42 protein-coding genes (1 of these 42 running past the window's edge) are annotated in these 43,046 nt (G+C 70.2%); 22 read left to right on the forward strand and 20 right to left on the reverse strand.

Annotated elements, in window-relative coordinates:
• On the reverse strand, positions 1 to 15 hold the start of the coding sequence (locus ABZ780_RS27195) for a glycosyltransferase 87 family protein (RefSeq protein WP_357003127.1). 1,506 nt of this gene lie to the left of the window's left edge; 15 of the gene's 1,521 nt are visible here — the first part of the coding sequence; its start codon is at positions 13 to 15; the stop codon falls past the left edge of the window.
• A 125-nt stretch (positions 16 to 140) separates the two neighbouring features.
• The gene (locus tag ABZ780_RS27200; RefSeq protein ID WP_357487897.1) at positions 141 to 2,411 is read right to left on the reverse strand and encodes a transglycosylase domain-containing protein; all 2,271 of its coding nucleotides are present in this window, start codon (positions 2,409 to 2,411) and stop codon (positions 141 to 143) included.
• 205 nt (positions 2,412 to 2,616) lie between these two features.
• Between ABZ780_RS27200 and ABZ780_RS27205 the strand changes: the two genes are divergently transcribed.
• On the forward strand, positions 2,617 to 2,901 hold the full coding sequence (locus tag ABZ780_RS27205; RefSeq protein WP_357487898.1) for a hypothetical protein: 285 nt from the start codon (positions 2,617 to 2,619) through the stop codon (positions 2,899 to 2,901).
• 310 nt (positions 2,902 to 3,211) lie between these two features.
• Here ABZ780_RS27205 and ABZ780_RS27210 read toward each other — a convergent pair whose 3' ends face one another.
• The gene (locus ABZ780_RS27210; RefSeq protein WP_357003133.1) at positions 3,212 to 3,661 is read right to left on the reverse strand and encodes a DUF5318 domain-containing protein; all 450 of its coding nucleotides are present in this window, start codon (positions 3,659 to 3,661) and stop codon (positions 3,212 to 3,214) included.
• Positions 3,662 to 3,834: 173 nt separating this feature from the next.
• Between ABZ780_RS27210 and ABZ780_RS27215 the strand changes: the two genes are divergently transcribed.
• Positions 3,835 to 4,473, forward strand: a complete 639-nt coding sequence (locus ABZ780_RS27215) for a PadR family transcriptional regulator (protein WP_357003135.1) — start codon at positions 3,835 to 3,837, stop codon at positions 4,471 to 4,473.
• A 23-nt stretch (positions 4,474 to 4,496) separates the two neighbouring features.
• Positions 4,497 to 5,576 carry an inositol-3-phosphate synthase gene (locus tag ABZ780_RS27220; protein WP_357003137.1) on the forward strand — a complete coding sequence of 360 codons (1,080 nt, stop codon included), beginning with the start codon at positions 4,497 to 4,499 and terminating at the stop codon, positions 5,574 to 5,576.
• A gap of 60 nt (positions 5,577 to 5,636) precedes the next feature.
• Here the strand turns inward: ABZ780_RS27220 and ABZ780_RS27225 are convergent, their stop codons facing one another.
• Genes ABZ780_RS27225 through ABZ780_RS27240 form a run of 4 tightly spaced genes read right to left on the reverse strand, consistent with a single transcriptional unit; the run spans position 5,637 to position 7,116 of the window.
• Entirely contained in the window at positions 5,637 to 6,023 is a 387-nt protein-coding gene (locus ABZ780_RS27225; RefSeq protein ID WP_357487899.1) for a hypothetical protein, read from the reverse strand.
• Positions 6,020 to 6,226, reverse strand: a complete 207-nt coding sequence (locus ABZ780_RS27230) for a ribbon-helix-helix protein, CopG family (RefSeq protein WP_357003139.1) — start codon at positions 6,224 to 6,226, stop codon at positions 6,020 to 6,022. Before ABZ780_RS27230 ends, ABZ780_RS27225 begins: the two co-directional genes overlap by 4 nt.
• A 31-nt stretch (positions 6,227 to 6,257) precedes the next feature.
• Positions 6,258 to 6,743 (reverse strand): methylated-DNA--[protein]-cysteine S-methyltransferase, encoded by a 486-nt coding sequence (locus ABZ780_RS27235; protein ID WP_357487900.1) that lies wholly within the window; start codon positions 6,741 to 6,743, stop codon positions 6,258 to 6,260.
• A gap of 40 nt (positions 6,744 to 6,783) precedes the next feature.
• Positions 6,784 to 7,116, reverse strand: coding sequence for a hypothetical protein (locus ABZ780_RS27240; RefSeq protein ID WP_357487901.1), 333 nt, complete (start codon positions 7,114 to 7,116; stop codon positions 6,784 to 6,786).
• Between the two features lie 180 nt (positions 7,117 to 7,296).
• On the opposite strand from ABZ780_RS27240, the gene ABZ780_RS27245 reads away from it, so the two are divergent.
• Together ABZ780_RS27245 and ABZ780_RS27250 are read left to right on the forward strand one after the other, a co-directional pair.
• Complete coding sequence (locus ABZ780_RS27245; RefSeq protein ID WP_357004786.1) at positions 7,297 to 7,818, forward strand: hypothetical protein; 522 nt, start codon at positions 7,297 to 7,299, stop codon at positions 7,816 to 7,818.
• Between the two features lie 25 nt (positions 7,819 to 7,843).
• Complete coding sequence (locus ABZ780_RS27250; RefSeq protein WP_357003145.1) at positions 7,844 to 9,379, forward strand: SPFH domain-containing protein; 1,536 nt, start codon at positions 7,844 to 7,846, stop codon at positions 9,377 to 9,379.
• An 82-nt stretch (positions 9,380 to 9,461) separates the two neighbouring features.
• On the opposite strand, the gene ABZ780_RS27255 is transcribed toward ABZ780_RS27250, so the two are convergent.
• Positions 9,462 to 10,922 (reverse strand): CCA tRNA nucleotidyltransferase, encoded by a 1,461-nt coding sequence (locus ABZ780_RS27255; protein ID WP_357003147.1) that lies wholly within the window; start codon positions 10,920 to 10,922, stop codon positions 9,462 to 9,464.
• Between the two features lie 127 nt (positions 10,923 to 11,049).
• Between ABZ780_RS27255 and murJ the strand changes: the two genes are divergently transcribed.
• The 7 genes from murJ to ABZ780_RS27290 all read left to right on the forward strand — a co-directional run bounded on the left by murJ (position 11,050) and on the right by ABZ780_RS27290 (position 19,393).
• Positions 11,050 to 12,807, forward strand: coding sequence for a murein biosynthesis integral membrane protein MurJ (gene murJ, locus ABZ780_RS27260; protein ID WP_357487918.1), 1,758 nt, complete (start codon positions 11,050 to 11,052; stop codon positions 12,805 to 12,807).
• A 423-nt stretch (positions 12,808 to 13,230) separates the two neighbouring features.
• Positions 13,231 to 14,838, forward strand: a complete 1,608-nt coding sequence (locus ABZ780_RS27265) for a protein kinase family protein (protein ID WP_357003149.1) — start codon at positions 13,231 to 13,233, stop codon at positions 14,836 to 14,838.
• A 43-nt stretch (positions 14,839 to 14,881) separates the two neighbouring features.
• The gene (gene sigM / locus ABZ780_RS27270) at positions 14,882 to 15,604 is read left to right on the forward strand and encodes an RNA polymerase sigma factor SigM (protein ID WP_357487902.1); all 723 of its coding nucleotides are present in this window, start codon (positions 14,882 to 14,884) and stop codon (positions 15,602 to 15,604) included.
• Complete coding sequence (locus ABZ780_RS27275) at positions 15,601 to 16,575, forward strand: hypothetical protein (RefSeq protein ID WP_357003153.1); 975 nt, start codon at positions 15,601 to 15,603, stop codon at positions 16,573 to 16,575. The genes sigM and ABZ780_RS27275 overlap by 4 nt, the downstream gene beginning before the upstream one ends.
• A gap of 180 nt (positions 16,576 to 16,755) precedes the next feature.
• Positions 16,756 to 17,706 (forward strand): thioredoxin-disulfide reductase, encoded by a 951-nt coding sequence (gene trxB / locus ABZ780_RS27280; RefSeq protein ID WP_357003155.1) that lies wholly within the window; start codon positions 16,756 to 16,758, stop codon positions 17,704 to 17,706.
• Between the two features lie 31 nt (positions 17,707 to 17,737).
• The gene (trxA, locus tag ABZ780_RS27285; protein ID WP_007453873.1) at positions 17,738 to 18,061 is read left to right on the forward strand and encodes a thioredoxin; all 324 of its coding nucleotides are present in this window, start codon (positions 17,738 to 17,740) and stop codon (positions 18,059 to 18,061) included.
• A 171-nt stretch (positions 18,062 to 18,232) separates the two neighbouring features.
• Positions 18,233 to 19,393, forward strand: a complete 1,161-nt coding sequence (locus tag ABZ780_RS27290; protein ID WP_357003157.1) for an N-acetylmuramoyl-L-alanine amidase — start codon at positions 18,233 to 18,235, stop codon at positions 19,391 to 19,393.
• Positions 19,394 to 19,427: 34 nt separating this feature from the next.
• Here the strand turns inward: ABZ780_RS27290 and ABZ780_RS27295 are convergent, their stop codons facing one another.
• Positions 19,428 to 20,093, reverse strand: coding sequence for a GNAT family N-acetyltransferase (locus tag ABZ780_RS27295; RefSeq protein WP_357003159.1), 666 nt, complete (start codon positions 20,091 to 20,093; stop codon positions 19,428 to 19,430).
• A 297-nt stretch (positions 20,094 to 20,390) separates the two neighbouring features.
• Between ABZ780_RS27295 and ABZ780_RS27300 the strand changes: the two genes are divergently transcribed.
• The gene (locus tag ABZ780_RS27300) at positions 20,391 to 21,704 is read left to right on the forward strand and encodes a PLP-dependent aminotransferase family protein (protein ID WP_357487903.1); all 1,314 of its coding nucleotides are present in this window, start codon (positions 20,391 to 20,393) and stop codon (positions 21,702 to 21,704) included.
• 7 nt (positions 21,705 to 21,711) lie between these two features.
• Positions 21,712 to 22,713, forward strand: a complete 1,002-nt coding sequence (locus ABZ780_RS27305) for a D-alanine--D-alanine ligase (protein ID WP_357487904.1) — start codon at positions 21,712 to 21,714, stop codon at positions 22,711 to 22,713.
• A gap of 91 nt (positions 22,714 to 22,804) precedes the next feature.
• Here the strand turns inward: ABZ780_RS27305 and ABZ780_RS27310 are convergent, their stop codons facing one another.
• From ABZ780_RS27310 to rpmH, 9 genes are all read right to left on the reverse strand, one after another.
• Positions 22,805 to 23,758: a hypothetical protein gene (locus ABZ780_RS27310; protein WP_357487905.1), complete on the reverse strand. Its 954-nt coding sequence runs from the start codon at positions 23,756 to 23,758 to the stop codon at positions 22,805 to 22,807.
• A gap of 1,956 nt (positions 23,759 to 25,714) precedes the next feature.
• On the reverse strand, positions 25,715 to 26,746 hold the full coding sequence (locus ABZ780_RS27315) for a ParB/RepB/Spo0J family partition protein (RefSeq protein WP_357003167.1): 1,032 nt from the start codon (positions 26,744 to 26,746) through the stop codon (positions 25,715 to 25,717).
• A 27-nt stretch (positions 26,747 to 26,773) separates the two neighbouring features.
• Positions 26,774 to 28,090, reverse strand: coding sequence for an AAA family ATPase (locus ABZ780_RS27320; RefSeq protein ID WP_357487906.1), 1,317 nt, complete (start codon positions 28,088 to 28,090; stop codon positions 26,774 to 26,776).
• Positions 28,091 to 28,347: 257 nt separating this feature from the next.
• Positions 28,348 to 29,055, reverse strand: a complete 708-nt coding sequence (gene rsmG, locus ABZ780_RS27325; RefSeq protein ID WP_357487919.1) for a 16S rRNA (guanine(527)-N(7))-methyltransferase RsmG — start codon at positions 29,053 to 29,055, stop codon at positions 28,348 to 28,350.
• Positions 29,056 to 29,266: 211 nt separating this feature from the next.
• A complete protein-coding gene (locus ABZ780_RS27330; RefSeq protein WP_357487907.1) occupies positions 29,267 to 29,920 on the reverse strand; it encodes a R3H domain-containing nucleic acid-binding protein in 654 nt (217 codons plus the stop codon).
• Positions 29,921 to 30,131: 211 nt separating this feature from the next.
• Positions 30,132 to 31,121: a membrane protein insertase YidC gene (gene yidC / locus ABZ780_RS27335; RefSeq protein WP_357003173.1), complete on the reverse strand. Its 990-nt coding sequence runs from the start codon at positions 31,119 to 31,121 to the stop codon at positions 30,132 to 30,134.
• Positions 31,118 to 31,363: a membrane protein insertion efficiency factor YidD gene (yidD, locus tag ABZ780_RS27340; protein ID WP_139584732.1), complete on the reverse strand. Its 246-nt coding sequence runs from the start codon at positions 31,361 to 31,363 to the stop codon at positions 31,118 to 31,120. The genes yidC and yidD overlap by 4 nt, the downstream gene beginning before the upstream one ends.
• A 47-nt stretch (positions 31,364 to 31,410) precedes the next feature.
• On the reverse strand, positions 31,411 to 31,827 hold the full coding sequence (gene rnpA / locus ABZ780_RS27345) for a ribonuclease P protein component (RefSeq protein ID WP_357487908.1): 417 nt from the start codon (positions 31,825 to 31,827) through the stop codon (positions 31,411 to 31,413).
• 34 nt (positions 31,828 to 31,861) lie between these two features.
• Positions 31,862 to 31,999: a 50S ribosomal protein L34 gene (gene rpmH / locus ABZ780_RS27350; RefSeq protein ID WP_007453904.1), complete on the reverse strand. Its 138-nt coding sequence runs from the start codon at positions 31,997 to 31,999 to the stop codon at positions 31,862 to 31,864.
• A 631-nt stretch (positions 32,000 to 32,630) separates the two neighbouring features.
• Between rpmH and dnaA the strand changes: the two genes are divergently transcribed.
• From dnaA to ABZ780_RS27380, 6 genes are all read left to right on the forward strand, one after another.
• Positions 32,631 to 34,454 (forward strand): chromosomal replication initiator protein DnaA, encoded by a 1,824-nt coding sequence (gene dnaA / locus ABZ780_RS27355; RefSeq protein WP_357487920.1) that lies wholly within the window; start codon positions 32,631 to 32,633, stop codon positions 34,452 to 34,454.
• Positions 34,455 to 34,777: 323 nt separating this feature from the next.
• Positions 34,778 to 35,050 (forward strand): hypothetical protein, encoded by a 273-nt coding sequence (locus ABZ780_RS27360; RefSeq protein WP_357003178.1) that lies wholly within the window; start codon positions 34,778 to 34,780, stop codon positions 35,048 to 35,050.
• A 212-nt stretch (positions 35,051 to 35,262) separates the two neighbouring features.
• Positions 35,263 to 36,396 carry a DNA polymerase III subunit beta gene (gene dnaN / locus ABZ780_RS27365; RefSeq protein ID WP_357003180.1) on the forward strand — a complete coding sequence of 378 codons (1,134 nt, stop codon included), beginning with the start codon at positions 35,263 to 35,265 and terminating at the stop codon, positions 36,394 to 36,396.
• Positions 36,397 to 36,436: 40 nt separating this feature from the next.
• Positions 36,437 to 37,309, forward strand: coding sequence for a phosphogluconate dehydrogenase (NAD(+)-dependent, decarboxylating) (gene gnd, locus ABZ780_RS27370; protein ID WP_357003181.1), 873 nt, complete (start codon positions 36,437 to 36,439; stop codon positions 37,307 to 37,309).
• Positions 37,310 to 37,325: 16 nt separating this feature from the next.
• A complete protein-coding gene (gene recF, locus ABZ780_RS27375; protein ID WP_357487909.1) occupies positions 37,326 to 38,459 on the forward strand; it encodes a DNA replication/repair protein RecF in 1,134 nt (377 codons plus the stop codon).
• Positions 38,449 to 39,093: a DciA family protein gene (locus ABZ780_RS27380; protein ID WP_357003185.1), complete on the forward strand. Its 645-nt coding sequence runs from the start codon at positions 38,449 to 38,451 to the stop codon at positions 39,091 to 39,093. Before recF ends, ABZ780_RS27380 begins: the two co-directional genes overlap by 11 nt.
• Here ABZ780_RS27380 and ABZ780_RS27385 read toward each other — a convergent pair.
• Positions 39,084 to 39,329 (reverse strand): hypothetical protein, encoded by a 246-nt coding sequence (locus ABZ780_RS27385; RefSeq protein WP_357003187.1) that lies wholly within the window; start codon positions 39,327 to 39,329, stop codon positions 39,084 to 39,086. The genes ABZ780_RS27380 and ABZ780_RS27385 overlap by 10 nt on opposite strands.
• A 100-nt stretch (positions 39,330 to 39,429) precedes the next feature.
• Here ABZ780_RS27385 and ABZ780_RS27390 point away from each other — a divergent pair, with 100 nt between their 5' ends.
• The gene (locus ABZ780_RS27390) at positions 39,430 to 39,921 is read left to right on the forward strand and encodes a MarR family transcriptional regulator (RefSeq protein WP_357487910.1); all 492 of its coding nucleotides are present in this window, start codon (positions 39,430 to 39,432) and stop codon (positions 39,919 to 39,921) included.
• Here ABZ780_RS27390 and ABZ780_RS27395 read toward each other — a convergent pair.
• Positions 39,906 to 40,460, reverse strand: coding sequence for a hypothetical protein (locus tag ABZ780_RS27395; RefSeq protein ID WP_357487911.1), 555 nt, complete (start codon positions 40,458 to 40,460; stop codon positions 39,906 to 39,908). The two genes, ABZ780_RS27390 and ABZ780_RS27395, sit on opposite strands and share 16 nt — an antisense overlap.
• A 523-nt stretch (positions 40,461 to 40,983) precedes the next feature.
• Between ABZ780_RS27395 and gyrB the strand changes: the two genes are divergently transcribed.
• Positions 40,984 to 42,930, forward strand: coding sequence for a DNA topoisomerase (ATP-hydrolyzing) subunit B (gyrB, locus tag ABZ780_RS27400; protein ID WP_053651709.1), 1,947 nt, complete (start codon positions 40,984 to 40,986; stop codon positions 42,928 to 42,930).
• The last annotated feature ends 116 nt before the right edge of the window (positions 42,931 to 43,046 follow it).

Raw genomic sequence — 43,046 nt, forward strand, 5'->3', positions numbered from 1 at the left:
CGACTGGGTGCTCATGAGAAGGCATCCTGCCGTACGACGGGGGTGCGCGTCCCGCCCCGACGCGGAGATCCGGGTACGGATACGCCGCCGCCGGCCGGACAGATCGTCCGGCCGGCGGCGGCGTGGTGGAGCTGTGCTGGTCAGTCCCGATTGGACGGAGGCAGGCTGGGTAACAGCCCGCCGCCGTTGCCTCCATTGCCTCCGTTGCCGGGTCGACCGGGCCCGCCCGGAGTGTTACCGCCGGCGTTGCCGTCGTTACGCGGGCAGAACGGGTTGGTCAGCGGGTCGCAGGGCTGGCCACCCGGGCCACCCGGCAGGCCCGGCAGATCGGGCGTGGGCGGCGGCGGTGGCGCCTCACCGTTTCCGGAGTCTGCGTCGCCGACGTTCGCCGCTGGCGGGAAGTCGACCTTCGGCTTGCCCTTCAGCGCCTCGTTCATGAACCGTTCCCAGATATCGCCAGGGAGGTTGGCGCCGCTGACCTTGCGCTTGTCCTTGAGGAGGAGTGGCTTCCGGTCCTTCACGTTGCCCACCCACACCGCGGTGGCCAACTGCGGGGTGTAGCCGATCATCCAGGCGTCGCCGTTGTCACTGCTGTCGCCCTTGAGCTCCCAGGTGCCGGTCTTGGAGGCTGCCTTGCGACCGTCGTCGAGTCGGTGGTTGACCGCGGCCGGGTAGTCCTTCAGCACCGACGTGACGTCGTCCACCACGCCCTTGTCGATTCTCCGCTTCGAGTCGAGCTTCTCGCTGTAGACCTTGTCCCACTTACCGGTGTTCGGGTTCTGCTTCTCCACCGAGTACAGGAAGTGGGCCTTGTTGTAGACGCCCCCGTTGGCGAAGGTGGCGACCCCGTTGGCGTGGTCCAGCACCGTGATCGGGTACTGGCCGTAGCCGACCACGTTGAAGAACGGCTCCGGCGTGATGTCCTTCGGGTCGGTCTTGGTCAGGTCGTAGGCCTTGGCCGGGTTGGTGTCGGTCCTCCACATGGTGGTGACGCCGGCCTGCTTGGCCATGTCGACAACCTTGTCCGCGCCGATTTCCTCCGTGACGTAGTAGAACGGCACGTTGAGGGACTTGAGCGTGGACACCTTGAGTGTGCAGGAGTTCCCGCAGGAGGGGTTGTCGACGCCAGCGTTGCTGACCTTGAACTTGGTGCCCTCCGGCGTGAAGGCCTTGCCCTTCCAACGAGACTCGAGCGACTTCTTTTCCTTGAGCGCAGCCGCCAGGGTGTAGATCTTGAAGCTTGAGCCGGGTGAGTGCCCGCCGCTGATCGCCCCGCTGGAGTCGGTGTTCTTGCCGGCGTAGTCGGTGCCGGTGCCGTTGTCACCGCCGTAGTACGCGAGCACCCGACCGGTGGTGGGGTCGATCGCCACCACTGCGGCCATGAGGTTGCTCGGCTGGCCAGCCAGTTCGGAGCCCTTGGACTTGCGCTGGGCCGTCTCGACCGCCGCCGCCTGGATCTTGGTGTCGACGGTGGTGCGGATGCGATAACCGCCGGCCATCAGCGCCTGCGAGCACCGCGGCTTGGTGTCGGTCACCTCCGCGTCCTTCTCGACGCAGAGGCCCCTGTCCCGCATCTCCTGCCGGACGTAGTTGATCACGTTGCCGTACGGCGTGTCGACGCCGAAGTCGACGCCGATGCCGCCCTTCTTCGGGGCCTTGATGGTCTTCGGGTACTCGGCAGGCCGCTCGGGCTTGCCGGCCACACCCAGCCAACCCTCCTTGACCATGCCGTCGATCACGTAGTTCCAGCGATCCTGGGCGGCGGTCGGGTTGACAGCCGGGTCGTACCCCTGGTGGGTGGCGCTGGGCTCCGGTTGCTTGATCAGGGCCGCGAGCACCGCGCCCTCATCCGGCTTGAGGTTCTTCACCGACTTGCCGAAGTAGGTCTGCGCCGCCGCCTCGATGCCGTAGGCGCCTCGGCCGAAGTAGATCACGTTGAGGTAGTGCTGCATGATCTGCGGCTTCGTGTACTCGTCGTTGAGCTTGGAGGCGAGGATCGCCTCCTTCACCTTCCGGGCGTAGGTGTCGTCCTTCAGGTTGTCGTAGGCGTTGCGCGCGTACTGCTGGGTGATGGTGGAGGCACCCTGCTTGTCGCCGCCGGAGAGGTTGTTCCACCCGGCACGGGCAATACCCTTGTAATCCACGCCGGAGTGTCGGTAGAAGTTCCGATCCTCGGCTGCGGCCACCGCGTCCTGCACGTACTGCGGGATCTGGTCGATGGTCACCAGGGTTCGGTTCTGATCGCCCACCTTGGCGATGATCGTCTTGTTGTCGAAGGCGTACAGGGTGGTCGCCTGCGGCGGGGTGATCTCATCCGGCAGCACCACGTTTGTCGAGTAGTAGGTGAACCCGACGACGCCGATACCGGCGAGCATGATGAAGACCGCGAACCCGGCGATCAGCAGGTTCATCCGCTTGCGCTTCTTGGCCCGTGCCGCCCCGCGCGGATCACCCGCACCACGACCGCCCCGACCCGGACCGTTCGGCCCGCCTGGGCCACCCGGGCCACCCGGGCCACCGGAGACCGGGGAGACGCTCGCTCGGGCGACCGCAGCACGGCCACCGACCGACGCCGAGCCGACGCTGGCCCTGCCACCGACGGCAGCGCTGCCGACCGTGGCCCGGCCCGCGGGAGCGCCCGGCGCCGGCGACACGGGCACCGAGGCCCGGCCCGCGCCGGCACGTCCGGCGGCCACGCCCGGTGCCGGCGACACCGGCACCGAGGCCCGGCCGGCCCGACCCGGCGTGGCCGAACCCACCGAGGCGGACCCGGCGGCGCCGCCGCGCGGCGGCACCGAGGCCGAACCACCCACCGAGGCGCGACCACCGGCAGGCCGGGGTGTCACCGAGGCCCGGCCGGGCGGCGCCGCTGGCTCCGAGGCGGACCAGCCGCCTGCGTGAGAGTCACCGCGGGATCGGTGGTACGCGTCGTCCGTGCCCGGTCCGGGGTCACCGTCCGGGCCCGGGTACTGGGCCCGCCCGCGCGCAGAACTGGGATCGCCGTACGAGTTCATTCCTCACACCCTGCCGGTCGCGGTGGAGCGCGACTGCGCCGCCACCGGGTTGCCGTGAGTTGCTTCACCCGGGACGCCGGCACGAGGGTGCCGATTCACCGGGGTCATTGCAGTATCAATCGGGCCAATCGGACCAACGAGCGGTCGGCCGTCCCGGGTCACGTCTACGGCCCCGGGGCCGGTCCAACCAGCTGAGATCACCGTTGCGCCTCTCGCCTCCGCCGACCCACGCCCTCGGTGGCCGCCACGTCCTGCTCGTCAGCGCTGTCGCCGTCGCCAGTGAGACCATCCCGGCCGAGCAGGTACTGCTCGACGAGATGGTTCCAGTCACAGCCGAGGCACACCTCCACCACGAAGACCTGAAACTCACGCAGCGTCATCGCCAGCACGGGCAACTCGACAAGTGTCCGTGCCTGCCCGGCGGACTGCTTGAGTTCGTCCCCGTAAATGTAGTGGACGAGGGTCAGATTCTCGCTGCGACAGATCGGGCAGCGCCGCTCCGTCGGCTCGCCGTGGAACCGTGCAGCGTTCTTCAGGTACGGCGATGCGTCGCAGACGTCGTACGTGCCGACCCGGCCAGCCAGAAGCTCACGCAGCACTGCTCGCTTCTGAAGCGAGTAGTCGACGACCTGGCGCTGCGTACGCATGCGGAGAAGGGTACGCGGTCCGGCTCGACCAGGCGACCACGGTCACGATCCGTGACGACGGGATCCCGGAACGAGGGTTTGCCCTGGCTTCGACGAACCGCTAACGTGCGATGTATCGGTCCGATACATCGCGGCGGTTACCGCTCCGCGCCGGGGGTAAGAGAGGATGGCCCGTGCTCGACCTCGCCATCCTCGGCCTCCTGCAGGAGTCTCCGATGCACGGCTATGAGCTGCGCAAGGAACTGGCGGCCAAACTCGGTGCGATCCGAGCGGCGATCAGCTACGGCTCGCTCTACCCCACGCTACGCAGGTTGCAGGCGGCGGGATGGATCACCGAAGCCGCTGAGACACCCGTCACCGCCGAGGAGGTTCCCGCGCTGACCAGCCGACGTGGTCGGGTGGTCTACAAAATCACCGCGGAGGGCAAGGAACGTTTCGCCCAGCTGATCGCACAGGCAGGGCCCGAGACGTACGACGACACGGGTTTCGGAGTGCACTTCGCGTTCTTCGCCCGGACCGACCAGGCGACCCGACTACGCATTCTGGAGGGTCGCCGCCGCAAGATCGAGGAACGTCGCGAAGGGCTTCGCGACGTGCTGGGCCGGGCGGCCGAGCGCCTCGACGCTTACACCCTGGAACTGCAGCGCCACGGCCTTGACGCCTGTGAGCGTGAGGTCCGCTGGCTGGAGGAGCTCATCGCCAACGAGCGCTCCGGCCGAGCCCCGACAGTCCCGCGAACCGGGACGGCCGGTGGCCGACGAGAAGACAACAGCCCGCCTCCACCTGGAGAGACCAGGAAAGAGCGGCCGTGACAGAGAAGAAGGAGGCAGACGCTATGGGCTCCGTCCGCGTCGCCATCGTCGGTGTGGGTAACTGCGCCTCGTCCCTGGTTCAGGGCGTCGAGTACTACCGGAACGCCGACCCGAACGACCGCGTCCCGGGTCTCATGCACGTCACCTTCGGCGACTACCACGTCTCTGACGTTGAGTTTGTCGCGGCGTTCGACGTCGACGCCAAGAAGGTGGGCATGGACCTCGCGGAGGCGATCGTCGCCAGCGAGAACAACACCATCAAGCTCTGCGACGTACCGCCGACCGGCGTGTCCGTGCAGCGCGGTCCGACCTTCGACGGTCTGGGCCAGTACTACCGCGAGATCGTCGAGGAGTCCGACGCCACCGCCGTCGACGTGACTCAGGCGCTGCGCGACGCTCAGGTCGACGTCCTCGTCTGCTACCTGCCCGTCGGTTCCGAGCAGGCCGCCAAGTTCTACGCCCAGGCGGCGATCGACGCTGGCTGCGCGTTCGTCAACGCCCTGCCCGTCTTCATCGCCTCGGACCCGGCGTGGGCGCAGAAGTTCACCGACGCTGGCCTGCCGATCGTCGGTGACGACATCAAGAGCCAGGTCGGCGCCACCATCGTGCACCGCGCCCTGGCGAAGCTCTTCGAGGACCGCGGCGTCGAGCTGCTGCGCACGTACCAGCTCAACTTCGGCGGCAACATGGACTTCATGAACATGCTGGAGCGCAAGCGGCTGGTCTCGAAGAAGATCTCGAAGACCCAGTCGGTCACCTCGCAGATCCCGCACGAGATGAGCAAGAGCGACGTGCACATCGGCCCGTCGGACCACGTGCCGTGGCTGGACGACCGCAAGTGGGCGTACATCCGCCTGGAGGGTCGCTCCTTCGGTGACACCCCGCTGAACGCCGAGCTCAAGCTCGAGGTGTGGGACTCGCCGAACTCGGCCGGCGTCATCATCGACGCCGTCCGGGCCGCGAAGATCGCCCTGGACCGGAAGATCGCCGGCCCGATCCTGTCGGCCTCGTCGTACTTCATGAAGTCCCCGCCGGTGCAGTACGCCGACCACGACGCCCACCAGGCTGTCGAGGAGTTCATCGCCGGCGAGGTCGAGCGCTGACCCGCTGATCAGCAAGCACGGCCGAGGGCCGGGTCCGCACGGACCCGGCCCTCGCCACGTTCAGCTCGACATCTCCAGGTACGGCGACAGCCGCAGCGCCAACTCGTCGATGGAGTCGACCTCGCCACTGACCAGCGCGTCGGTCAATGCCATCCGCTCCTTCGCCGGCATGTTGAGGACAAAGCCGGCCCGCCCCAGGAAGACCGTCATCGCTGCCCAACCAAGTCCGGCGTTCCAGACATCGAGTGGTCGCCACATCATCAGGCCATGCAGAAGCGCTGCGGACTTGTCGAGGACCGTCGGATAGACGGCCCGCCCCACCAGCCGTGCATGGGGGCGCGCCGCCGCCGCGACGAGGATCCCCGCATCGCGTACGCGGCTCTCTGGCCCGGTCCACTCCGCGAGAAGGGTCAGTAGATCCTCCGCATCTGGCCAAGCCTGGGTCACCGCTCGCCCAGCATCTCGAAGAACTTGGCGTCCTCGGCGAACACCTTCCGAGCTGCCTGGCGGGTCCATTCGTCGCGATCGTGGCGGTCCAGGTATGCCTGAATCGCCACTTCCACGGTCTTGTGCATCGAACGCTGCTCGGCCTCGGCAAGCTCCTTGAGGCGCTGTTCGACTTCGGGCTTGAGGGTCAGCGTAAATGCCATACCAAAGTTGTATAACCCTGCTCGGTGAGCGTCAACCAGCGGACCAGGCGTGTCGCAGCGCGACCCCGGCCTCCAGCTCCAGCAGCTTGACCTTGCGGGGCAGACCGCCACCGAAACCGACCAGCTTGCCGCCCGCGCCGACGATCCGGTGACACGGCACGATCACCGGGACCGGGTTGCGGTTGCAGGCCACACCAACCGCCCGTGCCGCCCCGGGGTCACCGACCAGGCGCGCCACCTCGCCGTACGTCAAGGTCTCGCCGTACGGAATACGGGTCATCTCCCGCCACACCGCCCGCTCGAACTCCGAGCCGCGCGGAACCGACACCGGGACGGTGAAGGCGGTCAGCTCACCGGCGAAGTACGCCCGCAGCTCGGCGACGGCCTGTTGGGACAACGGGTCGGCGGGCTCGCCGGCCACGGCATCCACCCGACCGAAGTGCGTGCCGCACACGCTCGTGCCGTCGGTGGCCACGGAGAACTCGCCGATCGGTGAGTCGAGCACGGTCCAGCGCATCCACCCATTGTCCCTGTCGCGGGCTTCCTCGCCGGCACAGCTACCAGCGTCGGGCCGAGCGCCACTCCTCGGCTGCCTGGATCGCCGTGGCAGCGGCATCCCGCTCGGCGCGGGCGCGATCACGATCGCGGAACCCCAGGTAGAGCTTGCGGCCGGCGAAGAACGGCAGCAGCACCGCCGCGTAGAAGAACGTGACGTACCCGCTCCCGGAGCGAAGCAGGTAATAGACGTAGTAGCCGGCGAGCACGCCACCGATGCCGCAGAGCACCCGGTCGACCCGCGAGGTGGTGGCGAAGGAGGTGACCGCGGCGCCCAGGAGCACGGCGGCGGTCAGCGCCATGCCAACGATGTAGACGATGTAGATGACGATCACCACGGTTACGGCACGTGCCCTTTCGTTACGGGCTGACCTGAGCGATCGGTCGGCGGCGCAGAAGATAACTCGCTGGTGTCCGTCGGCGCTGCCCCGCTTTTCGATCTACACCAGCGGCCCGCGTCGGCAGATCATCTTCGCGTCGCACCGGGCCTTCGAACGTTGCAGGACGTCGATACTGTGCAGGTCGTGGCCACGGGGACGCTCATCTTTCTGCTCATCGGCGCGGCGGGTGTCGGAGTGCTGGCACTCGCCCTGCTCGGCACCGAGCTGCTGCACTTCGGGCACGCCGACGTGGACGGGCCGGCCTCGACCGAGGCGGTGGCGGGCTTCGCCGGCGCATTCGGGTTCGGCGGGGCCATCGTCAACGAACTGCTCGGTGCGCGTACACCGGGAATGATCGCGGGCGCGGCAGCCGCCGGCCTGGTCGCCGCCGTGCCCACCGCGTGGTTGGCGGCCCGGCTGAGCCGGGCGGCGCGGAACATGCGCACCGACCCCACCCCCACCCGGAACGACCTGGTCGGCGCGCTCGGTCTGGTGGTGACCCCGGTGCCGGTCGACGGTTACGGCGAGGTCCGGGTACGCGTCGCCGGCCAGCCGGTCAAGCTCAACGCCCGCGCCGACCAGCCGATCCCGATCGGCGCTCAGGTCTTCGTCGTGCAGGCGCTCAGCGAGACCAGCGTGCACGTCGAAACCTACTGACTCCTCCTCGAAGACAGGACTCCTCATGCCCCTGTTAATCGCCATCGGCGGCGCGGTCCTCCTCGTGCTCGTCCTGGTGTTCTTCGTCCTCTCCCGGATCAAGGTGGCCGGGCCGAACGAAGCGTTCATCGTCACCGGCCGTAAGGGCCGCACCACGCACACCGCCGACGGTGGTCGGTCCACCGACAACTCCGGGCAGAAGGTCGTGCTGGGCGCCTCGGTGTTCGTGCTGCCGGTGGTGCAGAAGCTCCAGTCGCTCGACCTGTCCAGCCGGCGGATCGACGTCGGCATTCGGGGCGCGGTGAGCAAGCAGGGCATCCGCGCCGACCTGCACGGCGTGGCGATCGTCAAGGTCGGCGGGACCGAGGACGCGATCCGGGCGGCCGCCCAGCGGTTCCTGCACCAGCAGGACGAGATCGACAACTTCACCCGGGAGGTGCTGGCCGGCGCGCTGCGGTCGATCGTCGGCCGACTCACCGTCGAGGAGGTGATCCGGGACCGGGCGGCGTTCGCCAACGCGGTGGCCGAGGAGGCCGAGCACTCGATGACCAACCAGGGCCTGGTGCTGGACACCTTCCAGCTTCAGGACATCCTCGCCGAGGGTTCGTATCTGCAGGACCTGGGGCGGCCCGAGGCCGCCCGGGTGCTCAAGGACGCGGCGATCGCCGAGGCGCGGGCCCGGCAGCAGGCAGAGCAGGAGCGACTGCTCGCCGAGGAGGCCATCGCCGAGGCGAACCGGAACCTGGCTCTGAAGCAGGCCGGCATCCAGGCGGAGATCGACGCGGCGAAGGCCAAGTCGGCCGCGGCCGGGCCGCTCGCCCAGGCGGAACGGGACCAGGCGATCCTGTCCGAGCAGCAGAAGGTGGCCGAGCGCAACGCCGAGCTCAAGCAGCGCCAACTGGACACCGAGGTCCGCAAGCCGGCCGACGCCGCCCGGTACAAGGTGGAGCAGGAGGCCGAGGCGGCCCGCAACGCGGCGGTGCTGAGTGCGGACGCGCAGCGGCAGGCGGTCATCGCCGCCGCGCAGGCCTCCGCCGAGCAGGCCCGGCTCACCGGTGAGGGCGAGCGGGCCCGCCGGGCCGCGCTGGCCGAGGCGAACGCGATCGAGGGCGCCAAGGAGGGTGAGGCCGAGCAGCGACGGCGCTCGGCGATCGCTGAGGCGGTCGAGCGGGAGGGCACGGCCGAGGCTGCCGCCATCCTGGCCCGAGGGCAGGCCGAGGCCGACGCGATGGCGCGCAAGGCTGAGGCGTTCGCCGCGTACGGCGAGGCCGCGGTGCTGGACCTGCTGGTCAAGGTGCTGCCGCAGGTGGTCGAGGCGGCCAGCGCCCCGATCGGGGCGATCGACAAGATGACCGTCATCTCCACCGACGGCGCGTCGTCACTGACGAAGTCGGTGGCCGGCAACGTGGCGCAGGGTCTTCAGCTCGGCAGCGACCTGACCGGCATCGACCTGCCCGGCCTGCTGGCGCGGCTCGGCTCGGCGTCCAGCGCTGTCGCCAACGGCACCTCGGCCGGCAAGGGCACCGCAGCCGTGGACGGAACGGCAGTCGAAACCCGCTGACGACGTACGCCGACGGGCGCCGCTCCCGGTTCGGGGGTGGCGCCCGCCTGCGTACCGGGAGTGTTCGTTGCGGAGGCGACGGCTAGTTGATCAGGCCTTCGGCGCGGGCCCAGCGCAGCAACTCCGCCTCGGCTGCGTCGCGGTCCAGTGGGCCGTGCTCCAGGCGCTGTTCCTTGAGGTGCTTCCAGGCCCGCCCCACCACCGGCCCCGGCGGTACGCCGAGCAGTTCCATGATCGCGTTGCCGTCGAGGTCGGGGCGAACCCGGGCCAGGTCCTCCTCGGCCGCGATCCGGCCGATCCGGTCCTCCAGCGCGTCGTAGTCGGCGGCGAGCTGGGCGGCCTTACGGCGGTTGCGGGTGGTGCAGTCCGAGCGGGTCAGCTTGTGCAGCCGGGGCAGCAGGTCACCGGCGTCGGCGACGTAGCGGCGCACCGCGGAGTCGGTCCACTCGCCCCGCCCGTACCCGTAGAACCGCAGGTGCAGCGCGACCAGCGCGGTCACCTTCGCGGTGACCTCCTTCGGGTAGCGCAGCGCCTTCATCCGGGCCTTGGTCAGCCGGGCACCGACCACCTCGTGGTGGTGGAAGCTGACCCGACCGTCGGGGGCGGCGGCCTTGGTCGCCGGCTTGCCGACGTCGTGCATGAGGGCGGCCATCCGCAGAACGAAGTCGCAGCCCTCCTCCTCGAAGGAGATCGCGTTCTCGACGACCGTCAGCGTGTGCTCGTAGACGTCCTTGTGCTGGGCGTGCTCGTCGATCTCCAGCTTCAGACCGGTCAGCTCCGGCAGGAACCGCTCGGCCAGCCCGGTGTCGACCAGCAGCCGCAGCCCGGTAATCGGGTCGGCGCCGCAGAGCAGCTTGGTGAACTCGTCGCGAATCCGCTCGGCGGTGATCCGGTCCAGGTCGGCGGCCATCTCGCTCATCGCCGCGTGCACGTCCGGGTGCACGGCGAAGCGCAGTTGGGCGGCGAACCGCGCGGCCCGCAGCATCCGCAGCGGATCGTCGCCGAACGACTCACGCGGGGTGCTGGGGGTACGGATCACCTTGGCCGAGAGGTCGCCCAGCCCACCGTGCGGGTCGGTGAACCGGTGCTCCGGCAGGCTGACCGCCATCGCGTTGATGGTGAAGTCGCGCCGCTTCAGGTCCTCGTCGAGGCTGGTGCCGTAGGCCACGACCGGGTTGCGGCTGACCTGGTCGTACGACTCGGCGCGGAAGGTGGTGATCTCCAACCGGAGGCCGTCGCGCTGGGCGCCGATGGTGCCGAATTCGCGGCCGGTCTCCCAGATCGACTCGGCCCAGCCTTTGATGATCCGCAGCGTCTCGTCTGGGTGCGCGTCCGTGCAGAAGTCCAGATCGTCGCCGAGCCGGCCGAGCAGCGCGTCCCGCACCGAACCGCCCACCAGGTGCAACTCGTGACCGGCGCGGACGAACCGGCGGCCCAACTCGTCGGCGACCGGGGAGACCCGGAGTAGTTCGGCGACGGCGTTGCGCTGCGCGGCGGTGAGTTCGCGGCGGTCGGCGGCGTGAGGAGCAGAAGCTTCGGACATGGGATCGCCAGCCTATCGGGCCGGGGTGTGATCCGATCCGCCGGGCGCAGCTAATGGGTAGGGGTTGACTAAGGTCTGTGGAGTGCGGGTCGGTGCCCGGCTCGACGTACCCCCTGGGAGGCTGGAGATGAGCGGCGGGCTCTACCGCAGCGCGAACGCCGCGCGCGACGGCGGGCCCGGAGCCGGCGGGCGCCCGGGAGACGGCGCCACCTTCATCTCCGCCGAGCCGCTGAACCAGCCTGCGGTGGAGTCGACCGCCCCGCCGCAGGAGCAGGTGGCCGAGGCGAGCGCCGCGACCAACAGCGCGGTGATGGCCATCGGCAGCCTGGTCAGCCGGGGTACGGGCTTCCTGCGCACGTTGGCGCTGACCGCCGCGCTGGGTGGCGCGCTGGTCGGTGACGCGTACACGACCGCGCAGATCCTGCCCGGCATGGTGTACGAGTTCCTGCTCGGCGGCATCCTCACCAGTGTTCTGATCCCGGTCCTGGTCCGCCGTCGAAAGGTCGACAGCGACGGCGGTCAGGCGTACGCCCAGCGGCTGTTGACCCTCGCGGTGCTGACCCTCGCCGGGGCGGCGCTGCTCGCGGTGCTCTCCGCGGGCCTGCTGACCAAGCTCTACGCTGGTGACAACACCGGGGAGGACTTCCGGAGCCTGGTCAAGGCTTTGTCGTACCTGATGCTGCCGATGATCTTCTTCACCGGCCTCAGTGCGCTGATCAGCGCGGTGCTCAACACCCGGGGGCACTTCGCCGCGCCGATGTGGGCACCGATCCTCAACAACATCGTGGTGATCGCCACGGCGGGCCTGTACATCGCGATCTTCGGCGCGAAGATCGTCAAGCCGGAGGACATGACCACCGGGCGCATCCTCCTGATCGGTGGCGGCACCCTGCTCGGCGTGGCGATTCAGGCCGCCGGGCTGCTGCCGGCGCTGCGCAAGGTCGGTTTCCGCTGGAAGCTACGGTTCGACTTCCGCACCCTCGGCCTGCGCGAGCTGGGCCGCCTCGGCGGCTGGATGTTCTGCTACGTCGCGGTCAGCCAGGTCGGCCTCATCGTGCTGTTCAACCTGCTGAACCGGGCCGGCAAGGAGAATGCCGCCGGCCCACTGATCTACAACAACGTGTTCCTGCTGCTGATGATGGCGCACGGCATCATCGCCGTCTCGATCATCACGGCGCTGATGCCCCGGATGAGCGCCGCCGCCGCCGACGGCCGGTACGCGGACGTCGCCGCCGACCTTTCCCGGGGCACCCGGACCGTCTCGGCGGTGCTCGCCCCGATCGCGGTCTGCTACGCGGTGCTGGCCACCCCGTTGGCAGTGGCGCTGTTCCGCTACGGCGCGTTCACCGACGAGAACGCCTCGGACACCTCGCTGGTGCTGTTGCTGGCGGCGCTGGCGCTTGTGCCGTTCGCGATCAGCCAGCTCTTCACCTTCGCGTTCTACGCCCTGCCGGACACCCGCACCCCGGCGCTGATCAACATTCCGGTGGTGGCACTGCGGATCGGCGTGCAGGTGGTGCTCTACGTCGCGTTCGCCGCCCACTTCGCTGCGGCCGGAATGATGATCGGCAACGCCGTCTCCTACCTGGCTGCCGCGTTCGCCTCCGCCTGGTTGCTGCGGCCCCGGGTCGGCCGGATCGGGATGGGTGCCATCCTGCGCACCCTCGGCCGAGTAGCGGTCGCCGCGCTCGGTGCCGCGTTGGTCGGACTGCTGGTGGTGAACCTGCTGCCCGGAGGCGACACGCCGAGCTGGGTGCAGGCCGTGGTGCAGCTCGTGGTCGGTGGCGCGGTGATCGGCGGGACCTACCTCGGGCTTGCCATGTTGCTGCGGATCGGAGAGATCACCGAGGTGGTCGGCATGGTTCGGCGCAAGCTCGGCCGCTGAGCGTGAGCACCAGGCATACCCGCACGGACCGTGACCGCGGATCACCAGGCTGGGGATGCATCTGTGGATAACTCCGCGATTCGCTCGTCAACCACCGCATCAGCCTGTGGATAACCAGCCGTACGGCTGAGCGTGATCGTCCGATCGGGGGGAACACGTTCGCCCGGGCGGAAAGCGCCAATCGGACCTGGCCCCGACGTCGATCACTTGCGGTGAAGCCGTAGATTGGTTAGTACATGTGCCAGCAACGTGGCTGACAACGGTCGTAACCGGACTACTTCTCCGGCTCCCGGCTTTCCGCCGGGTACGGCGGGAAGATGACATGTCGGAGAGACGGGCAACCCGGGTAAGGTCGCTCTCGACGGGTACGGCAGGCGTCGGCACCGGTCAGCCGGTTCCTTCGACGGCAGAGCGGGAAGCCACATGCCCAGCAGTGCGGGTCCATCGATCGACACGATCACCGAGGGAGGACGGGTGACCCAGGTCGGCGAAGGTCAGGAGGCGGACGAGAGCGCTCCGCCGGTCATGACCTTCGGTGCTCCCACGGCCGGTGAAATCCTCGCCGAGCGGTACGAACTGGTCGAGCACATCAACAACGACAGCGCGGGTCGGCTGGTCTGGCGCGGGGTCGACGTCATCCTGCGCCGCCCCGTCGCGGTGGTGCTCCGCTACCCGGGTGGCGATTCCGCCACCGAGATGCTCCAGGCCGCCGTCGCGGCCAGCCGGGTCATCCACCCCAACCTGGTCGGGGTCTACGACGCCATCGACGAGGCCGAGCGGGCGTACGTGGTCCGTGAGTGGGTCGACGGCCAGTCGCTGCGTGACCTCGCGGCCGATGGCCCGCTGGATCCGGCCCGCGCCACCGCGATCGGCAACGCCGTCGCCAGCGCGCTCGCCGCGGTGCACGCCACCGGGATGGTGCACGGAAACGTGCACCCCGGCACCGTCATGATCAGTGACGAGGGCCGGGTGGTCCTGGCCGACGCGCGCACCGACGGTGACGACAGCAAAGAGAACGACATCCGGGCGGTCGGCGGTGTCCTCTACTTCGCGCTGACCGGTCACTGGCCGCACACCGAGGCACCGTTGCGCGGCGCCACCGCCGGCCACGGCCGGGCCGCCATCTCCGACGCGGTCCGGGACGCCGCCGGCACGATCGCTGCCCCCCGCCAGGTCCGTGCCGGGGTGCCCGCGTACCTGGACGACCTGACCATGGACCTGCTCGACGCCGAGATCGCCCCGCCCTCGTCCGACGTGCTCGCCGCCGAGCTGGCTCGGCTGGACGTGCCGGCCGAGGATGAGCACTACCTCGACACCAGCGGGCCGCTGCGGTTCACCGCCGACACCGGGGAAGAGCCGTCCCCACTGGCCGCGGCCGGTGGTCGCAAGGTCGCCATCGGCATCGCGGGCCTGCTGGCGGTCGCCCTGGTGGGTCTGCTCATCGGCATCAGCGCGCTCGGCGGCAACGACGAGGATCCGCAGGACACGGCCGGGGCCGCGCCCACCGCCAGCGCGCCGGCCGGTGACGCCACCCCTGCCGCCGCCACGACACGCAAGTTGACCGTGAAGAGCGTCCGGATCATCGACCCGGACAGCAAGAACCGCAGCGAGCTCGACGGCGCCGACAAGGTCATCGACGGTGACGAGGACAAGGGCTGGGAGACCGAGACGTACCGCGACCGGCCCAACTTCGGCAACCTGAAGAAGGGCATGGGCGTCTGGATCGACCTTGGCGAGCCGCACACCGTCAAGTCGGTCCAGGCGGTGCTGTCGGCCACCGGCGCGTCCGCCCAGCTCATCGCCGGCACGACCAACCCGCCGTCCAGCTCCAGCGGTGACAAACAGCTGGTCGCGAGCTACAAGACCCCGATCGGCCAGCCGTTCGAGGACCACGACGGCACCACGATGACGTTCAACGGCTTCGACGCCGACACGAAATACCAGTACCTGCTGTTCTGGATCACCGAGCTGCCTCCGTCTGAGGGCGGGTTCAAGCTGGGGGTGCAGGAGATCACGGTCCAGGGGTCGTGATCCTGGCACCTCCCCCGTCCCATCGCATCCGCCGGACGCGGTAATGGACGGGCTCGACGCGGCAACGGACCTTGAGCTGCTGCGCGCCCACGTCTCCGGTGACCGGGACGCCTTCGCCGAACTGTTCCACCGACACCGCGACCGGCTCTGGGCGGTGGCTCTGCGGACGCTCGGCGACCGCGAGGAAGCCGCCGACGCCCTTCAGGACGCCCTGCTGTCGGCCCACCGGGCGGCCGGCCGGTTCCGAGGCGACTCCGCCGTCACGACCTGGCTGCACCGGATCGTCGTGAACGCGTGCCTGGACCGGATCCGCCGCCGGCAGGCGCACCCCACCGTGCCACTGCCCGACGGCAACCGGTCCGCGGACGGGTCGGGCACCGGCGGCGTCGAGCCGGCCGCCCCAGCGCACGACCACGACACCGCCCTGGTCGTCCGTGCCGCGCTCGCCGCGCTGCCCATCGAGCAGCGGGCCGCCCTGGTGCTGGTGGACGTGCAGGGCTACCCGGTCGCCGAGGTAGCCCGCATCCTCGGTGTCGCCGAGGGGACGGTCAAGAGCCGGTGCGCCCGGGGCCGGGCCCGGTTGGCGGTGCTGCTCGGACATCTCCGTCCGACGGTGTCCGCGACCCGTCCGGATTCTGCCGACCCGGAGCCGCCCGGCACGAAGGCGGACGTGCCCGGCGTCACGGCGGGGAACCCGCGCACGGCCGAGGGCGTCGGATCGGGGTCGGGCCGGTACCGGCGGGACGCCAACCAGGAGGACACGTGACGACCGAGGAGTTCAGAGAGGTCGACACCGACCTGCTCGCCGACTACCTCGGCGGGGCGTTGGACGGCACGCCGCAGGAGGCGGAGATCGCCCGACTGGTGGACGCCGACCCGGCCTGGGCGCAGGCGTACGCGCTGCTGGCCCCCGCGGTCACGCAGGTCCACGCGGACCTGGCCCGGTGGGCCGAGCCAGCCCCGGAGCTGCCGCCCGACGTTGCCGATCGACTCACCGCCGCGCTGGCCGCGGCGGATCCCCTGCCGACCGACGACGCAGCCGCCGGAGAGCCGTCCGCCGACTCCGCGACGCCGGTGATCCTGCCGACGCAGGGCGGCGGCGGTCGCCGACCCGCCGAGTCGGGGCGTGGCATATCCACCGGGCCGGGGCGTCGACAGCGCCGACAGCGCCGTTGGGCCCGGGGTGCCGCACCGGTGGCCGTCGCGGCGGTCGCCGTCGTCGCAGTCGGCCTGGGTCTCACCCAACTGGCGAGGAACGCCGCGGACACCGCTGGCACCAGCGCCATGGACCGCCCGGCCAGCGCGCCCGAGGACGCAGCGGCACGCACCACCGGGCCGGCGCTGCACAGCGGCACCGACTACACCCCGCAGACCCTCGGTCAGGCCACCGGCAGTTCCACGACGAGCCAGCCCCTCAAGGAGCCCACCGGCGGTCCGGGCGAGCAGCCCGGGGTGGACGCCGAGGGGGGCCGCCGGCCCGCGTCAGCCGGGTCGGACCAACTGGCCCGGCTCACCGACGAGGCCGCCCTGACGACCTGCCTGGCGGATGTGGCGGCCGAGCACGGATCCGCTCCGCTGGTGGTCGAAGTCCTCGACTACGCGCGGTTCCAGGGCGAGCAGGCGCTGATCCTGCGATTCACCGACGCGACCGGTGCCCGCTGGGCCTGGGTGAGCGGCCCGGAGTGCGGCGTCCCCGGGTCCGGCTCGGACAGCCGGTATTCGGCGCGGGTAGGGTGAATCCGCAGTCATCGGTGCGATAACCGTCCACGTGACCTGACCCACCGGATGCCCGGCTCGGGAATCCTCGCTTCGTACGATGACGTTCTGGAAGTCAGTCGCCGGCACCCACCACGCGTCGGCACTTGGATCAGCATCGGTGCGCGCGCCGACGCCGAACACACAACTCGGGAGACGGCAGTGGACGAGGTCCGCAACCTGATCATCATCGGCTCCGGCCCGGCCGGTTACACGGCGGCGGTCTACGCGGCACGCGCCAACCTGAAGCCGCTGATCATCGAGGGCGTGCAGTCCGGCGGCGCGCTGATGACCACCACCGAGGTGGAGAACTTCCCCGGGTTCGCCGACGGCATCCTCGGCCCCGAGTTGATGGACAACATGCGCAAGCAGGCCGAGCGGTTCGGCGCCGAGTTCCTCACCGACGACGTGACCCGGGTCGAACTGGCGGACACTGGCGACGCCGGCGCTGGCGCGGTGAGCACCGTGTGGGTCGGCGAGACCGCCTACCAGGCCCGCTCCGTCATCCTCTCCACCGGTTCTGCCTGGCGCCCGCTGGGCGTGCCGGGCGAGCAGGAATACCTCGGCCACGGCGTCTCCTCGTGCGCCACCTGTGACGGGTTCTTCTTCCGCAACCAGCACATCGTGGTCGTCGGCGGCGGCGACTCGGCGATGGAGGAGGCCAGCTTCCTCACCCGCTTCGCGGATTCGGTCACCATCATCCACCGGCGCGACTCGTTCCGGGCCAGCAAGATCATGGCTGACCGGGCACTGGGCAACGAGAAGATCAAGGTCGAGTGGAACAGCACCGTCGAGGAGATCCTGGGCGCCGACGGCAAGGTCACCGGTGTACGCGTCCGCAACGTGCACACCGGCGAGACCAAGGTCCTGGACGTGACAGGCGTCTTCGTTGCCATCGGCCACGACCCGCGCAGTGAGCTCTTCCGCGGCCAGGTCGAGATGGACGACGAGGGGTACATCAAGGTCCAGGCCCCCAGCACCCGGACGAACGTGCCCGGTGTCTTCGCCGCGGGCGACGTGGTCGACCACACCTACCGTCAGGCGATCACCGCGGCCGGCACCGGCTGTGCCGCCGCGCTCGACGCCGAGCGCTTCATCGCGACGCTCAGCTGAAACAGGAAACACATCCCAGAGGAGGGGCATAGTGGGAAATACCAAGGCGGTCACGGACGCGAGCTTCGTTGCTGACGTGCTGCAGGCCGACAAGCCGGTTCTGGTGGACTTCTGGGCCGAGTGGTGCGGGCCGTGCCGCAAGGTGTCGCCGCTGCTCGAGGAGATCGCCGGTGAGATGGGTGACCAGGTCACCATCGTCAAGCTCAACATCGACGAGAACCCCGAGACCGCCCGCGCCTACCGGGTGATGTCGGTGCCGACCCTGACCGTCTTCAAGAACGGCCAGCCCGTGCAGTCGATTGCTGGCGCCAAGCCGAAGGGCGAGCTGGTCCGGCTCATCGAGTCGGCCCTCTGACCAGCAGTTACGTCACCGAACCCCGTACCCGCTCGTCGGGTGCGGGGTTCGCTGTCTTTCGCGACCCCCGGACCGCGCGTTTTTCGCGCCCGAGCCACCTGGCCGCCCCGGAACGCATAACCTCAAGCCGGGGCCGCCCGGCCAGCCAGCTTCGTGCAGAGGGGGTCGTGCGTGCGTCCGATCCGACCCGGTGACCGGGGACCAGCGGTCACGGAGATCCGTGCCATTCTCAACGGCCTCGACCTGCTCGCCGCCGGTCCGCAGACCGACGAGTTCGACGTCGACACCGAGCGCGCCGTCCGCGCGTTCCAGCAGTCCCGTGGGCTCAGCGTGGACGGCCGGATCGGCACGGAGACCTGGGGTGCGCTGGAGGCCGCCCGTTGGCGGCTTGGCGCCCGCACCCTCTACCACGCGGTGCCCGAGCCGCTCACCGGCGAGGACGTCCGTTCGCTGCAGGAACGACTGCTGGAGATGGGGTACGACGTCGGCCGCGCGGACGCCATCTACGGCATTCGGACCTCCCGCGCGGTGGCGCAGTTCCAGCGCGAGGTCGGGCTCACCCCCGACGGCTCCTGTGGTCCGCACACGATGAACGCTCTGCGCCGCATCGGTCGGAAGGTCGTCGGCGGGCGCCCGCAGTGGCTCCGCGAGTCCGACGCGATCCGCCAGTCCGGACCGGCACTGGTCGGCAAGACGGTGGTCATCGACCCCGGGCACGGTGGCACCGATCCGGGCATGGTCGTGCCGGACGGCCCGCTGCGCTGGACGGAGGCGGACCTCGTGCACGACCTCGCCAGTCGACTGGAGGGACGGCTCGCCGCCTCCGGAGTGCGGGTGCAGCTCACTCGGGGTCCCGCGCCCGACACGTGCCTGCCGGACACCGACCGGGCGATGCTGGCCAATTCGCTCGGCGCCGACGTGTTCGTGTCGCTGCACCTGGACGGGCACGCCAATCCGGAGGCGGAAGGAGTGGCGACCTACCACTACGGCACCGACAACGGGGTGACCTCGTCGACCGGGGAGCGGCTGGCCGGGCTGGTGCAGCGGGAGATCGTCGCCCGCACCGGGCTGCGGGACTGCCGCACCCACGCCAAGACGTGGGACCTGCTGCGGCTGACCCGAATGCCGGCGGTCCGGGTGGAGGTCGGCTACCTCACCTCGCCGACGGACCGCGCCCGGCTGATCGACCCCCGTTTCCGGGACCGGGTGGTGGAGGCGATCGTGGCCGCGGTGCAACGCATGTACTTTCCGATCGAGCGGGACGTGCCCACCGGCTCGATCGACGTGAGCGAACTGCGCGCGGTGGTCACCGCCGGCACGGTGGTCGACTGAGACCGGTGTCGGGTGGCGCTTTCGAAGCGCTCGCTCAGCCGCCGGTGGACCGGGTGGCCGGTGCCGGTCGGACCGGACGAAGCAGGGTCTCCGGGCTCATCGAGCCGAGCAGCTTCTCGAGCGCGTACTCGACGTCGGATTTCCAGCTCAGCGCGGTGCGCAGCTCAAGGCGCAGCCGTGGGAACCGGGGATGCGGACGTACGGTCTTGAAGCCGACCGAGAGGAAGAAATCGGCCGGTGCCATGCAGCCCCCGGCCGGGTCGTCCGCGTCACCGAACTTGGCGTCGCCGAACGCCTCGATCGCCTTGATCCCCCGCTTGGTCAGATCCCGCGCGACGCCCTGCACCAACATCCGGCCCAACCCGCCGCCGGCGAACGAGGCGACCACGTTGGCGGTCATCAGCAGCGCCGCGTCGGCAGAGACCGGAGAGGTCGGAAAGGCCATCGAGCGGGGCACGTAGGCGGGCGGTGCGTACATCACGAAGCCCGCCGGCATACCGTCGACGTACGCGAGCTTGCCGCAGGAACCCCACTCCAACAGCGTCTGGGAGACCCACGCCTCCTTCTCCAGACCCGGGTCACCGGCAGCGCCTGCCCGGTCGGCAGAGACCGGATCCAGCTCCCAGTAGACGCACTGCCGGCAGGGACGAGGAAGATCCTCCAGCGTGTCGAGGGTCAGGTTGACCAGACGTCGCGACATATGGCGCATCCCCACAAATAGGCTCGGTGGTAAGACCGGCATGGGACGACAGCGCCGCCATCCTGCCCCCGACGAGCGATCGTACGCCGCTGATCGCTGGTGCGGGAGGGGACGCGCAGATGCCCACCGCACCGGGGGACGGCACCGAGGGTCCGCGATGTGGTCGGTCCGCCACAGCAGGCCGACAGGCAGGTACAGGCGGGCTACGATCGACAATTGGTGCCTCCCGCCCCCATGGTCACGAGCGGTCGGGGTACCCGGGGCGGGAGCCACCCGAGCAGCGATCGAGGTGAGGTCATGACCGGCACGACCCACGACGACTACACCGACCGGTACGCCCGGCGGGTGCGCGGCATGACCGCCTCGGAGATCCGAGCACTCTTCGCGGTGGCCAGTCGGCCCGAGGTCGTCTCGCTCGCCGGTGGGGCTCCCTACATCGCCGCGCTGCCACTCGACGCCGTCGGCGAGATGCTGGGCCGGCTCGGCTCCGAGCACGGCGTGACCACCCTGCAGTACGGCATCGGCCAGGGCACCCTGGAGCTGCGCGAGCGGATCTGCGAGGTCATGTCCCTCTCCGGTATCGACGCCGCGTGCGGTGCCTCACCCGAGGACGTGGTGGTCACCGTGGGCGGGCAGCAGGCTCTCGACCTGGTGGCCCGGCTCTTCCTCGACCCCGGTGACGTGGTGCTCGCCGAGGGTCCGACGTACGTCGGCGCGCTCGGGGTCTTCCAGGCCGCGCAGGCCCAGGTCGCACACGTGCCGATGGACGACGAAGGGCTGATCCCCGAAGCACTGGAAACGGCCATCGCCGACCTGGCCCGCGCCGGCCGGCGGGTGAAGTTCCTCTACACCATCCCCACCTACCAGAACCCGACCGGCGTGACGCTCAGCGAGGAGCGCCGGGAACGCGTACTCGACATCTGCGAACGTGCCGGCCTGCTCGTCGTCGAGGACGACCCGTACGGCCAGCTGGGTTTCGAGGGTGAGGCGCCCGCGCCGTTACGGGCTCGCCGCCGCGACGGTGTCTTCTACCTCAGCACCTTCTCCAAGACCTTCGCCCCCGGGCTGCGGGTCGGTTGGATCCTGGCGCCGCACGCGGTCCGCGACAAGCTGGTCATCGCCAGCGAGGCGCAGATCCTGTGCCCCAGCGGCTACGCCCAGGCTGCCGTGACCACCTACCTGAGCACCATGCCCTGGCGTGAGCAGCTGAAGGTCTACCGCGAGGTCTACCGGGAGCGCCGGGACGCCCTGCTGGAGGCGCTGTCCGACCTGATGCCCGAGGGCACGAGCTGGACGACGCCGTCCGGCGGCCTCTTCGTCTGGGCCAGCCTGCCGGACGGGCTCGACTCGAAGGCCATGATGCCGCGCGCGATCGCCGCACGGGTCGCCTACGTGCCCGGCACCGGCTTCTACGCCGACGGCACGGGCACCGACGCCATGCGGCTCAACTTCAGCTTCCCGCCGCCGGAGCGGATCCGTGAGGGCGTCCGCCGGCTCGCCGGCGTCATGGAACAGGAGATGGCGATGCGCCGCGTCTTCGGCGCCGTCGGTGGTGCCGCAGGTCGCCGCAGCCGGCCCGGCTCCGACGTGCCGGGCCCCGACTTGGCATGATGCCGCCATGGGTACGACCGCTGTCGAGCACCTTGCCGTGACCAACTCCGCCGTCGCGGCCGACCTGCGGGTGCTCGTACTCGCCGGCGGCCTCTCCTACGAACGTGACGTCTCGCTGCGCTCCGGCCGCCGGGTGATCGACGCGCTGCGTGCCGTCGGGGTCGAGGCCGAGCTGCGGGACGCCGACGTGGCGCTCCTGCCCGCCCTCGCCGCCGACCCGCCGGACGCGGTCGTGATCGCCCTGCACGGAGCCACCGGCGAGGACGGCTCCCTGCGGGGAGTGCTCGACCTGTGTGGCATCCCGTACGTCGGCTGCGACGCCCGTGCCTCCCGGCTCGCCTGGGACAAGCCCTCCGCCAAGACGGTGCTCCGCGAGGCCGGCATCCCCACCCCGGACTGGGTGGCCCTGCCGCACGACCGCTTCTCCGAGTTGGGCGCGGTGGCCGTACTCGACCGGATCGTCGACCGGCTGGGCCTGCCCCTGATGGTCAAGCCGGCGCAGGGCGGATCGGGCCTCGGCGCCGCGGTGGTCCGGGACGCCGCGTCACTCCCGGCCGCGATGGTCGGTTGCTTCGCGTACCACTCGACGGCGCTGGTGGAACGGTACGTGCCCGGCATGGACGTGGCGGTCTCCGTGGTCGACCTGGGTGACGGGCCGCAGGCGCTGCCGCCGGTCGAGATCGTGCCGCGTAACGGGGTGTACGACTATGCCGCCCGTTACACCGCCGGTCGGACCACGTGGCATGCTCCGGCCCGGTTGGAGCCCGAGGTGGCCGCCACGGTGGCCGACGTGGCCCTCGCCGCGCACACCGCGCTCGGCCTGCGGGACCTGTCCCGGGTCGACGTGATCGTGGACGCGGCCGGTCAGCCGCACGTGCTGGAGGTCAACGTCTCACCCGGCATGACGGAGACGTCGTTGCTGCCACTCGCCGTCCAGGCTGCCGGCCTGGACTTCGGTCGACTCCTCGGCTCCCTCGTCACCCGGACCGCGGCCCAGCGCGCATCCTGATCCTGCTTCGCCCTCCGGCAGTGACCCTGTCGACCCGTGAGGTTGACGGTGGCGTGCCGCGGCTGCCACCGCCGACCTGACGATTCGACGATCAGTGGACGGGTCGCGCGTCGGGTGGGGTCACCTCGGGGGTGCCCTTGTTGGGAGCGGCCGAGTCGGCGGTGTCGTCCACCGGGTCGGGTGCGGTCGCGGCGGCAGGTTCAGTCGCCGGGTCGGCGTCGGGTGCTGACTCTGTGGCTGACTCTGTGGCTGGCTCGTCAGCCGAGTCGGTGGCGGTGACGGAGGACGCTACCGACGGGTCGGCATCGGTCGCTGTGGGATCGCTGGCATCCCCGTCACCATCGGCGCGGTCGTCATCGACTGCGGGCTCCGGGATCTCCTCAGCCGCCTCGATGACCGAGACGGCCTCCTCCCGGATGGCAGCGGCGTGCGCGGCCTCGGACTGGGCCAGCAGGCTCGACGGCGCCTGCCACTGGATGCGGGGCGGCTCGGCCAGCGGCCGGCCACCGAACTCAGCGAGCCAGGCGGCGACGAGTGCCAGATTTTCCCGCCACTGCTCCTCGGAGATCGGCGGCAGGATCGAATCCCACAGCGACAGGAAGGTGCCACGCAACTGAAGCCGGCCGTACGGCCGGGCCAGGAACCACATGTGCAGGTGGGCGGAGCCGTCGCCCCACCGGTTGACGTGCACCCGCGCCACGCCGTCCAGCGACCGGATGGCCCGCTCCAGGCGGACGGTCATCACCCCGAGCTCGGCGGCGAGCAGGTTCGGCAGGTCACCCAGATCGAGGTGGGTCCGCGATTCCAGGATGAGCACCATGGGCAGACCGGTCGGCCGATCCATGGCGCGCACCCGCCACCGCTCTCCCACCCAGATGTAGGCGTCGTCGGGAGCGTTGCAGGCGGTGCATTCCCGGAGGCCCTCGCCCTTGCGCGGAGGTTCGACCGGGACCGGGTCGTCGAGCTGCTTCACGCGGAGGTCACCCTCGAAGGGAAACGAGGGCCATTGGGTGAAGTCCGGGACTGAGGGAGGGGTGTCGTGCACGACGCTGACCCTAACCGAGTCTGTCGCCGCTGTCCCTAGCTGTTCGATCGGTCCGGACCACCCAGATCAATGCTTCTCGTCGATTGATCTGCCCGCCGCCGACACTCGGCGAGGCGATATCCACAGGCTGCCGAGATCGCCAACACAGGCCGTCATCCACAGGCCGGCACCCGTTCCCACGCGGTGTTTCACGTGAAACGGGGGGTGCCTGTGGACAACGGGTGTGGATAACTTTTCGGCCCTTCGGTCGTTGCGGCGAACTGCGCCGGGCCGGTTCGGTGACCGCCACGTCGGGGGCGCGTTTGGGACCGCGTCGAGTGCCTGGGCCGGGGTGCGATGCCGGCACCCCTTGGACGAGACAGGGCGTGACGATGGGGACGGGTGGCGCTCACCTGGAACCCTGTCGAAGATCGCATCGGGTACGGCTGTGCGCTGCTCGACGCCACTCACTCCGCAGGCTTCTCGGCGCTGCCCTCCGACTTCCCCACAGGCTCGTCGGCGTTGCCCTTGCGACGTTGCGACGCCCTCCCCGGCTGCTCTGCCGCCGGAGTCTGGGGGCAGCCTGGTGCACCGCCTCCAGGGTCGTCCGCCTGCTCGACCTGCCATCTCCGGGCGCGCACTTGCTGTTCTTCGACCATTGCGGCATCTGGGCGAGCGAACGTCGCGCGGGCGGCGGGCGGCCTTCCGCGACCGCAGTGCGCTTTCTCGGCTTCAGATTGCCCGCCTCGGTCCGCACTCCAGGGCAGGCTTCGGGGATCGGACGGTTGGAGGGCGGTTTCACGTGAAACCGAGGCCGCGAGCGTCCGGGTGACAAGCCCAGCTCCACGAGGACACGGGAGGGCCTCGTGCGCCCTCTCAGTGAGCCGCTAGCGGCTCCAAGGTCGGAACGGGTGCCTCGATATGGCTCCGTCACCCACGAGCCCTCTCGCAGCCCGTGGAGGTCAACTTCTCTCCCGAGCCGGGCGACGTCATGTGCTCGGTGGATTTCCGGTCGACCTGCCCACCCGCGCAGGGGCCCCGGCTCGTTGCTCCGGCACCGCACCGCACCGCACCGCACCGCACCGCATTTTGCGATCGCTCGGCCAGCGGCCCGGCGACACCCGACAGGCGCCGGACCTGCCCGTGACACGCTGGCCCCCGTCATGGGATCGGTAGGTTCGGAGCCCTCAGGAGTCCGCCGCCTGACATGCCCGCGTGAAGGCCCTGCCCGAATGGCCTCTGACTGCACTCACGCCCAGGCCTGTGCAGTGAGTGCCCGGTCGGATCCCCGAACTGCCGCGCGCAAGTCCTGCGCGTCTGGGCCCGGCCGGATGCCTCTGACTGCCCGTGCGGAACGGACCTTCGTGTGAAGGACCAGTCGGACCCGGCCGCCCGCGCATACAGATCCCGCGCGTGAAGACCGGGCCAGACCCAGCCGCCCGCGCATACAGACCCCGCGGGTGAAGGCTCGCTGTGCTCACTGGTCGTCCGCGCAGCCAGACCCGCACGCCCCCACCGCCCTACCGAGCGCCTCGCCGTCCGGCCGAGATCGGCGGGGTTGGCGTGCACTCGCCCTCTAGCCGAGACCGGCGGGGTTGGCGCGTGCTCGCCCGCTGGCCAAGGTCGGCGGGGTCTGGCAGGTCGACACAGTCCCGGTCCTCGCCGGCAGACCGAGGGCTGCGGATTTCGGTTGCTCCACCTCTACCGCCGCCACCGCCACTGGCGCCACCCTCACTGGCGCCACCCTCACTGGCGACCCTCGTGTCGGCGGCGACTCCGCCGTGGTCGCCGTCAACGATCCGCACCACTCCCTCGCCCTCGTCAGCGTCGTCGTTCTGAATCGCCAGCCTCGTGGCCCCCGGTCCAGAGCAGAGAGCCAAGGCGGGGAGGGCACGGTCCCGTTTCACGTGAAACGGGACCGGATGCAGAACGGCCGCGCTACCCGAGGGAAGCGCGGCCGCAGGCGGAGCGAGACGATCAGGCCTCGGGCTCCCCGGGCTCCTCCTGCTGCACTCCGATGATCCCGACGATCCGTTCCAGGTCGTCCACCGTGGCGAACTCAATCGTGATCTTGCCCTTGCTGCGGCCAATGTCGACCTTCACCCGGGTGTCGAACCGGTCCGACAAACGATCAGCGAGATCCGTCAGGGCGGGCGCATGCGGCTTCGGTCGCCGTTTCGCGGCCTGGCCCGTCGGTGGCCCGTCGTTCAGCGTGAGGGCAACGATCTCCTCGGTGGCCCGCACCGACAGCCCTTCGGCCACAATGCGCAGCGCCAACTGCTCCTGTGCTTCCGAATCGTCGAGGCTGAGCAGGGCACGGGCGTGGCCGGCGGAGAGGATGCCCGCGGCGACCCGACGCTGCACCTGCGCCGGCAGGTTCAGCAGTCGGATCGTGTTGGAGATCTGCGGGCGGCTGCGACCAATCCGACGGGCCAGTTCCTCGTGGGTGGCGCCGAACTCCTCCAGCAACTGCTGGTACGCGGCGGCCTCCTCCAGAGGGTTCAGGTTGGCCCGGTGGATGTTCTCCAGCAGCGCGTCGCGGAGCATGGCGTCGTCGCGGGTGTCGCGGACGATCGCCGGGATGTTGTCCCGCCCGACCGCCTGGGCGGCACGCCAACGCCGCTCGCCCATCACCAGCTCGTACTTCTCGCCGTCAAGCTGCCGAACGACGATGGGCTGGAGGAAGCCAACCTCCTGGATCGAGGTCTTCAGCTCCTCCAGCGCTTCCTCGTCGAAGACCTGACGAGGCTGCTTCGGGTTCGGCAGGATCGCGTCGACCGGGATCTCGGCGAACCGGGCTCCCGGCACGGGACTGAGCGTGGGCTCCGGCTGGTGGGCCGGAGCGCTGGCAGGCGCAGCCGATACGACCGAGGCCGCCGCGCCATCGTCAACGTCGACGTGCCCGTTCTCCGGCTCGGCGGTCATGGTGCCGGCGGCACCCTGCACCGGCCCGGTCGGGATGAGCGCCCCCAGGCCTCGTCCCAGACCGCCCCGAGGACGGTTCTTCATGCCACGCCTCCCAGCGACTCGTCCGCACTACGCATTCCGGCCCACCGGCTCCTTGACGCCCCGCTCGGCGATCTCCTGGGCGGCCTCGAAGTAACTCGTCGCGCCCCGCGAACCGGGATCGTAGGTCATCACCGACTGGCCATAGCTGGGCGCCTCGGAGACCCGGACGTTGCGGGGGATGACCGCCTGGAGGACCTTGTCGCCGAAGTGGTTCCGGACGTCCTGCTCGACCGCGTCCGCCAGCCGGGTACGGCGGTCGTACATGGTCAGCAGGATGGTGGAGACGTCGAGCTTCGGGTTGAGGTGCTGCCGTACCAGGTTGATGTTGTTGATCAGCTGGTTGAGCCCTTCCAGGGCGTAGTACTCGCACTGGATCGGAATCAACACCTCCTGCGCGGCGACCAGGGCGTTGACCGTGAGCAGGCCGAGCGAGGGCGGGCAGTCGATGAAGACGTAGTCGAACTGGCCCGGGTAGGCGGCGATGGCCCGGTCGAGGCGCGACTCCCGCGCCACCACCGACACCAGCTCGATCTCCGCCCCGGCGAGGTCGATCGTCGCGGGTACGCACCAGAGGTTGGGGATGCCCTCCACGGCCTGCGCCACCTCGGCCAGCGGCACGCTGTTGATGAGGCAGTCGTAGACGTCCGGGATGCCGGTGTGGTGGGGGACGTTGAGGCCGGTCGAGGCGTTGCCCTGCGGGTCAAGGTCGACCACGAGCACCCGGTTACCGTGCAGGGCGAGCGCCACCGCCAGGTTGACCGTGGTCGTGGTCTTGCCCACGCCGCCCTTCTGGTTGGCGACGCACATGACCCGGGTCCGGTCCGGCCGAGGCATGGTCACCTCGCCACTGGGATTCAGGATCTGCACGGCGCGCATCGCCTCCATAGCCAAGGGTGGGTCCTCATCCTCTTCGCGCGTCGGGGTTTCACGTGAAACGTACGTGGGATCGGACGCGGTCGGCGACTCCACCGACGCGGCTGGCGCATCGGGGATTACCGGCGTCGCGTCCCGTGCCACCGCGGCGGTGGGTTGGTGCGGGACCGCCGGCTCGAAGCGAACCGCCGCAGCCGTGTTCCGCCGACCCGACGTCGGCCGCACCTCGGCGGCATTGCCCGGCCGACTCGGCCCCTCCACTGCCCGACGGGCAGCCGTCGGCTCCGGGGTCTCCAACCGGTCTGGTTGGCCCGCCGGCTCGTCCCGCGACGCCTGCGGACCGTTGTCCGCCGCAGTCGGGGACGACCCGGGCGCACCGGGCGACCAGCTCGGGTAGTCGGTTTCACGTGAAACAGGATCGCTGGTTGACCCGGTCACGCGTGGATCGTCGTACCTGCCGTCGTCATGCACCTGTCATCCCTGCCCGCTTCGGATGGTCGGTCCGCGCCCCGGTCAACTTGGCCGCACCCGCGCTCGCACCCCGGAGCGTACGGCCCCTCGGGAGCGGTCGGAGTCCGCGACGTCCGTCGGCCGCTCCACACTATCGACGCGCGGTCAGCCTACGGCGGACGGGCGCGGCCGGTCCACGTCGGGTTCTCATTCCCTCGTTCCATCCGTACGGGTACAACGAGGCAACCCACTGACCGGACGTCCGATGGCGCGACGGGTCAGCGGCGGCGTGCTCCGCCACGGGAGCGCTTGCTGGCGGCAGGCCGGGGCGGCCCAACCATGCGCTCGCGGACGATCTCCACGACGGTGGTCGGCGGATCGATCACGTCGACACCGCAGAAGTGGACGGCCGCAGAGCCGCCACCGAGCCGCGCCACGACGTCGGCGTGCTCCTCGATCTCCGCTGCGGCGGATGATCCCTTGAGGGCCAGCAGCCGTCCGCCGCGCACAGCCAGTGGCAGGCACCAGGCCGCCAGACGGTCCAACGGTGCGACCGCACGGGCGGTCACCACGTCTCCGCTGATCGGTTCCCGGCCAGTCGATCCGCTGGCGGCCTCGTCGGCCCGACCTCGGAACACCCGTACCGATCTGGTCAGGCCGAGTCGCTCGACGGCCTCGATCAGGAACGACGTACGCCGGGCGAGCGGCTCGATCAGGGTGACGGTCAGGTCGGGGCGCGCGATGGCCAGGACCATGCCGGGCAGGCCAGCGCCAGAGCCGACGTCGAGCACTGTCGCGTTGGCCGGGATCCGCTCCACGACCGCGGCGCAGTTGAGCAGGTGGCGGTCCCAGATCCGGGGTGCCTCCCGGGGGCCGATCAGACCGCGGATCACGCCGTCGGTGACAAGCAGTTCGGCGTACGCGGCGGCCAGGTCGAGCCGGTCGCCGAAGAGGGTCAGCGCGGCCGGAGCCAGTTCGGGCGGCAGTGCCGCGTCGGCCGGCGACGGACCACCGTCGGACTCGACCTGCGACGAGGTGTCACCGACAGACGCCTCCGGCGGAGGAGTGTCGCCGTCCACGTCGTACCGCCTCGGATCGGTGTCGGGGGTCGCTGTGGGCCGGACAGCGGACGGCCCGGGCGGCGTACCGCCCGGGCCGGTCACGGCGTCCGCCGTGGTGTCGTCGTGGGTCACCCGGTCAGTCCGCCGGCCGTACGACGATGCGCCGGTTCGGCTCGACGCCCTCGGACTCACTCGCCACGCCGGACATGGCGTTGACGACGTCGTGGACGCACTTGCGCTCGAACGCGGACATCGCTTCCAGCCGGACCGGCTCGCCGTACTCCTTGACCTTCTCGACCGCGTTCTTGGCGACTGCTGCGAGCTCCTTGCGACGGGTCGCGCGGTAGCCGCCGACGTCGAGCAGCAGCCGGCTCGGGGTGCCGGTCTGCCGGAAGATGGCGAGCCGGGTCAGCTCCTGAAGCGCCTCCAGGGTGGCGCCGCGCTGACCGACCAGGTTCTGCAGTCGGGCACCGACCACCTCGACCACCGGCCGGCCACCGGCGACCAGCTCGTCGATGTCGCCGTCGTAGTCGAGGATGTCCAGCAGCCCTTCGACGTAGTCGGCCGCGATCTCGCTCTGCCGGAACAGCTCGCCTTCGCCCGCGGCCTTCTTCTCGCGGCCACTCGCGACGGCTGCGGTGTCGGTGTCGTCGGCCTCGGTGTCGTCGTCGGCCTCGGTGTCGTCGTCGGCCTCCGTCTCGTCCGCCTCGGTGTCGCCGTTCACCGCCAGGGCCGCGGTGTCCTCCTCGTCCAGGGGCTCGTCGACGCGGGGGATGCTGGTCTCGGTCACGGTCTCATCTCCGTACTCGCTCGTCCGGACCGTCGGGTCCGCTGGTTTCCCGGGGCCGGCGGGAGGTCGCCGGTGCCCACGGGCACGTCTGTAGGGGCAGTGTCGCCCGTGACCGCGTCGGACGCGGCCGGTTCCGCCCGGCGCCGGCCTTCCGGCGGCTGCACGGTGCGGAACGGGCCGCCGCCGGTCATCCGGCGACGGCCCTTACAGCTCAGCCCTGCCGCTTGGCGGGGCGGCTCTTCTTCGGGTTGTTCACCGGCTTGGCGCCCGGCTTCGGCCCGGCCACCTTGGGCGCGGTCGCCTTGACCGGCGCGGGCGGGGCCGACTTGCCGCGACCGAAGAGGCCACCGGACTTGGTGGGCTGTACGGGGTTGCGGCTGGCGGCCGGGGCGGTGGCCTTCTTCGCGGTCACCGGCGGCGGGAACTTGCGCAGCACCCACTGCTGCTGGCCGAGGGTGAAGAGGTTGTTCGTGACCCAGTAGATGATCACACCGATGGGGAAGATCGCGCCGGAGATCAGCAGCGACGCCGGGATGCCGTAGAGCATCAGCCGCTGGATCATCCGCTGCTGCGGGTCCTCCGCCCAGCCGGTCTTGAGGATCATCTGACGGCTCGTCAGGTAGGTGGTCGCGATCATGATCAGGACCAGGAAGCCGGCGATGACCTTGACCGTGGTGCCGTTGGCGCCGAGGCGGGCCAGCTCGTCGGCGGTGGAACCGAACTTGCCGGCGATCGGCGCGGTGAAGAGCTTCGCGTTGGAGGCGCTGTCGAACTGAGCGGCCGTCCAGCCGTAGAGGTCCTTGCTCTGCTTGGCCGGGTCCAGACGGCGAAGCACGTGGAAGAGGCCGAGGAAGACCGGGATCTGAAGGAACATCGGAAGGCAACCCATCAGCGGGTTGGCCTTCTCCTTCTTGTACAGCTCCATCATTTCTTTCTGGAGCGTCTCCCGGTCACCCTTGTGCTTCTCCTGCAGCTCCTTGACCTTGGGCTGCAGGGCCTGCATGGCCCGCTGCGACTTGATCTGCTTGACGAAGACCGGGAACAGGATCACCCGGACGGTGACCACCAGGAAGACGATGGCCAGGATCCAGGCGAAGTTGGTGCCGATCACCGCGCCGACGGGCACCCCGATGGCGTCCCAGGCCGAGTGCCAGGTCAGCAGGATCCACGAAATCGCGTAGTAGATCCAGTCGAGACTCAATTCGGTGCTCCAGTCACATCGGCACGGCGGCGACCGCCCGGCTCCGGCACCGGGTCATGTCCACCAGGGTGGAAGGGGTGGCAGCGCAACAGCCGCCGGACCGCCAGCGCGGCTCCCCGGAGCGCGCCGTGTCGGGCCACCGCCTCCTGGGCGTACGCACTGCACGACGGGTAGAACCGACAGCGGGCCGGCAGTGCCGGACTTATCCACCGACGGTACGCGATGATGGGCGCGATCAGCACCTTGGCACCGGTTGACGTCGGGCGCGCGGCGGCGGTCGGTTCGGTGCTCACCGGGACCGCCTCTCTCGGGGCGACCGGGCAACCGCGATGGCGGCGTCCAGGTCGGCGGCGAGCCTGGGGTAGGACGCCTCGGCTGCTGCGGGCAACGCCCGGACGACCAATGTACTGCCGGCGGGCAAGGCGACCAGTCGTTCCCGGACGAGCGCACGGAGCCGGCGCCGGACCTTGTTGCGGACGACCGCGTTGCCCACCGCCTTGGACACGACGAAGCCGGCGCGGGTCGGTGCGGAGAGTTGCTCCGCACCGATTTCCCGCACCGGCTTCGGCGAGGTCGTTGTGGTGGGGTCGGCGGTCACCGGCACGGTCAGGTGGACCACGACGGCACCTCGTCCGGCGCGTCGGCCACCGCGAACCGCTGCGGCGAAGTCAGCGCTGCGCCGCAGTCGCTGCGCAGCGGCCAGCACGACTGCTCACGTCCCCCGGACCGGCCCGGTCGGCTCAGGCCGACAGGGTGGTGCGACCCTTGGCGCGACGGCTCGACAGGATGGCACGGCCGGCACGGGTGCGCATGCGCAGCCGGAAGCCGTGGGTCTTCGCGCGCCGGCGGTTGTTCGGCTGGTAGGTGCGCTTGCTCACGTCAGGCTCTCCGTTTTCGTACGCGCCCCGCGCGACGGAATCGCCGGGGTCGTGGGGTGGTCCAGGCCACCTCGACGGTGACCACCGATCGGTGCTGCCCTGCGGAGCGGGACCTCGGCGACGCGGGGATGCGACCGTGGGCAGCAAACACCCATCACCCTAGCAGAGGACGAGAGAGCAGCCGCTCCAGCCTACGCAGGGGCGCAATGACCGTCAAACATCCCCAGCGGCCACCATCGGGGACGCGCCCGGGACCGAAGGGGCGGTTTTCGCTGATGCCGACAAGGCCGCTGCCGCGTCGCCGGTTGATGGGGCAGGGACAACGCTGTTACCGTGCCCGATTGCGGTGAGCGTCGGAAGCTCCGGTCGTCGCGCGCAGGCAAGACCGGACACGCCGGTGAATCGTTCGGCACGGTGAACCCGCTTCAGCGCCCGGTCAGGCAGGGGGCAGGTCCCACCCGCGTCCGCCGGACGGCCACAATCGGTCGGTACACAGGCTGTGGATAACCTGTGGATGACCCACTGGCAGTTGTCCGGGTGGGTGATGTTCCACCCGCGCACGCGGCGGGCCCGGGACGGCCGGCTGGCAGACAGCGGCGGCCGGGAGCAGAGGCGAGGGGGTGGCACGACGGTGGCCGGTACGACCGACCTTGCCGCGGTGTGGTTAGCGGCGACCGACGAGCTCGCCGACGAGATCATCTCCGCGCAGCAGCGTGCCTACCTCCGGCTGACCCGGCTGCGGGCGATCGTCGAGGACACCGCGCTGCTCTCCGTCCCGGACGCGTTCACCCGGGATGTGATCGAGTCGCGGCTGCGCCCGGCGATCACCGAGGCGTTGACCCGTCGGCTCGGCCGACCCATCCAGGTGGCCGTGACCGTGCGGGTGGCCGAGGACGCCACCGGACGCCCGGCCGGCACCGTCTACCGCAGCGCTCCGGAGCCGGGGTCGCCCGACCTCGAGGCCCCGCTGTCCGGCTCGCTCGACGACGGGCACTCCGGACGGCCGGCGGTCGACACGATCATTCCGGAACAGCAGCAGCCGGGGCACGACCCCGCCATGCCGCCGGCACCGGCCGGTCCGCCGCCGGCGCCGGCCGTCGACGGGCACCGGTCCGGGTTGATCCCGGCGAGCAGGGACGGGCAGGAGGCGCTGTTCAGCGCCGCGTTCGTCGAGCCGCTGCGCTCGCCCCGACCGGCGTCGGACCGACGCGGGTACGACGACCAGGCCGCCCGACTGGACCCGCCAGGCCCGGACACCCGGCCCTACGAGCCCCGCTACCGCGACGACGCCTCATCGCCCCGGGACCAGCACGTGATCCGTCCGCTGCCCCGCGACGGCGGAACGGACAGCGGTCCGGGCCGCGGCGGGGTGGACCACCGCACCGGTGGGCGCGACGACCGGCGGCTGCCCGGCACCGACACCGGCGGCAACCGGCTCAACCCGAAGTACATGTTCGAGACGTTCGTGATCGGCTCGTCGAACCGCTTCGCTCACGCGGCGAGCGTCGCGGTGGCCGAGTCGCCGGCGAAGGCGTACAACCCGCTCTTCATCTACGGCAGCTCCGGGCTGGGCAAGACCCACCTGCTGCATGCCATCGGGCACTACGCCACGACGCTGGGCAACGCGCGGTCGGTGCGGTACGTGTCGACCGAGGAGTTCACCAACGACTTCATCAACTCGCTGCGGGACGACAAGACCAGTGCGTTCCAGCGCCGCTACCGCGACGTCGACATCCTGCTGATCGACGACATCCAGTTCCTGGAGAACCGCGAGCGTACGCAGGAGGAGTTCTTCCACACCTTCAACACCCTGCACAACGCCAACAAGCAGATCGTGATCACCTCCGACCGGTCGCCGAAGCAGTTGGCCACGCTGGAGGACCGACTGCGGACCCGCTTCGAGTGGGGCCTGCTCGCCGACATCCAGCCTCCGGACCTGGAGACGCGGATCGCGATCCTGCAGAAGAAGGCGGCGCAGGAGCGGCTCTACGCCCCGCCGGACGTGCTGGAGTTCATCGCCTCCCGGGTGTCGAACTCGATCCGGGAACTGGAGGGCGCCCTGATCCGGGTGACCGCGTTCGCCAGCCTGACCCGGTCGACGGTCGAGCTGTCGCTGGCCGAGGAGGTCCTGCGGGACTTCATCCCGGACGGCGCCGGCCCGGAGATCACGGCCGACCAGATCATGGTCTCCACGGCCGACTACTTCGGGGTGAGCCTGGAGGACCTGCGCGGCCAGTCCCGCTCCCGGGTGCTGGTCAACGCCCGCCAGGTGGCCATGTACCTGTGTCGGGAGCTGACCGAGCTGTCGTTGCCCCGGATCGGGCAGGCTTTCGGCGGCCGGGATCACACCACGGTCATGCACGCGGACCGCAAGATCCGGCAGCAGATGGCCGAGCGCCGCTCGCTCTACAACCAGATCGCCGAGCTGACGAACCGGATCAAGCAGAACACCTGAGGGGTACGGCGACACGCAAGCCCGGGACACGCCCGGCCGGATCTCCGGTCGGGCGTTCTTTTTTCGGCTCCGACGCGGCTCCGACGGCGCCCGTTTCGGCTCTGGAGACGGCTTCGGCTTGACCCTCGACATGGTGCAGACCACAGGATCGACGCCGTGTCCGCCTCGATGCTCAATCGTTGTCCACAGCTCGTTGTCCACCGCCCGTGGATAACTACGGTCCGTCCCCCGCCAGTTACCCACAGGCTGTGGAGAAACCCTGTGCATGACGCTGTGGACGGCTGGGGACAACCGCGAGGTTGTCCACCGTTGATCATCGCCCTGTGTACGAGCTGTTGAAGGTTCTGGGGACAACGGCAATGGCGATCTTCTCGGCTGTCCACAGGCATGGGGAGAAAGTCGGTGGATTACCGGTGGACAACCGGTGGACAACGGTGGACAACCAGCCGCCGTCGCCGGGCTGTGGACACGCGAGGCAGTTGTACCCCCGGTTCTCCACAGCTAAATCACCGGTGGATAACCTGTCTGAGCTGCGCGAACTTGAGTTCTCCACAGTTTGCACAGGTGCGATGAAGACGATGGGTTATCTCTTCTAAGAGAACAAAAACCAATCATCACCGTTGGGCTTTCTGTGGATCGTGCCGAACGCTGCCGGACGGGCCGGTCAGCATCGACACGATCCCCGGGGTCGGGCGCACAGCCGATGCCCCCGCGCCCTAAGGTGCGATGGGTACCCGCACGGTCGGGCGGGACGGTAGGCAGCGGTCGGCATGAGAGAGTTGTCGCTGACGTCGACGCGGAGGCATTAATGAAGTTCCGAGTGGAGCGCGATGCGCTCGCCGAGGCCGTGGCGTGGACCGCGAAGAGCCTGCCCAACCGGCCATCCGTACCGGTGCTCGCCGGGGTGATGCTGCGCGTCACCGACGGCAACCTGCGGGTTTCCGGGTTCGACTACGAGGTCTCCAGCCAGGTCACCGTCGAGGTGCAGGGTGACGCCGACGGCGCCGCCCTCGTCTCCGGCCGGCTGCTCGCCGAGATCACCAAGGCGCTGCCGGCCAAGCCGGTGGACATCGCCGCGGTCGGCGCCCACCTCGAGTTGGTCTGCGGCAGCGCCCGGTTCACCCTGCCCACCATGCCGGTGGAGGACTACCCCGCCCTGCCCGAGATGCCGCAGAGCGCCGGGACGGTCGACGCCGCGGCGTTCGCCACCGCCGTCGCTCAGGTGGCCATCGCGGCGGGCCGCGACGAGACGCTGCCGATGATGACCGGCGTCCGGGTCGAACTCTCCGGCAGCACCCTGTCCATGCTCGCCACCGACCGGTACCGGCTGGCGCTGCGCGAAATCCAGTGGCGGCCCGACGACCCCGACGTCAGCATCAACGCCCTGGTGCCGGCCCGCACCCTGAACGACACCGCCAAGGCGCTCGGTCCGATCGGTGGCGAGGTCACCCTCGCCCTCGCGCAGGGCGCTGCCGGCGAGGGCATGGTCGGCCTCGCCGGTGGCACCCGACGCACCACCAGCCGGCTGCTCGACGGCGCCAACTACCCGCCGGTGCGCTCGCTCTTCCCGGCCACCCACAACGCCGAGGCCCGGGTGCCGGTCAGCACCCTGATCGAGGTGGTCAAGCGGGTCGCGCTGGTCGCCGAGCGCACCACCCCGGTGCTGCTCAGCTTCAGCGCCGACGGGCTGGTCGTCGAGGCCGGTGGCTCCGAGGAGGCCCGGGCCAGCGAGGCGATGGAGGCCACCTTCACTGGTGAGGCGCTGACCATCGGCTTCAACCCGCAGTACCTCATCGACGGCCTGTCCAACCTGGGTTCCCAGACAGCCATGCTCTCGTTCGTCGACGCCTTCAAGCCCGCGGTGATCTCGCCCGCCGGTGAGGATGGAGAGGTCATTCCGGGGTACCGGTACCTCATCATGCCGATCCGCGTGTCCCGCTGATCGCGCCCAGCAACACCCAGATCCACGGAGGTAGGAACAGATGCAGCTCGGCCTGGTAGGACTCGGCCGGATGGGCGGCAACATGCGCGAGCGGTTGCGGGCGGCCGGCCACGAGGTGGTCGGCTTCGATCACAACGCGCAGATCAGCGACGTTGCGACCATCGCGGGCCTGGCGGAGAAGCTCGAATCGCCCCGTGCGGTCTGGGTCATGGTGCCGGCCGGTGTCACCGACGCCACCATCGACGAGCTCGCCGGAGTGCTCGGCGATGGCGACATCATCATCGACGGCGGCAACTCGCGCTTCAGCGACGACGCGCCCCGGGCCGAGCGGCTCAACGAGCAGGGCATCGGCTACATCGACGTCGGCGTCTCCGGCGGCGTCTGGGGCCGGCAGAACGGGTACGGCCTGATGGTCGGCGGCTCCCAGGAGCATGTGGACCGGCTCATGCCGATCTTCGACGCGCTCAAGCCCGAGGGCGAGTTCGGCTTCGTGCACGCCGGCCCCGTCGGCGCCGGGCACTACTCGAAGATGGTGCACAACGGCATCGAGTACGGCCTGATGCACGCCTACGCCGAGGGCTACGAGCTGATGGCCGCCTCCGAGCTGGTGACCAACGTGCCGGGGGTCATCAAGTCCTGGCGTGAGGGCACCGTCGTGCGCTCGTGGCTGCTCGACCTGCTGGACCGGGCCCTCGACGAGGACCCGGAGCTGGCAGAGCTGAGCGGCTACACCGAGGACACCGGCGAGGGCCGCTGGACGGTCGACGAGGCCGTCCGGCTGGCCGTGCCGCTGAACGTCATCACCGCCTCCCTGTTCGCCCGGTTTGCCTCCCGCCAGGACGACTCGCCGGCTATGAAGGCCGTCGCCGCGCTGCGCCAGCAGTTCGGCGGCCACGCCGTCCACAAGCGCTGAGCGGTATCCACACCCTGTGTACGTCCACCGGCTGGAACTGGTCGACTTCCGCTCGTACGAGCGGGTCGCCGTCGACCTCCAACCGGGGGCGAACGTCCTGATCGGCGCCAACGGCGTCGGCAAGACCAACCTCGTCGAGGCGCTCGGCTACGTGGCGACCCTGAACTCGCACCGGGTCGCCACGGATGCGCCGCTCGTCCGGATGGGCGCCTCCTCGGCGGTGATCCGCTGCGCGGTGGCGCACGACGGCCGGGAGCTCCTGGTCGAGCTGGAGATCGTGCCCGGCAAGGCCAACAGGGCCCGGCTGGGCCGATCCCCGGCGCGACGGGCCCGGGATGTGCTCGGCGCACTGCGACTGGTGCTCTTCGCTCCGGAGGACCTGGAGCTGGTCCGGGGTGATCCGTCCGAACGCCGTCGTTATCTGGACGACCTGCTGGTTACCCGGCAGCCCCGCTACGCGGGTGTGCGGGCCGACTACGAGCGGGTGGTGAAGCAGCGCAACGCCCTGCTGCGCACCGCGTACCTGGCTCGCAAGACCGGTGGGTCCCGGGGTGGCGACCTCGGCACCCTCGCCGTCTGGGACACCCACCTGGCCCAGCACGGCGCGGAGCTGCTCGCTGGCCGGTTGGAGCTGGTCGCGGCGCTCACCCCGCACGTCGCCAAGGCGTACGACGCGGTGGCTGCCGGCCGAGGCGCGGCCAGCATCGCCTACCGGCCCTCAATCGAGCTGGCCGAGCCGACCACCGACCGGGCCACGTTGACCGAGGCGTTGACCGCCGCGCTGGCCGCCTCGCGGTCCGCCGAGATCGAACGGGGCACGACCCTGGTCGGCCCGCACCGCGACGAGCTGGCACTGAGCCTCGGCCCACTGCCAGCCAAGGGGTACGCCAGCCACGGTGAGTCCTGGTCGTTCGCGCTCGCGCTGCGTCTGGCCGGGTACGACCTGTTGCGCGCCGACGGAATCGAACCGGTGCTGGTCCTCGACGACGTCTTCGCCGAGCTGGACACCGGGCGGCGGGAGCGGCTGGCCGAGCTGGTCAGCGGGGCGAGTCAGCTGCTCGTCACCTGCGCGGTGGACGATGACGTGCCGGCCGCCCTGCGCGGCACCCGTTACCAGGTCGGCGAAGGGGCGGTACACCGTGTCGAGTGAGTCACGCTCCGACGGAAGCGACAGCGGCCGGACCGACCGGCGGGCTGGCGACGCGGCGAACGCCCGTACCGCTGGCCCGGGGGCGACCGCGGGTGCCGACGGCGGTGGCCAACCGGAGGCCGCGACCGGGCCGGAGCTGGCCCGGGCGGTGCTCGACGCGGCGCTGTCCCGGCGGCAGGCGGCGGCCCGTGCCCGACGTACCCCGGGCGGCGGGGGCGGCGACGCTGCCGGCGGCTCGGGGCGGCGGCTGCGTGGCTACTCCGGCCCCGGCCCTGACCCGCGCGACCCGCAGCCGCTCAGCGTGGTGCTGAACCGGCTGGTGAAGGCGCGCGGCTGGCAGCAGCCAGCGGCCGAGGCCACCGTGTTTGGCGCCTGGGAGCGGGTCGTGGGCGCGGAGGTCGCCCAGCACAGCCGCCCGGTCAAGCTGGAGAACGGCGAGCTGACCGTGGAGGCGCGCTCGACCGCCTGGGCGACCCAGCTGCGCCTGCTGGCCGGCTCGTTGCTCAAGCAGATTGCTCAGGAGGTGGGCCACAACGTGGTGCGCAAGCTGCACATCCACGGCCCGGCCGCGCCGTCCTGGTCGAAGGGGCCACGCAGGGTACGCGGCCGGGGGCCACGGGACACTTACGGCTGAGCCGACCCTCCCCGGTTCCTGCCGGCCTCGCGGGCGGCCCGCTTCCGTTCGCGCTGCTCCTGGGTATAGCGCTTGCGCTCGGCCAGGTCGCGCTTCCACGCTTCGCGGGCCTCGGTCGAGCCGCCCTGCACCGCGCCCTGCACACCGTCGGCGGGGCCGGCGAGGTTCCGGAAGGTCCAACGCAGGAACCGGCCGCCCTCGCCCGCAGATTTGGGGGCCGCACCGTTCTCAGTCATCTGCCGCCTTCTCTCGCCGTGCCCGACAGGTAATTGGGCCGCCAATGGTTGGGGCACCAACGATCGCTACGATAGTGACCATGCGTGGGGAGGGCAACCGATGAGCGAGCGGCCGGAGGACGTCGACCCGCTGGCCCTGGAGCAGCAGGTCTGTTTCGCCCTGTCGGTGGCCGCGCGCAGCGTGGTGGCCGTCTACCGGCCGCTGCTGGAGCCGATGGGGCTGACCCATCCGCAGTACCTGGTCATGTTGGCGCTCTGGCAGCACGCGCCGCTGTCCGGGCGCGACCTGAGCCGTCTGTTGCAGCTCGACCCGGGCACGCTGTCACCCCTGCTGAAGCGGCTGGAGGCCGCCGGCTACCTGCGCCGCGAGCGCGACGCCGCCGACGAACGCAGCCTCGCCGTCACCCTCACCGCCACCGGCGCCGCCCTGCGCAGCCAGGCCGAACTGATCCCGGCCGCGATCGTGCAGCGCCTCGGGCTGCCCGTCGAGGACCTGCAACACCTGCACGGGGTGCTCACGCAGTTGATCGCGGCGGCCAACCGGCCGAGTGGCGGCCCTGCGAGCGGCGCGGTCGCTCAGGCGTCGGCGTAGACGGCGAAGCCGCGATCGGCGCAACGCCTGTAGAACGCCGCCAGCACGCCCAGCTCGGGGCAGGTGAAGTTCCACTGCGGCGGATCGCCGCTCTCGTCGCGCATCGCGTCCAGCCGAGTCTCCAGCCACCGAAGCTGCTGCTCGGCGAGCCGGCCGTCGCCGAGCAGCGAACGCAGCACCGTGCTCACCGACTCGAAGGTGACCGCCTCGCCGTACGCGCGGTGGCCGGCAACGAACCGCTCGATGCCGGCCGCGATCCAGGCACAGCCGTCCGGATCGATCACCGGGTCCTCATCCTCGGCTGCGGCGTCTGTGGCATACAACACACCTTCGAGGCCGAGCAGAAGATCCACCAGCTCGGTGTACGCGGTCGCGCGGATGGTGCCGGTCTTCGCGATCAGCTCGGCCAGCGCCGCCGTCGGCGCGGAGATCCCGGGCACGTCGACGATCTCGCCGAAGTCGACGAACTCGGCGGGAGCCACCGGATCGTAGAAGCGGCCGGTCCGCGGCCAGTGCACCGCGACGTTGTCCAGCCCCATCTGTCACCTCTTAAAGAGCACGTGTCGGGTCGATCGGGTCGATCGTCCCGGTTCCGGCCGCTAAAGATCAAGGCCGCTTCCGGAGCGCCGCAAACGTACGACACCGGGGGTCCGACCGCGACCCCCGACCCGCCCGGTCGCGGGTCAACCCGTTTCGGGGCGGCGCGTGCGATCGGAGCCTGGCGTGTGGGGGGAGTCGTGGGTAATGGGGTTCTGCCGGCTATGGACATCTCAGCCGCCTCGTTGAGGGTGCCGAGTGGCGGTTCTGTCCCGCGCGCACAGTAGGATTGACGGTGAGACGAAGACCCGGTGCGGAGCGAGGGACGGGGCCGATGGCCCCGGATCATTCTCCACGGCGGGTCGAGCCGATCGCGATCCGCGGGCAACCGCGGCGACCGGCGCGTTCGACCCGCTGTCCGGAGGTCTCCGGCACCGGTCCGCGCGCCGACGTCGCGTCCTGTCCGCCGAACCCGCGCCCGACGCGCGCTTTTTTGGCGTGGAGGACGCGAGAAAGTGGCCGAGGGTGGCAGCGCAGGACAAGCAGGAGTACGGCGCAGAGTCGATCACCGTTCTCGAAGGGCTGGAGGCCGTTCGCAAGCGGCCCGGTATGTACATCGGGTCCACCGGCGAGCGCGGTCTGCACCACCTCGTGTGGGAGGTCGTCGACAACGCGGTGGACGAGGCGCTGGCCGGGTACTGCGACACCATCGACGTCGTACTGCTGGCCGATGGCGGCGTGCGGGTCACCGACAACGGCCGTGGTTTCCCGGTCGACCTGCACCCGAAGCTCAAGAAGCCGGGCGTCGAGGTCGCGCTGACCATCCTGCACGCGGGTGGCAAGTTCGACGGCAAGGCGTACGCGGTCTCCGGCGGTCTGCACGGCGTCGGTGTCTCTGTGGTGAACGCGCTCTCCACCAAGATGTTCGTCGAGATCCACAAGTCCGGCTCCGTGTGGCGGCAGCACTACACCAATTCCAAGCCGAGCCCGCTGGAAAAGGGCGAGACCACCGACCGCACCGGCTCGGCCGTCTCCTTCTGGCCCGACCCCGACGTCTTCGAGACCGTCGACTTCGACTTCCAGACCATCTACCGACGCCTGCAGGAGATGGCCTTCCTCAACCGCGCCCTGCGCATCCACCTGCTCGACGAGCGGGTGGCCGAGGAGGAGGACGGCCGGCAGCGTGAGGTGACCTTCTACTACGAGGGTGGCATCGCCGACTTCGTCCGACACCTCAACGCCTCGAAGAGCCCGATCCACAAGACCGTGGTCGAGTTCGAGGCCGAAGAGGAGGGCATGTCACTCGAGATCGCCATGCAGTGGAACGAGTCGTACGGCGAGTCGGTCTACACCTTCGCCAACACGATCAACACGCACGAGGGCGGCACCCACGAGGAGGGCTTCCGTTCCGCGCTGACGAGCGTGGTCAACCGGTACGGCACCGACAAGAAGCTGCTCAAGGGCGACGAGAAGCTCTCCGGCGAGGACATTCGCGAGGGGCTCGCGGCGATCATCTCGGTCAAGCTGGCCAACCCGCAGTTCGAGGGTCAGACCAAGACCAAGCTGGGCAACACCCCGGTGAAGAGCTTCGTGCAGCGGGTCTGCAACGACCGGCTGGTCGACTGGTTCGACCGCAACCCGGCCGAGGCCAAGATGATCATCACGAAGGCATCCCAGGCGGCTCGGGCCCGGATCGCCGCGCAGCAGGCGCGCAAGCTGGCCCGGCGCAAGTCGCTGCTGGAGTCCGGCTCGATGCCCGGCAAGCTGGCCGACTGCCAGTCCACCGACCCGCGCGAGTCCGAGGTGTTCATCGTCGAGGGCGACTCGGCCGGCGGCTCGGCCAAGCAGGGCCGTGACCCGCGCACCCAGGCGATCCTGCCGATCCGCGGCAAGATCCTCAACGTGGAGAAGGCCCGGATCGACCGGGTGCTGAAGAACAACGAGGTCCAGGCGCTGATCACCGCGCTGGGCACCGGCATCCACGACGACTTCGACATGGAGAAGCTGCGCTACCACAAGGTGGTGCTGATGGCCGACGCGGACGTCGACGGCCAGCACATCCAGACGCTGCTGCTCACCCTGCTGTTCCGCTTCATGCGTCCGCTTGTCGAGATGGGCCACGTCTACCTGGCGGCACCCCCTCTCTACAAGATCAAGTGGAACAAGAAGGGCGACGACGCGCAGTACGCGTACTCCGACCGCGAGCGGGACGGGCTGATCGCGCTGCGCCAGCAGAAGAAGCCGAACGCCAAGCCGGACGACATCCAGCGCTTCAAGGGCCTCGGCGAGATGAACTATCCCGAGCTGTGGGAAACCACGATGAACCCGGCGACGCGTACCCTGCGTCAGGTCACTCTCGACGACGCGGCGACCGCCGACGAGTTGTTCAGTGTGCTGATGGGTGAGGACGTCGAGGCGCGCCGGTCGTTCATCCAGCGCAACGCCAAGGACGTGCGGTTCCTGGATATCTGACGGATCGCGGTGGGGGGGGGCGGGGGGGCCCCCCCCCCCCCCCCCAACAAACAGGTTTAAGACACGTTTGGCGGGTAAACCCGGGGGTTACCACCCACGAAAAAAAAGTTTATTGG

The organism is Micromonospora sp. NPDC047467, assembly GCF_040643095.1.
GTDB lineage: Bacteria > Actinomycetota > Actinomycetes > Mycobacteriales > Micromonosporaceae > Micromonospora.

Excerpts from the sequence above, each read along its gene's own strand:
- ABZ780_RS27230 (WP_357003139.1), bottom strand. The coding sequence starts at position 6,226 with ATGGCATTTACGCTGACCCTCAAGCCCGAAGTCGAACAGCGCCTCAAG.
- ABZ780_RS27210 (WP_357003133.1), bottom strand. The coding sequence starts at position 3,661 with ATGCGTACGCAGCGCCAGGTCGTCGACTACTCGCTTCAGAAGCGAGCA.
- ABZ780_RS27395 (WP_357487911.1), bottom strand. The coding sequence starts at position 40,460 with ATGGGGCTGGACAACGTCGCGGTGCACTGGCCGCGGACCGGCCGCTTC.
- ABZ780_RS27235 (WP_357487900.1), bottom strand. The coding sequence starts at position 6,743 with ATGCGCTGGACCGTGCTCGACTCACCGATCGGCGAGTTCTCCGTGGCC.
- ABZ780_RS27250 (WP_357003145.1), top strand. The coding sequence starts at position 7,844 with ATGCCCCTGTTAATCGCCATCGGCGGCGCGGTCCTCCTCGTGCTCGTC.
- ABZ780_RS27315 (WP_357003167.1), bottom strand. The coding sequence starts at position 26,746 with ATGAAGAACCGTCCTCGGGGCGGTCTGGGACGAGGCCTGGGGGCGCTC.
- ABZ780_RS27265 (WP_357003149.1), top strand. The coding sequence starts at position 13,231 with ATGCCCAGCAGTGCGGGTCCATCGATCGACACGATCACCGAGGGAGGA.
- ABZ780_RS27255 (WP_357003147.1), bottom strand. The coding sequence starts at position 10,922 with ATGTCCGAAGCTTCTGCTCCTCACGCCGCCGACCGCCGCGAACTCACC.
- ABZ780_RS27220 (WP_357003137.1), top strand. The coding sequence starts at position 4,497 with ATGGGCTCCGTCCGCGTCGCCATCGTCGGTGTGGGTAACTGCGCCTCG.
- ABZ780_RS27300 (WP_357487903.1), top strand. The coding sequence starts at position 20,391 with ATGACCGGCACGACCCACGACGACTACACCGACCGGTACGCCCGGCGG.
- gnd (WP_357003181.1), top strand. The coding sequence starts at position 36,437 with ATGCAGCTCGGCCTGGTAGGACTCGGCCGGATGGGCGGCAACATGCGC.
- ABZ780_RS27390 (WP_357487910.1), top strand. The coding sequence starts at position 39,430 with ATGAGCGAGCGGCCGGAGGACGTCGACCCGCTGGCCCTGGAGCAGCAG.
- dnaN (WP_357003180.1), top strand. The coding sequence starts at position 35,263 with ATGAAGTTCCGAGTGGAGCGCGATGCGCTCGCCGAGGCCGTGGCGTGG.
- ABZ780_RS27295 (WP_357003159.1), bottom strand. The coding sequence starts at position 20,093 with ATGTCGCGACGTCTGGTCAACCTGACCCTCGACACGCTGGAGGATCTT.
- ABZ780_RS27385 (WP_357003187.1), bottom strand. The coding sequence starts at position 39,329 with ATGACTGAGAACGGTGCGGCCCCCAAATCTGCGGGCGAGGGCGGCCGG.
- sigM (WP_357487902.1), top strand. The coding sequence starts at position 14,882 with ATGGACGGGCTCGACGCGGCAACGGACCTTGAGCTGCTGCGCGCCCAC.
- ABZ780_RS27305 (WP_357487904.1), top strand. The coding sequence starts at position 21,712 with ATGGGTACGACCGCTGTCGAGCACCTTGCCGTGACCAACTCCGCCGTC.
- ABZ780_RS27200 (WP_357487897.1), bottom strand. The coding sequence starts at position 2,411 with ATGAACCTGCTGATCGCCGGGTTCGCGGTCTTCATCATGCTCGCCGGT.
- murJ (WP_357487918.1), top strand. The coding sequence starts at position 11,050 with ATGAGCGGCGGGCTCTACCGCAGCGCGAACGCCGCGCGCGACGGCGGG.